We start from the raw sequence: 56872 nt of genomic DNA, 5'->3' as shown, positions 1-56872 counted from the left end.
GCGAACAGGGCAAAATCCTCGACTGGATGACGCCCTACAGCAAAGTGAAAAATACCTCGTTTGCCCCCGGCAATATTTCGATTCGCTGGTATGAAGATGGCGCGCTGAACCTTGCCGCCAACTGTCTCGATCGCCACCTGGCTACGCGCGGCGATCACCCGGCGATTATCTGGGAAGGCGATGACGCCAGCGAAAGCAAAACCCTGACCTTCCGTGAACTGCACGCCGACGTCTGCCGCTTTGCCAACGTGCTGACCGGCCTTGGCGTGAAGAAAGGCGATGTGGTGGCGATCTACATGCCGATGGTGCCGGAAGCCGCGGTCGCCATGCTGGCCTGCGCGCGCATCGGCGCCGTGCACTCGGTCATTTTTGGCGGCTTCTCACCTGAAGCGGTGGCCGGACGCGTAGTGGATTCCAGTGCAAAACTGGTGATTACCGCTGACGAAGGCGTGCGTGCCGGACGCAGCATTCCGCTGAAGAAAAACGTGGATGATGCGCTGAACAATCCAAACGTCACCAGCGTGAAAAACGTGGTGGTGTTCCAGCGCACCGGCAAAGAGACCGGCTGGCGCGAAGGCCGGGATCTGTGGTGGCATGAACTGATGGCGAAAGCCAGCGATCAGCATCAGCCGGTAGCGGTCGAGGCCGAACATCCGCTGTTTATCCTTTATACCTCCGGCTCCACCGGCAAGCCGAAAGGCGTGCTGCACACCACCGGTGGTTACCTGGTGTATGCTGCCACCACCTTCAAATATGTTTTTGATTATCATGACGATGATGTGTACTGGTGCACCGCCGACGTGGGCTGGATTACCGGGCACAGCTATCTGATCTACGGTCCGCTGGCCTGCGGGGCCACCACGCTGATGTTCGAAGGCGTGCCCAACTGGCCCCAGCCCAGCCGCATGGCGGAAGTGGTGGATAAACATAAGGTCACGCTGCTGTACACCGCGCCGACCGCTATCCGCGCGCTGATGGCCGAGGGTGATAAAGCGATTGCCGGCACCCAGCGCAGCAGCCTGCGCATCATGGGATCGGTCGGCGAGCCCATCAACCCGGAAGCCTGGGAGTGGTATTACAAAAAGATTGGCGACAGCCGTTGCCCGATCGTCGATACCTGGTGGCAGACCGAAACCGGCGGCTTCATGATTACGCCGCTGCCCGGTGCCACCGAGCTGAAGGCCGGCTCGGCCACCAAACCGTTCTTTGGCGTCCAGCCGGCGCTGGTGGATAACGAAGGTAATACGCTGAACGGCGCCACCGAGGGTAACCTGGTGATCGTTGACTCATGGCCCGGCCAGGCACGCACGCTGTTTGGCGATCACGATCGCTTCGAGCAAACCTACTTCTCGACGTTTAAAAATCGCTACTTTAGCGGTGACGGCGCGCGCCGTGACGACGATGGCTATTACTGGATCACCGGCCGCGTCGATGACGTGCTGAACGTCTCCGGCCACCGGCTTGGCACGGCGGAGATCGAGTCCGCGCTGGTCTCGCATCCGAAAATTGCCGAAGCCGCGGTGGTGGGGATACCGCACAGCATTAAAGGCCAGGCGATCTATGCTTATATCACGCTGAATCACGGCGAAGAGCCGTCGCCAGAGCTGTACAGCGAAGTGCGCAACTGGGTGCGTAAAGAGATCGGCCCGATTGCCACGCCAGACGTGTTGCACTGGACCGATTCGCTGCCAAAAACCCGCTCCGGCAAAATCATGCGCCGCATTCTGCGCAAGATCGCCGCCGGCGATACCAGCAACTTTGGCGATACTTCAACGCTGGCCGATCCGGGCGTGGTGGAGAAATTGCTCGAGGAGAAACAGTCGATCACCATGCCATAACCGGCATTGACCCGGCGGAGAGTATCAGCCTGTCCCCGGCAGGCAGCTCTCCGCTCTTCCATCCTTACGCCGTATGCTTTTCACCATCGCACAACCTTTATAACTAGAATATTCAGCCAGTTAAATCACGTTGCCGTGAGTTTTCTGTCTGCCTTGCCTCTGGAGAAAATGTGATGAACGAAGCCCTGAACCAACAGGAAGCCGTCTGGCAACAAATCGAAAGCAATCCGCGTTTTCAGGAGCTGGTGCACAAACGTCAGTCGTTTGCGCTGCTGCTCAGCCTCATCATGCTGGTACTGTACGTCGGCTTTATTCTGCTGATTGCCTTCGCGCCCGGCTGGCTCGGCACGCCCTTGCACGCCGGCACCAATGTGACGCGCGGCATCCCCATCGGCGTCGGCCTGATTGTGGTGTCGTTTCTGCTGACCGGCGTTTATGTCTGGCGCGCCAACGGCGAGTTTGATCGTCTGACCAAACAGATTGTCAGCGAGGTGAAATCATGAAGCGCCTGCTCTCCGCCTCGCTGGCTATCGTACCAGCCAGCGTATTTGCCGCCGATGCCATTACCGGTGCGGTGCAAAAACAGGCCACTAACTACGAAGCGATCATCATGTTCGTGGTCTTCGTGGCGGCCACGCTCGGCATTACTTACTGGGCGTCCAAACGCACCCGCTCGCGCAGCGATTACTACACTGCCGGCGGCAACATCACCGGTTTCCAGAATGGCCTGGCGATGGCCGGTGACTTTATGTCGGCCGCCTCGTTTCTCGGTATCTCCGCGCTGGTCTACACCTCCGGCTACGACGGGCTGATCTACTCGCTCGGCTTCCTCGTCGGCTGGCCCATGATTCTGTTCCTGATTGCCGAACGCCTGCGCAACCTGGGTCGTTATACCTTTGCCGATGTGGCGTCCTATCGCCTGCAGCAAAAGCCCATCCGCACCCTTTCCGCCTGCGGTTCGCTGGTGGTGGTGGCGCTGTATCTGATTGCGCAGATGGTGGGTGCCGGTAAGCTGATCCAGCTGCTGTTCGGTCTCGACTACCACATCGCCGTGGTGCTGGTCGGCATTCTGATGGTGCTGTACGTGCTGTTTGGCGGCATGCTGGCCACCACCTGGGTGCAGATTATCAAAGCGGTGCTGCTGCTGTTTGGCGCCAGCTTTATGGCCATCATGGTGATGAAAGCCACCGGTTTCAGCTTTAATACGCTGTTTACCGAGGCGATGGCGGTGCACCCGAAAGGAAGCGCGATCATGCAGCCGGGCGGTCTGGTGAAAGACCCGATCTCCGCGCTGTCGCTCGGTCTGGGCCTGATGTTTGGCACCGCCGGCCTGCCGCATATTCTGATGCGTTTCTTCACCGTCGCCGATGCGCGGGAAGCACGCAAAAGCGTGTTCTGGGCCACCGGCTTTATGGGCTACTTCTACTTCCTGACCTTTATTATCGGCTTCGGCGCGATTCTGCTGGTCGGCGCTAATCCGGCCTTCAAAGACGCCAGCGGCGCGCTGATTGGCGGCACTAACATGGCGGCAGTGCATCTCTCCAATGCGGTCGGCGGCAGCCTGTTCCTCGGCTTTATCTCGGCGGTGGCCTTCGCCACCATTCTGGCAGTAGTGGCCGGACTGACGCTGGCCGGTGCTTCGGCGGTGTCGCATGACCTGTATGCCAGCGTGATCCGTAAAGGTCAGGCCACCGAGCGAGAAGAGCTGCGGGTGTCGAAAATTACCGTGCTGGTGCTGGGCGTGGTGGCGATTGCGCTGGGGATTCTGTTTGAGAAACAGAACATTGCCTTCATGGTCGGCCTGGCGTTCTCGATTGCCGCCAGCTGTAACTTCCCGATTATTTTGCTGTCGATGTACTGGTCAAAACTGACCACGCGCGGCGCCATGGTGGGGGGCTGGCTGGGCCTGCTGACGGCGGTGGTGCTGATGATTCTCGGCCCGACCATTTGGGTGCAGGTACTGGGACACGCAACGCCAGTCTATCCGTATGAGTATCCGGCGCTGTTCTCGATGCTGGTCGCGTTTGTCGGCACCTGGCTGTTTTCCATTACCGATCATTCCCAGCAGGGGGCGCTGGAGCGGGCGAAATTCCGCGGACAGTTTATCCGTTCACAAACGGGCGTCGGGATTTCGCAGGGGAAAGCGCATTAAGATTGAGAGGGTGCGGTGATTGACCAGGTCGCCATGAACGTAGTGCGGTAATTGACCAGGTCGCCATGAATGGCGACCCTACGGGGAATTTCGTAGGGTGCGCATTCATGCGCACCTGGTCCCGTCATCAGAAACGCAGCGACGCACCAACGTACGGGCCGTCGACCAGCACGTTATCTTTACGGTCGCCTTTGTTGTTCAGCTCAATGTACTGATAGCCAACGCGCAGGTTCAGCAGCGAAATCGGCGTAAAGCTCAGGCCGCCTGAGGCTTCTTTATAGCTGTCCAGACGATCGGAGAACGCTTCCGGCGCATAGTAATATTCGCCGTACAGGCCCCACATGCTGTTGAAGTTATACTGCGCACCGGCACCCAGTGCTACGGTGAAGCCATCACGGCCATCTTCCGGATGGGTGAACAGCGCTTTCGCCGTCGGTGCCACGCGGAAATCACCCACATCCAGGTTATAACCCATACCAAGGCCGTAAGTGCTGCCGTCGTGATCGCTGCGCAGCCAGTTGCCTTTCAGAAACAGACCCGGTGAAGCGGTGCCGAGGCCAAGGTTCAGGTTGGTGCTGTGCTCACCCACGTCAACACTGCCCTCAATCGCCTGCGCGCCGCCGCTCAGCAGTGCCAGACCTAAAACGCTTCCCGTAACAAGTTGCTTAAACATAACAATCCACTCCATGAAGGACACATAATTCGGCGCAAAGGGTAAACAGCGCGGCGACGTGACACAACTTTATTTGGAAAGCTTTACGTAAAAATGGGTTACAGCGGGCAGAAACTGACCGCATCCGATAACACGCAGGACGATGCGGGTGCAGCTTTGCCCGTCAGGCATGCCACAACAGCTGACCCAGCAGCGGGGCCAGCAACACCGTGAGCACGCCGGAGAGCATCATTACCAGGCTGGAGACCACGCCCTCCTGCTGGCCGAGTTGATAGGCGCGTGCCGTGCCGGCTCCGTGCGAGGCCGCGCCAAAGCCGGCGCCCTTCGCCACGCCCTGCTTAATCGCGATGCGTAAAAACAGCACGTCGCCCACCGCCATGCCAAACACTCCGGTAATCACCACGAACAGCGCGACCAAATCGGGCTGGCCGCCAATCGGCTGGGCCGCTGCCAGCGCAAAAGGCGTGGTGATGGAGCGCACCGCCAGACTACGCTGGATGCTCTCCGGTAACGTCAGCAGCCGCGCCAGCCACACCGAACTGCACACGGCCACCAGCGTGGCAGTGATCACGCCCACGCTCAGCGACAGCCAGTGGCGACGGATAATGTGCAGGTTTTCGTAAACCGGCACCGCAAAAGCCAGCGTCGCCGGCCCCAGCAGCCACAGCAGCCAGTGGCTTTCGGCGATGTAATCCTGCCAGCTGACGTGCGTCAGCAGCAACAGCGCCACCAGCACCAGCGGCGTTAACACCAACGGCATCAGCAGCAGTGTGGGTCTGCGCCGGTACAGGCGTTTGTTGAGGTAGTAAACCAGCAGCGTCAGCGCCAGACACAACAGGCTAATGATAAAGTCAGTCACGATCGCCCTGCTTACGCGCCGCGCGCGCCAGTTCGAAACGGTATAAGCGATCGACCACCAGCGAGGTGGCCGCCAGCACCATCAGCGTACTGACGGCGATCACCACACAGATGCGCCAGCCTTCACTGCGCAGCAGGTCGCTGTAATTCACCACCGCGACCACCGCCGGAATAAAAAACAGCAGCATTTCGGCCAGCAGCCAGTTGGCCCCGGCTTTGACCCAGCGCAGCGGCACGATACCGCTGACGATCAACAGTAACAGCAACACCATACCCACGACGTTGGCCGGTAACGGCAGATGCAGCCAACTCACCAGTTGGCCACTGGCAACGAACAGGGCGATATACAGCACCAGCTGCAGCGGCACCGTGACGCGTTGCAGGATATCCGTGGTGCGCGGACGAAGCGCGAACGCCATTTCTCTCTTCCCGTTAAAAATTCAGGGTTGCAGTATAAATCCGCGCCAGAGTGTGAAAGAAATGAATTAAAATTATTCAAACTATGTCAAAAAGGAATGTTTATGGACGTGCGTGCCCTGCGTTACTTCACCGAAGTGGTGCGTCAGCAGAGCTTTACCCGCGCGGCGGAGAAGCTGTTCGTCACGCAACCCACCATCAGCAAAATGCTGCGCCAGCTGGAAGAAGAGCTGGGCTGTACGCTGCTGCTGCGCGAGGGACGCAAGCTGCATCTCACCGACAGCGGCCAGGCGGTATATCAGCGCGGCCTGGCGATTTTGCAGGAGTTTCATCAGCTGGAGGCGCAAATCAGTGACATCAACCAGCTGAAAACCGGTGAGCTGCGGCTCGGCATTCCGCCGATGGTCGGCATGCAGATTGCCGGATCGATCTCCGCGTTCCGCCGCCGCTATCCCGGCGTACAGCTGAAAATCTCCGAATTTGGTGGCCTGACGGTGCAGCAGGCGGTACTGAGCGGCGGGCTGGATATTGCGCTGACCGCCCTGCCGATTGATGCGGAGCTGCCGCTGAACACGCTTGAACTGATGCGCCATCCGCTGTGCGTGCTGCTGCCGCGCAGCGCGCGCTGGCTCAACCGCACCAGCCTGACGCTGGCCGAGCTGGCTCAGCATCCCCTGCTGATCCTCAACGAAGAGTTTTCGCTTAACCGCCAGCTGATGAAAGCGTTTCAGCGCCAGGGAGTGATGCCGGATATCGCGCTGCGTAGCGCGCAGTGGGATTTTCTTGCCGCGATGGTGCAGGCGGATATGGGGCTGGCGATCCTGCCGGAGCCGATCTGCCAGCGGCTGGATAAACAGGCCTTGCTGTGGCTGCCGCTGGAGTCGGAGCTGCAGTGGCGTCTGGGGCTAATCTGGCGCGAAGGCAGTTATCTGTCGCGCAGCGCGCAGGCGTGGATTGCCTGCTGCCGCGAACACTGGCCGGATAACGCGCCACGGCTATCGCTGTAGCAAAGCGGCCGCCCTGTCTGTCAGGCGGCCGCGGGATCGGAGAGCAGCAAAACGCGGCGGCTATTCCTCTTTCTCTATCAGCAACGCTTCCAGCAGGTCGAGATCGCGCAGCAGGCGCTGCATGGTCTCGTTGGAGATCTGCTGGGTTGCGCGCAGATGATAAACCTCGGCACGCTCGGCGCGCAGCGCGGTCAGACGGAAACGGCGCTCCAGATTTTCCGCAAACAGCGCCTGCTCCATATCATCTTTGCCATCGACGCGACGACGCAGATTACCAATCACCCGCAGGCTGACCTCTTTCAGCAGCTCAGGATCGATGTTCTCTTCAGCGTCGTTTTCCAGCCGCTGCTCCATTTTGTGCAGGCTCTCGATCGCCACGCCGGCCATCGCAGCACGCGCGCTCTGGATTTCGCGACGGTGTCCCACTTTGTCGTGGCTCTCCATGCCGCGCAGCAGAATCGGCAGCAGAATCACGCCGACAAACAGCGAGAACAGAATCACGCCGGTGGCGATAAACACCAGTTCGTAGCGCGCCGGAAAAGGTTCGCCGTTGCTGAGGAACAGCGGAATCGACAGCACACCGGCCAGCGTGATAGCACCGCGCACGCCGGCAAAAGAGGCGATCAGCAGTTCACGCAGCGAGTAGCTGGAAAACTCCAGCGGCTTTTTCTTCAGCAGGCGCAGACTGGTGCGCTTCATGACCCACAGCCAGCCGAAGCGCACGATCATCAGCGCCGCATAGACCAGCCCGACGTCAGCGAACAGCATCCACAGCTCGACGTTAGGATCGGCGTTCGCCTGAGCAATCGAGGTGGAGAGAATGTCCGGCAGCTGCAGGCCCAGCATCAGGAACACCATGCCGTTGAACACAAACTCCAGCATCTGCCATACGCTGTTGGCGCGCAGGCGCATTGCCAGCGGTGCCTGACGGATGATGCCGGAACGGGTGATGGTCATACCGGCCGCTACCGCCGCCAGAATGCCGGAGACGCCGAGGTGTTCAGCAATCAGGTAAGAGGCGAACGGCAGCAGCAGCAGCAGTACGGTTTGCGTTGCCGGGTCGTCACCGCTCCAGCGGCTGAGCAGACGCAGCGAACGGCCATACAGCCAGCAAACGGCGACACCGGCCACCAGGCCGCCAATCGCCACTTTAAGGAATTCGACGCTGGCGCCGCCCCAGGTGAACACCATGGTGCCCATCGCCACCGCGACGGCAAACTTGAGTGACACCAGGCCCGACGCGTCATTCATCAGCGCCTCGCCCTGGACAATCGACATGATCTTTTTCGGGATGCGCCCTTCGCCGACGATGCCGGAGAGCGCCACCGCATCGGTCGGTGACAGCACCGCCGCCAGCGCGAACGCCGGAATTAGCGGAATGCCCGGCACCAGCCAGTAAATCAGGTAACCGATACCGACCACGGTAATCAGCACCAGCACCAGCGCCAGGCCGATAATTTCACGGCCGTGATGCAGAAACTCGTTGATCGGCGTTTTCCAGCCATCGGCAAACAGCAGCGGCGGAATAAACAGCACGAGGAACAGTTCGGGGTCAAAATCGACGTGCAGACCAAAGGTTGGCCAGGCCAGCAGCGCGCCGGCCGCGATCTGTACCAGCGGCAGCGGGATCTGAAACGGCAGGATACGTGCCGCAACGCCGGACAGCGAAACCACCAGCGTCATGATGAGAATAGTAAAGAAGATTTCCATGCTTTCCTTAGGCGAATCATATTAATCGAAGCGATGTTGCGTCGGAAAGTGTAAAACAAAACGCCGCCCGGCGGGGCTACCCGATGTGCGGCGTGTGCGATAAAGAGAATAATCCGGACTGACGCCCGGATTGCGGTCAGATAGCCCAGCCGCCCGCGTAGAACGCCACCAGCGCCACAGCAATCACCACCGTGCCAGCGTTGAGCTTGCGCCACTCGCCGGCAAACAGGCGGCCAATCACCAGCGCGGCAAAGCCGAGCATGATGCCGGTGACGATGTTGCAGGTCAGTACGATGAATACCGCCGTCAGCAGGCCAGACATCGCATCGACGAAATCATTGAAGTCGATTTTGGCCACGTTGCTCAGCATCAGCAGGCCGACATACATCAGCGCGGGTGCGGTGGCATAGGCTGGAACCAGATAAGCCAGCGGCGACATAAACAGAATCAGCAGGAACAACAGACCCACGACAATCGCTGTCAGGCCGGTTTTACCGCCGGCGGCAGTACCCGCAGCGGACTCGATATACACTGCGGCGGGCGAAGCACCCACCAGTCCGGCAAACAGGCTGCTGATAGAGTCGGTGGTCAGCGCGCGACCGCCATTGATAATCTGGCCCTCTTTATCCAGCAGGTTCGCCTGCCCGGCCACCGCACGAATGGTGCCGGTGGCGTCAAACACCGCGGTCATCACCAGCGCCAGCACGCTCGGTAACACCACCGGCTGCAGCGCGCCCATGATATCCAGGCTAAACATTGCCGACTGGCCGCTGGCATCACGCAGGCTCGGCATGGCAAACAGCCCCTGCCACTTTACCGCCGGGTCGAAAATCAGCCCAAGCAGCGAAATCGCAATGATGGTCAGCAGAATGCCGCCCGGTACCCGCCGTTTTTCCAGACCAAAAATCGCCGCCAGCCCGATCAGCGCCATGATCACCGGGAAAGAGGTGAAGTGACCAAGCGCCACCGGCAGGCCTGCCGCCGGGTTTTTTACCACCAGGCCAATGCCATCGGCGGCAATCAGCAGCAGAAACAGGCCGATACCGACGCCGGTGCCGTGCGCCACGCCCATCGGCAGGTTACGCAGAATCCATGCGCGAATGCCGGTCACGGAAATCAGCGTGAACAGCAGGCCCATCAGGAAGACCGCGCCCAGCGCCACCGGCACGCTAATGTGCTGGCCCAGTACCAGGCTGAACGCGGTGAAGGCGGTCAGGGAGATGGCACAGCCAATCGCCATCGGCAGGTTGGCCCACAGTCCCATGATGAGGGAGCCAAAGCTGGCCACCAGACAGGTAGCGACAAACACCGCCGTCGGTGAGAAGCCCGCTTTACCGAGCATGCCAGGCACCACGATGACCGAATAGACCATCGCTAAAAAGGTGGTGAGGCCAGCCAGCACTTCCTGCCGCACGCTGCTGCCGCGTGCTGAAATGTGGAACCAGGCGTCCAGTTTTCCCCTGGCCGGGCGTGATTCGCCAGACATAGTTATTCCTCTGTGTTTTTTAAGATATAGGTCACCGCGCGGCTCGCGTTTGCGCATCATCCTGGTGAAGATGTCTCAGAGAGAAAAGCAGGCAAACGATTACGTGGCCGCGTATTCCAGGTCAAAAAGGGGTGACGCGGAAAAAAGGCAAACGATTATCTGGCGTTTGGGGTGGCGTTTTCAACTGCTAATCACCTGGCAGGCAGGATAATGCGCAGCTCTGGCGCCATTATGGCTGGCGTTACGCTAGCGGGAGCAGGAAATCATGGAGGAAAAAGGCTGGCATTTCAGATGGTTTGCTGCGGTGCCGCGACAGCGCGTCGCGGCGTCCTGTTTCGTTGCGTTACCGCTGCGCCTCAGCCGTTATTGAACTGAATCGGGCCGCCCTGCTCCAGCGCGCGCTGCCACGCGGCGCGCTGCTGCATATTCTCCAGCCAGCGCGCCGTGGCGGGCATCTCACCCAGCGCGCCGCGCATCTGCAACGCCAGCAGCGGAAAACTCATCTGCACATCGGCAATGCTGAAGCGTGAACCGGCAAAAAAGCGCTGCTGGCTCAGATGCTGCTCAATCACGCGCCCGTGGAGCGCCAGCTGCTTGTTCAGCCACGCTTTCTGAATGCCTTTACTCAGCGCCACGCCGGCCGGGCGCAGCAGCCATGGCACCGGCTTTTTGCCCAGTTGCGCAAACACCAGCTTCATCACCAGCAGCGGCATCAGCGAACCTTCAGCATAGTGCAGCCAGTAGCGCGCCTGAATTTGCTCCTCTTCCTCATGCAGCGCTAGCAGATGCTCGCTGTCGTATTTCAGCTGCAGATATTCGAGGATGGCGCCCGATTCGGCGATCACCCGATTGCCATCGGTAATCACCGGCGATTTCCCCAGCGGATGCACTTTCTTTAATTCGTCCGGCGCCAGCAGGGTATTTTCCCGCTGATAGCGTTTGATTTGATACGGCACCGCCAGCTCTTCCAGCAGCCACAGCACCCGATGAGAACGGGAGTTTTCCAGATGGTGAACGGTAATCATGCGCGATTCCTTGCTGCTAAGGGTTGGCATCTAGTATAGCGGATTAACGCTGCGGCTCGTCCTGTTGCGGATCGAGCAGGACCGCTCCGGAGCCCTGCTGCCCCAGACGGTCACCCGGATTGCGCAGTGGACAGTCGCGCATCGACAGGCAGCCGCAACCAATGCAGCCGTCCAGATCGTTGCGCAGACGCGTCAGGGTTTCGATGCGTTTATCCAGCTCTTCGCGCCAGTGCTGCGTCAGCGCGTCCCACTCCTGCGTCGACATGCGCTTATTCGCTGGCACGTGCATCAGGCTGTCGCTGACCGTCGCCAGCGGAATCCCGATGCGCTGCGCAATTTTGATGATCGCCACGCGGCGCAGCACATCACGGCTGTAGCGGCGCTGATTACCGCCATTGCGCGTGCTGCTGATCAAGCCTTTGCTTTCATAAAAGTGCAGTGCCGATACCGCCACGCCGCTGCGTTTCGCCACTTCGCCCGGCGTCAGCACCGGTTTCGGGTAATTGCGTTCTTTTTTCATTTAGGGCCTTTACCTCAAGTTAACTTGAGGAATTATACTCGCACCCCAGCAAAACAGCGAATTTCAAACCAGGCGATAACCTTGCAGAAGGAACAGGCTATGATGCAACAGGAAATCATCCATTCACTGACTAACTGGATCGATCAGAATCTGGATAAAACATTGTCGATTGATGAAGTGGCGGCAAAATCGGGTTACTCGAAATGGCACCTGCAGCGTATGTTCCGTACGGTTACGAAACAAACGCTGGGTGGTTATATTCGTGAACGCCGTCTCACGCTGGCCGCCGAAGCCTTGCGTCAGACGCAGCGTCCGGTTTTCGACATTGCGATGCAGTACGGCTACGACTCGCAGCAGACGTTTTCACGCGTGTTCCGCCGTCAGTTCTCGCAAACCCCTACCGCTTATCGTCACAGCATGCGTCGCCAGGCGATGGTGCAGCGTCCGCGTCTGGTCAACTTCGACTGCAGCGAAGGCATGAACAGCTTTGCCCAGCGCACCACCGGCGAGTGCTGCCCGGTACGCTGAAGTCAGTGCGCCCCACGCGGGCGCGCCTTTCCCCTCCTCTTCACCTTCCTCCAGCCCTTTCTTGGCCTGCCATACCAGGTCTAAATTTTGTTCAAATTTTCAAATCCAGTGATATAATGTGACCCAAGTCACAGATTCAAGCTGTATTAAGACGACAGAAGGGCTTCCCTGACCTCCCTTTTCTGCCGCCAGTGATGTCCGATGAATGTCAGGGATATTACTGATCTCAAGAGGTTTTTCGCCGATGGCTACGTTAACTACCAGTCTGATCGTCATGCGTTGGGAACTGCTCAGCGCGGTAATGATGTTCTTCGCCAGCACCATGAAAATTAAATTGCGTCAGAACAGCCACCACGTGATGGCGCTGATGTGCGGCGGCGTGGGCGTAGCGATGTCATGCTGGTTCGTTACCGGTCTGCTCGGCATTACGCTGAGCATGGAAAACGTGCATAACTTTATGTCCATCACCAAAGAAGCGTTTATTCAGGTGATGAGCCAGACACCAGCCGACTGGCCAATGCCGTAAACGCGGCGCATAAAAAACCCCGCTAAGCGGGGTTTTTTATTTTGCTGTGTGATTTCAAATTTTCTTCAATACGGCTGGAAGTGGCACTTCCGGCACCGTGACGTCCGATCTCTGCGTATCGCGACGATCCTGAATCCACATATCACCCATCATCTGATTAAGCCCCCGATCCAACCCGGTGACCAGCCCGGCGCCTGGCGTGAACGTCAGCTCACCGAAGTAGATCTGTTCGCCATCGATATACCAGTCCACGCGCACATAATCGAAATCGCTGGCCAGCGTTTTACTCAGCGCCAGCGCGTGCTGCAGCTGTGGCAGCAGCGGTGACACATCCAGCCCGGTATCACGGATTTTGTGATACGCCTCGTTAAGATTGTTGACGTAAAAGTTCATCGACAGCAGCGGATTACAGCGGTTGTAGATCACCTGCAGCACATATTCAAAATTGCCGTCGCGCTTGTTGAACATGTGAAACTTGTAATCGATCGGCGCGGTTTTGCCATCGCCGATGTACTTCTCTACCAGAATGCGCGGCTTAATATAGCGATAGTGAATCTCGCGCGCCTCGTTGGCGAAATCGGTCTTCAGCCAGCGCTGGCAGTCGCTGATAATCTGCTGTTTTTTCAGCGCATCCGGTTCTTCCAGCAGGATCTCGACCATGTTGGAGCCGTGATTCGGCTTGATAACCGTGTTCTTCCAGCTCGGCAACGTATGCAGTGAGTGCGGATCGCTGGTCTCATAAACCAGCGGAATCAGATACTCACTGCCTACCTTTTCGGCAATGTACTCACGCACCGAAAACTTGTCCGACAGGCGGCCATAGCACTGGTAGTCGCCGTAGACGAATTTGCGATACAGCACTTTCTCATTGAACACCTTCGGCTGACGCAGGTTCGGCAGCTTACGGAATTTGTGAAAGTAGTAGATGCGATCCTGGTAAGCCCAGGGCATCTTTTTGATGAAATACTGTACGCTTCTTCTGAGTTCGTCTTTCAACCTGATCATATCTGACCTCATTTGTAGGTTTTGTAGTTGAGTGAGGAAACCTGAATTTTTTGGATGACGCCGTTTTTGAAGAAGTAATTCATTACGGTCAGGGACAGTAACTCCGTGATGAAGACGCTCCAGGCGGCACCCATGATGCCGTAGCCCTGGATCAGCCACCACGACAGCGGCAGGCTGATGACCATCAGAAAAATGATCTTCTTCAACAGATAGTTAAACCCGCCCTCTTTCACCATGTAGCGATAAGCGACGGTCCCCATTGCCGAAAAGCAGGTTGCTAACGACAGTAACGTAATGAGACTTCCGGACTGTGTGTACTCGTGACCATATAAAGCGATGATGATTTTTTCGCCGTATAAGGCGATCACCGCTAATAACAGCAATGAAACTCCCATGACATAGCCGTTCAGCCGCGCGGTGAGCTTGATCGCGGCTGCTCCACGCTCGCGGAAAATCTCCGAGAAGCAGGAAGTGATGATGGCAACCGGGATAAAAATCCAGGAAGCCGAAATGGTATTCGCGGCGGCGAACAGGCCAAGGTCGCGCGCTGAGGCGATGCCCGCGAGGAACATCTGTGCGGCTTTCACCTGCACCGAGATAAAGATGCTGGAGATGGCCAGCGGCAGGCCGGCATACATCAGGTAGCGCAGGTAGGTGGTGCGCTTGTCCTGCGGCGGTGCCAGATCCTGATGTTCGCGATAGAAATTGACGCGCTTGATGGCGTACGGCACCAGTGTGACGGCCACAATCGAGGCGGTGAGCCACAGTGGATTGAGGTGCAGCCAGGCGATGGTGAAGCTCATGGCAAAGCCCAGCAGCAAGCCGGCCGAGTTGGCAATGGTATTGAGCCGCGATGCCAGCCGCGCATTGTTATAAACGCTGAACGTGTCCTGGGTGACAAACACCGACGAGATAAACGAGGCCAGTGCAAACGCAAGGAAGTTTTCCTGCATGTTGTACCAGACCCAAATCAACACCGGGATTGACGTCAGCAACAGCAGTACCAGGCGCATGGTCCGCGCCACGGTCATCAGCCGCAGGCCTTTCGGCGCACTTTTGCTGATGCGCTTGAACAGGATGGTTTCGGTACCAAAAATCGCCACGGTTTGCACCATGGAGAACAGCGAGGTCGAAAACGCCATTTGGCCAAACACCGTTGGGCCAAAGGATTTTGCCACGTAGGAGGTCACAAATATGACGCCGAATACCGAGACGATCTTCTCAGACATCATCCAGGCGGCATTAGACATTACGCTCAATTTCATTGACTGGTCCTTAGTATTACGTACAGCAACTGCTTTTCGGTACAACGTCCTTGAAATGAATTAACAAGCGCTCAGTGGGCCTGACACAATTTAATAACTTCAAACCAGGCTGGTCCGAAAAATGAGACTCGCGTCAGAGTTTAGCGATTAAATTCAGGAAAATTCCGATTAAACCTGGTGCGAAGCCCGATGGATGTAAACGATTTCAACCCGAATTCAGGACAAAAGTTCACAGGCATATCCTGAGTTTTTTGCAAGCAGGCTATGCCGAATTTCCAATGATTGTCGTATTTTTCTGCATTTTGGATGGAATGAATCTATATCAAAAACCCAGCACCAGGAAGGCGTTCAATGGCATTCAGAATAAAATAAGATTTATCCCATGATGATATTTATTCTAAATAACTTAATTTAACCCTCGCAATTCTAATCGCGCACTTTAATACTGCATTAATACCGTTTTTGCAGTACCAGATATTAATACAGTAATTCTCATCCACTAATTGATAAGAAAGGTAAGAGCATTTATGAGAAAGTCACGATATAGCGAAGAGCAAATCACAAATGCCATTAAAGCTTCTGAAACGGGAGTGAAAGTCAGGGAGATTTGTGAGGAGCTGGGCATTTCCGAGGCCACCTTCTATAGCTGGAAGAAGAAGTTCTCCGGGCTTTCTTCAGAGGAGGGTCGAAAAATCAAGGAGTTGGAGGATAAACTGCAGAACCTTACGCGCGAGCTGCAGACCCTGAGCTCCGACAAGGAGATGCTGCAAAGCGTGCTGAAAAACTTCTTCACTACGAATGAAAAGCGTCAGGCGGTCAACTTCCTGCAAACCACTTTCGACATCGGTACCCGTCGCAGCTGTCGTTTACTGGATATTAGCCGTAGCGTTTATCATTACCCTTCCGGTTCCGATAATCGCTAATACCAGTGAGGCCGATGTTATATGACTTAATGCTGAGATTTGTTCTTACCAGAAGAGATGAAGATCATTAAATTCGGCATTCGCTACATAACAATTCGAACCACTTTTTCCTGATGAATGCCATCACGGAATCACTTCCTTTTTTGCGGTAAAATTGATTCACACCAGCAAAAGCCTCGCGTTTCAAGCCATTTAGACTTAGCCCAATCTCATTTTGGTGAGATTGGTGCTTAGTCTATTACTTCACGATTACTAATAATCAGTCCTGATCACAGACAATTCTGTTAAGCGTTAATGAACAACACGGTGTAACCGCTCACACATTGGCTCAGTTTTAAACTGGATCTGGCCGCTGCGTTTATGATCGCTTTGACGATCAGCGCTAGTCGGTTAACTCTTAAACCACACCAGGAATACTCCGGTTCAAAAACGTTATGATGTTTAAACTATAAAGCCGAAAAACGGTTATCCACGGTAAATACTGCGCTTAAATCCATCGTCATCTTTAATCTTTTTTTCTGGCAGCTGTTGGGAATCATTCTTAACAATGCCGGTAACGCTTAAGGCTAAGGTGGCTTCTCACGCTGGAATTTCAGTGCCACAGCCGGGTAAAAATCCGACTGGCGAAGCGTTTTTTACGCGCTAAACCGGCGAATTGTTGCCCGATATGCGCTTTTTTTATCCCTCCGGAACGCTAAAAGGCAGCGAGAGTCGGCCTTTTACCGCGCTGACAGCAGGGAGTTTTATAGCGGAAGAGAATGAAAACCGGGCGGCCGTAGCGCTGGTCGGTTATATAGCATGCGCGTGCCGGCCAGCATCAGGTCACTGAGGCGGAATTATCGGCTGGTCAAATTCCTAAAATATCAGGGGAAAGCGCTGCTGAGTGGATGACTCAGCAGCGAGGCAGAGTTAAGAAAGTGCGGTCAGCCGCTGCGGTTTAATGCGCATGGCATAGATCACGCCAACAATCAGACAGCCGATACCGATGCTGGTGAGCAGCGGTGGCCAGCTCTGGCGGTAAATAAAGGTCCACAGCAGGCCAGAGAGCGTTTCGAATACGATGAGCGGCCCCATCACTACCGTTGGCAAACGCTGACTGGCGGCATTCCAGCACAGCGCCGCCAGCCATGAGCAGAACAAACCAATCGCCAGCATCAGCCAGATAAAGCGCGCCGGCTGCGGGCCGAACGGTAAAGCGAAATCGGGCTGCTGCCAGTGAATCTGCAGGCTCACCAGCCCATAAAACACCAGCGCCAGCGGCAATGTCACCAGTCCCTGCGCGGTGGCCCAGCTCGACGGTTTGTGCTGAGGATGTTCGCGCAGCCAGCGCGCATTGCGCAACGGATACCAGGTCCAGCACACCACTGCCAGCACCGCCAGCAGCAGGCCACTCAGGTAGCCCCAGAGATCAAATGCCGGCCCCTGCCCGTGCAGTTCCGCCGCGTTAACGCAGCCTAGACCGGCAGCAATGATGACCAGCGCGGGCATCAGCCGGCGCCATGGCAGGCGCCCTTCGAGATGGCCGTAACAGAGGTTAGCGGTGACGGTGATCACCACCGGCAGCGTGCCGATGATCATGGTGGAGACCGGTGCGCCGGTGCGCTGAATCGCGCTGGCGAGGCAGGCGTAATAGAGCAGATTGCCCACCAGCGACAGCTTCACCGCCTCCGTCCAGTCCGGGCGCGTCAGCTGTTTTAGCCGGCGCCGGCTGAGCCACGCCAGCGGCAGCACCACCAGACCAAAGGCAACATAGCGACCCGCCGATTGCAACGTGCCCGGATAATCGGGTATCAGCAGCGGCCCGACAAAAATCATGCCCCACATCAGCCCCGCCGCGAGGGCAAACACTATTCCTGCAAACATACACCTTTCCTTTATCTTTAATCCGCCACAGTGTGGCGCAGGAAAAGGTGAAAGGCTTGTAGCAGATTGCGGTTAACGTCCGCTGAACACCTGTTTTTGATAGCGTCCCGGCGTGATGCCGTAGCGATGGGCAAACGCCCGCGTCAGATGCGCCTGGTCGGTGAGGCCAACCGCCGCCGCCACACTGGCGGCGCTCTCGCCCTGCGCCAGCCGCTGTTTGGCTTCGAACAGGCGGAAGGCCATCAGCATTTGATGGGGAGTGACGTGAAAGTGTTGTTTGAAACTGCGCAGAAAATGCCACGGCGACAGCGATACCAGCGCCGCCAGCTCCTCCAGCCGCACCGGCTCTGCCAGGTTATCGCGCAGCCAGGCTTTTACCACATCAAACCGGTGGGCGCCTTCGCGCGGCCGCGCGACGCCCTGCTGCGCCAGCGGACGCAGCCATTCCAGCAGATCCAGCAGCGCGCCCTGCCGCTCCAGCGCACTTTGCGCCTGCCACATCTGTGCCAGCGCGTGGGAGAAAGGTTGCGCCAGGCGCGCATCGGTGCGCAGCGCATCACTGAACCACCAGTTGCGATCGCCGGTCAGCCGATCCATCTCCGCCGGATCGATATAGATCATGCGATAACGCCAGCCTTCGGCGCAGGCCGATTCACCGGTGTGCAGTTCATCGGGATTCATCATCACCAGCGAATGCACCGGCGCGACATAATTGGTGCCGCGGTAGCGAAAGCGCTGCGCGCCGGATTCAATGGTGCCAATCCCGAAGGCTTCGTGGGTATGGGGCTCAAAAGCGTAGCGGGAGATGTGCGCCTGATAAAGCTCAATGCCCGGCAGCTCAGCAAAGTGCTGAAACTGCGCACGATCCTGCTCACAGGGAAAGACTTCGGGAACCACCGTCACCACACACCTCCATACGCTATCAGGCAGTAAGCATGCGCGGCGCGCACAAAAAAAGCAAAGCCCAATCGCTTTACGCGCCTACCCCTTCAGCGCGACACTGGGGCCTGACCTATAAAGGAGGCGACAATGGCACAACGGGTGGTAATGGTAGTGGATATGCAAAATGGCGTGCTGGCAACGCCGCGTTACGACCGCGCCGGACGCTGCGCGCGCATTAATCAGCTGATGGCCGCCGCCGATCAGGTCATTTTTATTCAGCATAGCGGGCCGGATTTAGCCGTTGACTCCGCAGACTGGCACATAGTCGCCGAACTGGAACAACCCGCCGACGCGCTTTACATCACCAAAACCGCCTGCGACAGCTTCTGGCAAACCGGGCTCGCGGCGCAGCTTGAACAGCATCAGATTGAAAGCTTTGTCATTTGCGGCTGCGCCACCGATTATTGTGTCGATACCACCATCAAAGTCGGGGCCAGCCTTGGCTATCACATCACCGTGGCGGCCGACGCGCACACCACCGCCGATCGCACTTATGTGTCGGCGCAGCAGCTCATTAATCAGCACAACGAGGTGTGGGCGGATTTGATCATGCCGGGCAATCCGGTGCGGGTTAAAACCACGGAAGAATTACTGCGGGAGTGGCGCGCGCATTAACGTCGTTGTATGAACGTGCGGAGAGAAAAGTTTTATTGGACAAGAGCTTTTGAAATGGAGCCCTCGCAGAAGCGAGGGCTGGATAACGCGGTGATCGGTACGCCAATCAGAACGGGATATCGTCGTCGAAATCCATTGGTGGTTCGTTGTTCGCCGGTGCGCTCTGCTGCTGTGGACGCTGCTGCGCGCCGCCGCTGAACTGGTTGCCCCCACCCTGTGGCTGCTGCGGCTGGCCCCAGCCGTTATTGTTGCCGCCGCCCTGGCCGCCCATCGGTGCGCCACCGCCGTTGCCGCCCTGCTGACGACCACCCAGCATCTGCATGGTGCCGCCCACGTTCACCACCACTTCGGTGGTGTATTTGTCCTGACCGCTCTGGTCCTGCCATTTACGGGTGCGCAGCTGGCCTTCAATGTAGACCTGCGAACCTTTACGCAGATATTCGCCGGCGACTTCGGCCAGCTTGCCGAACAGCACGACGCGGTGCCATTCGGTGATCTCTTTGTTTTCACCGGTTTGCTTGTCGCGCCAGCTCTCTGACGTGGCCAGCGTAATGTTGGCTACCGCGCCACCATTCGGCATGTAGCGCACTTCCGGATCCTGACCCAGATTCCCGACAAGAATCACTTTGTTTACGCCACGACTGGCCATGTTGCTGTCTCCCGATGAGTTGATGCTAAAAAGTCTAAGCGAAAAATTGTATCACGTCACAATGACGCTTCCCACTTTCGAGCGGGATTCCAGTTTTTCGACCGTGACAGGATAGCAAAAACACTGGATATTTATTCAGTTTATTTTTTGTGCCATAATGATGCGTTTCTGCTGGTCGTGCTGGCAAGGCATGGCGAGCGTTGCCTAATCCGGGAAAGGTGAATGGATAAGATTGAAGTCCGCGGTGCTCGCACCCATAATTTGAAGAATATCAACCTGATCATCCCACGCGACAAGCTCATTGTAGTGACCGGTCTGTCGGGTTCCGGTAAGTCTTCGCTGGCGTTTGATACGCTGTATGCCGAAGGCCAGCGCCGCTATGTTGAATCGCTTTCTGCCTATGCGCGCCAGTTTCTTTCCTTAATGGAGAAACCGGACGTAGACCACATCGAGGGGCTGTCGCCTGCCATTTCCATTGAGCAGAAATCGACGTCGCACAACCCGCGCTCGACCGTCGGCACCATCACTGAAATTCATGACTATCTGCGTCTGCTGTTTGCCCGCGTGGGTGAGCCGCGCTGTCCGGATCATAACGTCACGCTGGCGGCACAAACCGTCAGCCAGATGGTCGATCAGGTCCTGGCGCAGGAAGAGGGTCGGCGCCTGATGCTGCTGGCGCCGGTGGTAAAAGATCGCAAAGGCGAGCACACCAAAACGCTGGAAAATCTGGCGGCGCAGGGCTACATCCGCGCACGTATCGATGGCGAAGTGTGCGATCTGTCGGATCCACCCAAGCTGGAGCTGCAGAAGAAACACACCATTGAGGTGGTGATCGATCGTTTCCGCGTGCGTGACGATCTGGCGACCCGTCTGGCCGAATCCTTTGAAACGACGCTGGAACTGAGTGGCGGCACGGCGATCGTCGCGGATATGGACGATCCCGATACCGAAGAGATGCTGTTCTCGGCTAACTTTGCCTGCCCGGTGTGCGGTTATAGCATGCGTGAGCTGGAGCCGCGCCTGTTCTCGTTCAATAACCCGGCCGGTGCCTGCCCGACCTGTGACGGCCTCGGCGTTCAGCAATATTTCGATCCCGATCGCGTGGTTCAAAATCCGGAGCTGTCGCTGGCCGGTGGCGCCATTCGCGGCTGGGATCGCCGTAACTTCTACTATTTCCAGATGCTGCGCTCGCTGGCGGAACATCTGGATTTCGATGTCGAAGCGCCGTTCAATAGCCTGAGCGACAAAGCGCGCGAAGTGATTCTGTACGGCTCCGGTAAAGAGAACATTGAGTTCAAATATATCAACGATCGCGGCGATACCTCGGTGCGTCGTCATCCGTTCGAAGGCGTGCTGCATAACATGGAGCGCCGCTACAAAGAGACGGAATCCAACGCGGTGCGCGAAGAGCTGGCGAAGTTTATCAGCAACCGCGCCTGCGCCAGCTGTGAAGGGACGCGCCTGCGTCGTGAAGCGCGCCATGTGTTCGTGGAAGACACCAACCTGCCGACCATCTCGGATATGAGCATCGGCCACGCCATGGACTTCTTCCGCAATCTGAAGCTGAGCGGCCAGCGCGCCAAAATCGCCGAGAAAGTGCTGAAGGAAATTGGCGACCGTCTGAGCTTCCTGGTCAACGTCGGCCTGAATTATCTGTCGATGTCGCGTTCAGCGGAAACGCTGTCCGGCGGTGAAGCACAGCGTATTCGTCTGGCGAGCCAGATTGGTGCCGGTCTGGTTGGCGTCATGTACGTACTGGATGAACCGTCCATCGGTCTGCATCAGCGCGACAACGAGCGCCTGCTGTCGACGCTGATTCACCTGCGCGATCTCGGTAATACCGTGATCGTGGTTGAGCATGATGAAGACGCGATTCGCGCCGCTGACCATATTATTGATATCGGTCCGGGCGCTGGCGTGCACGGCGGCCAGGTGGTAGCCGAGGGCGATGTGCATGCCATCATGGCGCACGAAGATTCTCTCACCGGTCAGTTCCTCAGCGGCAAGCGTGAAATCGCGGTGCCGGCAGAGCGGGTGAAAGGCGATCCGTCCAAAGTACTGAAACTGAGCGGCGCGCGCGGTAATAACCTGAAGGATGTCACGCTGACGGTTCCGGTTGGGCTGTTTACCTGTATCACCGGCGTGTCCGGTTCCGGCAAATCAACGCTGATTAACGATACGCTGTTCCCGATTGCGCAGCGCCAGTTGAATGGTGCCACCAGCGGTGAAGCTGCGCCGTATCGCGAGATCGCCGGGCTGGAGCACTTCGATAAAGTGATCGACATCGATCAGAGCCCGATCGGCCGGACGCCGCGCTCAAACCCGGCCACCTACACCGGGATTTTTACCCCGGTGCGTGAACTGTTTGCCGGCGTGCCGGAAGCGCGTTCGCGCGGCTACAATCCGGGCCGCTTCAGCTTTAACGTGCGCGGCGGCCGCTGTGAAGCCTGTCAGGGCGACGGCGTGATTAAGGTCGAAATGCACTTCCTGCCTGACATTTATGTACCGTGCGATCAGTGCAAAGGCAAACGCTATAACCGCGAAACGCTGGAGATTAAATACAAAGGCAAGAGCATTCACGAAGTGCTGGAGATGACCATCGAAGAGGCGCGTGAGTTCTTTGATGCGGTACCTGCACTGGCGCGTAAGCTGCAGACGCTGATGGATGTCGGTCTGTCGTACATTCGTCTTGGCCAGTCGGCAACCACGCTGTCCGGCGGTGAAGCGCAGCGCGTTAAGCTGGCGCGTGAGCTGTCGAAGCGCGGCACCGGTCAGACGCTGTACATTCTAGATGAACCGACCACCGGCCTGCATTTTGCCGACATCCAGCAGCTGCTGGAAGTGCTGCATCAGCTGCGCGATCAGGGCAATACCATCGTGGTGATTGAGCACAACCTCGACGTGATCAAAACCGCTGACTGGATTGTCGATCTCGGTCCGGAAGGTGGCAGCGGCGGTGGTGAAATCCTGGTGGCCGGCACGCCGGAAACCGTTGCACAGTGCGAAAAATCGCATACTGCACGCTTCCTCAAGCCGATGCTGAAAAAATAGGTTTAACGCGCCGCACCCGCTGTTGCGGCGCGTTTTTTCTGATCTCGCCACGGCTCACCGCTCCGGTTACTCGCCAGCCGGTGCCATTGTCTGAATGCCTTAGCAAATGCAGAAACAGGCAAGAAACAGACAACTTCAGGCATATACGCATCGCGTCCCGCTGACTATTCTTACTGCGTTCCTTTTGGCGCCGCTGACGCGCCTCTGTCCTTCAGTGTCATCACTGAACGGACCCCTCGCAAAAAATACTCACGACACATCTGACTGGAGACACCATGAATATTACGCATGCCTATGCCGCACAGGACGCGAAAGCCAAACTCGCCCCGTTCGATTATAAGCCGCGCGAACTGCGCGCTCATGATGTGCAGATTGAAGTGTTGTACTGTGGCGTCTGCCACTCGGACCTGCACCAGGCGCGCAACGAATGGCGCAACACCGTATTCCCGGTGGTGCCAGGCCATGAAATCGTGGGTCGCGTCACCGCCGTTGGCGCGCACACGCACAAATATAAAGTGGGCGATTTAGTCGGCGTCGGCTGTATGGTCGACTCCTGCCGCAGCTGCCCAAGCTGTCAGGAAGGACTCGAGCAGTACTGTGAAAACGGCTTTGTTGGCACTTACAACGGCCAGGATCGTGAAACCGGCGCCATCACCTACGGCGGCTACTCCACCAGCATGGTGGTTGATGAAAGCTTTGTGCTGCGCGTACCGGAAAACCTCGATCTGGCTGGCGTTGCGCCTCTGCTGTGCGCCGGTATCACCACCTATTCCCCGCTGCGTCACTGGAATGTCGGTCCCGGCAAAAAAGTTGGTATCGTTGGTCTGGGCGGCCTCGGCCATATGGGCGTGAAGATCGCGCATGCGATGGGCGCGCACGTGGTGCTGTTCACTACCTCACCGTCAAAAATTGAAGATGGCAAACGCCTCGGCGCTGACGAAGTGGTGATTTCGAAAGATGCTGACCAGATGGCGCAGCACGCCAACAGCTTCGACTTCATCTTAAATACCGTCGCCGCGCAGCACGATCTCAACCCGTTTATCGCCCTGCTGAAGCGCGACGGCAACATGACGCTGGTTGGCGCGCCGGAGCACGATCACCCGGCACCGCAGGTGTTTAACCTGATCCTCAAGCGTCGCAGCATTGCCGGTTCACTGATTGGCGGTATCGCCGAAACCCAGGAAATGCTGGATTTCTGCGGCAAGCACGGTATCACTTCGGATATCGAGCTGATCGCTATGAACCAGATCAACGACGCCTACGAGCGCATGCTGAAAAGCGACGTGAAGTATCGCTTCGTGATTGATATCAACACCCTGCGTGAAGAGTCTGCGGCTTAATCAGCGCGTCTCATCATCATGGCTGACGCCCGCCGCGCGCGTGGCGTCAGCCTGTTGCCACGATGCATCAACCAGATAGTAAATCTGCGAATCCTTCAGCGATCCATCCAGCCACAGCGTGCTCCAGTGCGACTTATTGAGATGTTCACTGGGAAACACATCGTGGTGTTCATCGCGCAATAACTCCGCCAGCGCGGGCGAGGTCTTCAGCGACAACGCTGGTCGCCCTTCAACGTCATGCACCATGGCAAACAGCACGCCATCGCTTTTCACCTGGGTTGCGTCCCACTCATCTTTATAACTTTGTGAAGCGCCCGGTTTGCTCATGCAGTAGGTCAGTAAATCCGACGTGTTCATGTTTTATTCCCCTTGTAAGGTGGCGACGATGCGCCGCGCGCCGCCGTGTACCCGATGTTCGCCCAGCCAGATCCCCTGCCAGGTGCCGAGCAGCAGTTTGCCGCGGCTGACCGGGATCAGCAGCGATACGCCAAGCAGTGACGATTTGATGTGCGCCGGCATGTCGTCAGCGCCTTCATAGTCGTGCTGATAGGGCGCATCCTCTGGAACGTGCCGCAGAAAGTGCTGCTCCATGTCGCTGCGCACCGTAGGATCGCAATTTTCATTGAGCGTCAGCGACGCTGAGGTGTGCTGCAACAGCAGATGCAGCTGGCCGATGCGCAGGTCCGCTAAGCCATTAAGCTGGCCGACAATCTCGTCGGTGATCAGATGAAAGCCGCGCGCCTTCGCGCTCAGCGTGAGAGTTTGTTGCTGCCACATGCCACATTCCTGGGTTAAACCGTTTACTTAAGTGTGCAGCATGTCGGCGAAAGGTAAACCCTTCAGCGGGAAAAAGCGGCAGAGCGCTTGCTCTGCCGCCGGCGCATCAGTCGCTCAGCTTGTCAGCCAGCGCTTTTACCGTGGTGATATCGTCCTGCGTTACCGCCGCCAGACGCGTGCCGTACTCGCTATCGGCCTTATAAAAGAACGAGAGCATCGCCAGCCGGCTTTGCGCGTCGGCGCTTTTCAGCGCGCCACCGAGCGAGGTGATCAGATCGCCCCGCTCTTTCGCGTTAAAGGAACGATACAGCTCCCCTGCCTGGCGGAAATTCTGCGGTTTGGCGATCATCGCCTGCTGCGTACTGCCGCTAAGCGGCGTATGGCTGTAACGCGCGCTTTGCAGCTCTTCACGCGGATAGATGCGGCTTGGCTGGTAATTAACGCCCTTGTCATCGGCGTTACCGCTATCCATCAGGCCATCCTGATTGCCGTTGCTGACCGGTACACGCGGTGCATTCACCGGCAGGCTAAGGCCGTTAGTGCCCACGCGGTACAGCTGGGTATCAGCATAAGAGAACAGGCGGCCCTGTAGCAGGCGATCTTCAGACGGCTCAATACCCGGCACCAGATTGGACGGCGCCATTGCCACCTGCTCGGTTTGCTGGAAGAAGTTGTCGACGTTGCGATTCAGCACCATCTGCCCGATTTTCACCTCTGGCAAGTTCGGCCAGATTTTGGTGGAGTCGAGCGGATTGAAATCGAACTTATCCAGTTCGCTGGCTTTAATGGTCTGAATGTAGAGATCCCACTTCGGAAACGCTTTGCGGTTAATCGCCGCCACCAGATCTTCAGTCATGTGGCTGTAACTGCGGCCCTGGATCGCTGCCGATTCAGCCGGATCGAGGTTGCGTTCGCCCTGCAGCGTCTTCCAGTGAAACTTCACGTAGTGCACTTCGCCCTGGCTGTTCACAAACTTGTAGGCGTGCACGCTGTTACCGTCCATTTCGCGATAGGTCGCCGGCGTGCCCATGTTGGAGAACAGCATGGTGAGCGCGTGCGTGGCTTCCGGTACGTGGGAGAAGAAATCGAAGGTGCGCGCATCGTTATCGAGGTTAGTGCGCGGATCCGGTTTAAACGCGTGCACCATATCAGGGAACTTGATCGCATCGCGGATGAAGAACACCGGCAGGTTGTTGCCCACCAGATCCCAGTTGCCCTGGCTGGTATAGAATTTGGTGGCAAAACCACGCGGATCGCGCAGCGTTTCCGGCGAATGCTTGCTGTGCACCACGCTGGAGAAGCGCACAAAGACCGGCGTCACCGTTCCCGGTTTAAACACCTCAGCGATAGTCAGATCGCTGATATCTTTGCTGGCGCGAAATTCACCGTGCGCGCCGGTGCCACGTGCGTGCACCACACGTTCCGGAATACGTTCACGATCAAAGCGTTGCAGCTTTTGAATCAGCTGCACGTCCTGTAACAGCACCGGGCCATTGGCGCCGGCAGTTTGTGAATTCTGGTTATCGCCGACCGGCGCGCCGTTATCACGCGTCAGCTCAACGGCCGCAGCAGGCAGTGCGAGCGCCAGCGTCATGGCAATGCAGAGGGGTTTCAGTGCGGAAGGGAAATAGCTCATGGGCGGTTCCTTATTGTGATTGGCGAGCGCTCTGGCAGTGCGCCAAAGCGCGCCGGCAAAAAATAGCGCCCTCACTAACAGGAACACACAAGACCCGTCCCGATTACCCGGGGTTAAGGTGTTATACCTATGCTAAATGCGGCCGCCAGCCAGCATGGTTGGCAAAGAGAAGCGTGGAAAAGCGGGGTGCGGCGAAGGTACAGCGGGAACAGACAATGCGTGGATGACTGAAACGGGTGCCTGCCAGCCGCGCGGCTGACAGGCATCGCGTCAATTACATTACGGCAGCAAACGCCTCAGCTACCTGATTGACGTTGCGGCTGTTGAGACCGGCGACACACATGCGGCCGCTGGCGATCAGGTACACGCCGAACTCTTCGCGCAGGCGGTCCACCTGCTGTGCGCTCAGGCCGGTATAGCTGAACATGCCGCGCTGCTTCAGCAGATAATCAAAGTTTTTGCCGGGCAGTTTACTGTTCAGCACATTGACCAGCACCTGGCGCATTTCGATGATGCGCAGGCGCATCGCTTCCACTTCCGCCAGCCAGTTGTTCAGCAGCGCTTCGTCGTTCAGCACGCAGGAAACCACCTGAGCACCGAAGTTCGGCGGGCTGGAGTAGTTGCGACGCACGGTCGCTTTCAGCTGACCCAGCACGCGTGCCGACTCTTCTGCGCTGTCGCAGACAATTGACAGGCCGCCAACGCGCTCACCGTACAGCGAGAAGATTTTCGAGAAGGAGTTGCTCACCAGCGCCGGCAGGCCCGCCGCGGCAATCACGCGAATCGCGTAAGCGTCCTCTTCCATGCCGGCACCAAAGCCCTGGTAGGCGATATCGAGGAACGGAATCAGCTCCTGCGCTTTCAGGACCTCAACGGTTTGATCCCACTGCGCGTTGGTCAGATCCGCACCGGTCGGGTTGTGGCAGCACGGATGCAGCAACACGATGGATTGCTTCGGCAGCGTTTTCAGTTTGGCGATGAAGGCATCGAACTTCACGCCGTTGGTGGCGTCGTCGTACCACGGGTAGGTGTTAACGTTAAACCCGGCACCGTTAAAGATCGCCACATGGTTTTCCCATGTCGGATCGCTGACCCATACGCTGGCGTCCGGGAAGTAACGCTTCAGGAAATCTGCGCCCACTTTCAGCGCGCCGGATCCGCCCAGCGTCTGGATGGAAGCAATGCGCCCCGCCTGCAGCATCGGGTGCTCTTTACCAAACAGCAGCGGCGCAATGGCGTTACGATATGGACCCAGCCCTTCCATTGGCAGATAGAGCGAAGCCTGATGTGGCTGCGCCTGCAAACGCTCTTCCGCGGCGGCCACCGCCTGCAGCTGAGGAATGATGCCGGCTTCGTTGTAATAGAGGCCGATGCTCAGATTCACCTTGTGGTCACGCGGGTCCTGTTTGAAGGTTTCCATCAGCGACAGAATCGGATCGCCAGCATAGGCATCAACGTTTTGAAACACGGTGCAGATCTCCATGATTATTCATAAATGTGTGGGTCGACGTCATCAAACAAAATAGCGGCCGGGACGGTGATTCATGGCGATGATGAGATTGAGCATCACCGCGCCGGCGATGGAGGCCAGCAGCATCGGCAGCGATACCACAAAAAGCGAGGCCAGTACCACACAGGTATCCAGCGCCATTTGCAGTTTGCCGGCGCGCAGACCAGAGCGATCCTGCAGCCAGAGCGCCAGAATATTGATACCACCGAGGCTGGCTTTGTGACGAAACAACACTATAAACCCAATCCCCATCACCACGTTACCGAACAATGTCGCATAAAACGGATTTAGCGCAGAAAAATGGATAAACAGCGGGTGCAAATGGGTGAACAGCGATACCAGCCCCACAGCACAGAAGGTTTTCAGGGTAAATTCCCAGCCCATGCGACGAATGGCCAGCCAGTAAAACGGCAGGTTAATCAGAAAGAAGGCGCTGCCGAACGAGAGCGGCGACAGGTAGCTGATGAGAAAAGCCACGCCCGCCGTACCGCCGGTCAGCGCGCCCGCCTGTTTCAGCAAAATGACGCCAAACGACACCATCAGCGTGCCAAGCACGATAGCCAGCGCATCTTCTGTACGGGTGTGGGGAATGCGGGAAGGTTGTACAGCGTTATCCATGGCGCGATCTCTTTGCAAATGATGGCGTTCATTAGCAAAAAACGCACCACATCGGCGGCTTCCTGTCGCCACCGATGGGTGCCAGCGATTATCCAATTGATAACTAAGGCGCTTTATTGCAGGTTTATGTGCATCAATCTGCTGTAAAATAATCGATTCATGCACAAATTCGGTTTCTGGTGCGTGCTTTGCGCGAAAAACGGCACAAATCCGCACCACACTGGCACATCATGCACTCTTTTGGCGCACTTTGTGCTCGGGGATCATCATCAAACCATTCTCTTTTAAACGGTTGAGTACCACCGAGGTTTTCACGTGCGCCACGCTTTGATGGCCAGCGACGAGCTGACTGATCAGCGCGCTCAGCGCCGCTAAATCGGCCACCGCGACTTTTAACAGATAGTCGGCGTCACCGGTGGTTTTGAACGCGTCGACAATCGCCGCTTCCTGCTCCACCATGCGGTGAAAACTCTCTTCGTAATCGGGCGTGTGATTTTTTAGTCGCACCTCGATCAAGCCGACCATGCCCAGCCCTACCGCGTCCGGCGAGAGCCGCGCGTGATAGCCGAGAATAAGATTTGCCTGTTCGAGATTAATGCGCCGGCGTGAACATTGCGACGCCGAAAGTCCGACTAAATCACTGAGTTCCTGGTTGGTAAGGCGGCCGTTAGATTGTAGTAGTGTCAGTATCTTAAGGTCGTAATCGTCTACCTGAGTCATTCTGTGTCCACAGCGTTATAGGATTCGCTTTGCTACAGATAACCTGATAATTGACGAGGTTGTCCAACACTATTTTCTGATGACGTGAAATGCATGCACAAATCGTGCATGCAGCTGTGGAAGCGCGATTATTCGTCGTCGTATTGCGGTCCGGCGTAGTTATCAAAGCGTGACCACTGGCCGTTGAACGTCAGACGTACGGTGCCGATCGGACCGTTACGCTGTTTACCGATAATGATCTCGGCGATGCCTTTCAGATCGCTGTTTTCGTGATATACCTCGTCACGATAGATGAACATGATCAGGTCCGCATCCTGCTCGATCGACCCCGATTCACGCAGATCCGAGTTAACCGGACGCTTATCGGCGCGCTGCTCCAGCGAGCGGTTAAGCTGCGACAGCGCCACCACCGGTACATTGAGCTCTTTCGCCAGCGCTTTAAGCGAGCGTGAGATCTCGGCGATCTCCAGCGTACGGTTGTCAGAGAGCGCCGGTACGCGCATCAGCTGCAGGTAGTCGATCATGATCATGCTCAGGCCGCCGTTTTCACGGAACACGCGGCGCGCGCGTGAACGCACTTCGGTTGGCGTCAGGCCGGACGAGTCATCGATAAACATGTTCTTCTTTTCTAACAGGATGCCCATGGTGGCCGAGATGCGCGCCCAGTCTTCATCCTCCAGCTGACCGGTACGGATACGCGTCTGATCAACGCGCGACAGCGAGGCCAGCATACGCATCATCAGCTGTTCACTGGGCATCTCGAGACTGAAAATCAGCACCGGTTTGTCTGTCAGCATGGCGGCGTTTTCGCACAGGTTCATGGCGAAAGTGGTTTTACCCATCGACGGACGCGCCGCGACAATGATCAGATCTGAACCCTGCAGACCGGCGGTTTTCTTGTTGAGATCCTGATAGCCGGTATCGACGCCGGTCACGCCATCGTGCGGCGTTGACACCAGCGCTTCAATGCGCGATACCGTCGCTTCGAGAATCTGCTCGATATTTTGCGGGCCTTCATCCTTATTGGCGCGCTGTTCGGCAATTTTAAAGACGTTGGATTCAGCAAAATCCAGCAGCTCTTCGCTGCTGCGGCCCTGCGGATCGTAACCAGCATCAGCGATCTGGTTAGCCACCGAAATCATCTCACGCACCACCGCACGTTCACGCACGATGTCGGCATAAGCACCGAGGTTTGCCGCACTTGGAGTATTTTTTGCCAGCTCGGCCAGATAGGCAAAGCCGCCCGCCATCTCCAGCTCACCGCGCGTTTCCAGCGACTCTGACAGGGTGATCAGATCGATAGGCTGACCGGCTTCCAGCAGGCGCTGCATTTCGGAGAAAATCATGCGGTGCGAGCGGTTGAAGAAATCTTCCGCGACCACGCGCTCGGAGACGTTATCCCAGCGTTCGTTATCCAGCATCAACCCACCGAGCACCGACTGCTCCGCTTCGAGAGAGTGCGGCGGCATTTTCACGCCTTCGAGCTGCCGATCGCGGGGTTCGTTCGATTTGTTGGTGGGTTTATTTCCTGCCATAGTGAATGCATTACCGATCGTGAAAGGGACGCGCAAGTATACCGTCCCAGGATGAACAATCACAGGAGTCAGAATGGCAAAGCGAATTCAGTTCAACCAGCACGGCGGCCCGGAAGTATTGCAATGGGTCGATTTTACACTAGCCGATCCCGCCGACCATGAAGTTCAGGTGGAGAACAAGGCGATTGGTATTAACTACATCGATACCTACGTGCGCAGCGGATTGTATCCGGTCTCCTCGCTGCCGTCCGGCCTGGGCACTGAAGCGGCAGGCATCGTGAAAAAAGTGGGCAGCGCGGTTTCGCGTTTCAAGCCGGGCGATCGCGTGGTGTACTGCCAGGCCGCGCTGGGCGCCTACAGCGAGCTGCACAATGTGGCGGAAGATCGGCTGGTGATTCTGCCGGACAGCATCAGCTTTGAGCAGGCTGCGGCCTCCTTCCTCAAGGGCCTGACGGTGCAGTATCTGCTGCGTCAGACGTACAAAGTAAAAGCCGATGAAATTTTCCTGTTTCATGCCGCCGCGGGCGGCGTGGGCCTGATTGCCTGCCAGTGGGCGAAAGCGCTGGGCGCGCATTTGATTGGCACCGTCGGTTCTGCGGAGAAAGCGCAGATCGCCAAAGATGCCGGTGCCTGGGCCACCATCAATTATCGCGAAGAGGATATCGCCCAGCGCGTCAGCGAACTGACCAACGGTGAAAAAGTGGCGGTAGTGTACGACTCAGTGGGCAAAGATACCTGGGAACCCTCCCTCGACAGCCTGCGCCGCCACGGCCTGATGGTGAGCTTTGGTAATGCCTCCGGCCCGGTGACCGGCGTTGACCTCGGCATTCTCAACAAGAAAGGCTCGCTGTTTGTCACCCGCCCATCCCTGTTTGGCTATATCACCAACCGTGAAGAGCTCGATCGCGCCAGCGGCGAACTGTTTTCGCTTATCGCCAGCCGCGCTATTCAGCTTAACGTGCCGGAGCAGCAGAAATTTGCCCTGAGCGATGCAGTGCGTGCGCATCAGGTGCTGGAGAGTCGTGCCACTCAGGGTTCCAGCCTGTTGATTCCCTGATAGCAGAAATGATGAAGGGCTTCCCGAAGGAAGCCCTTTTCTTTCTTTTTTATAGTTCGCGCTGGTGTAGGGACAGCGGCGATGAATTCGTCTGAATTTCTTTACCTATCCTGACAGAAAACATAAGTAAAAAATATGTTTAATTGCGAATTCGTACTAAGCAATCACCAACTCTGTGATCGTAACCGCATTTAGCGCCAGCTTCTCTTCTCTAAGTCGCTGATTTTCCTTTTCAGCCGGTTAAGTTTCACTTCTCCCTGCGGCGTGGTAAATGCGCGATACAGCCACACGGCGACCACCGCCAGCACCAGCCACGGCAACAATTTTATAACAAGCGCAAACAGCCCACCGAGAAACATCACCACGGTGGCCACCACCAGCGCGGCGATCACGCCCAGCAGCGATACGCCAGTCAGCAGCAGCATCATAAAAAAGCCGATAACGAATAATATTTCCACGAGCGCTCTCCTGTATCAGTAATGCAGAAGGTATTACAAGATACGTGCCAGGTCGTGCCAATCGCTAACCCATTGAATTATCGCTTTGATGCAGGACAGAGGAGAAGTTGATTTGGTGAAATTGACTAACTGGTGGTGAATTAAAAACCGCACGACGAAACCGTGCGGTTTAAACCGTCCTGCCGGCCTGACCAGGCCGGCTCGCGGGATCAGGCTTCCTGCACGATGCGGTCGGCCACCAGCGCCAGCGCCGCTTCCAGCACACGGACGTCGGCGCCCGGTTTGTGAGCATTTTCGCTCAGATGACGGCGCCACTGGCGCGCGCCGGGAATGCCCTGGAACAGGCCCAGCATGTGGCGCGTAATGTGTCCCAGATAAGTGCCCTGGGCCAGTTCGGCTTCGATGTAAGGATACATGGAACGCACCACGGCGACCGGATCGGCCACCGGTGTCTCGCGGCCAAACAGCTGGCGATCAACCTGCGCCAGAATGCCGGGATTTTGATAGGCCTCTCGCCCCATCATCACGCCGTCCAGGTGCTGCAGATGCGCTTTGGCCTCTTCAAGCGTCTTAACGCCGCCGTTGATTGCCATGGTCAGCGCCGGGAAATCCCGCTTCAGCTGGTAAACACGCGGATAATCGAGCGGTGGAATTTCACGGTTCTCTTTCGGACTGAGACCCGACAGCCACGCTTTACGCGCATGAATAATGAACGTATCACAACCGCCCTGCTGCGCCACGGTGCCGACAAAATCGCACAGGAAGGCGTAGCTATCCTGGTCGTCAATACCGATGCGGGTTTTCACCGTGACCGGAATGCTGACCACATCGCGCATCGCTTTGATACAGTCCGCGACCAGCGCCGCCTCACCCATCAGGCACGCGCCAAAACGGCCGTTCTGTACCCGATCGGAAGGACAACCGACGTTCAGGTTGATCTCATCGTATCCACGCGCTTCTGCCAGCTTTGCACAGGTTGCCAGCGCGGCCGGATCGCTACCGCCCAGCTGCAGCGCCAGCGGATGCTCCGCCTCGCTATAGGCCAGATAGTCGCCTTTGCCGTGGATGATGGCCCCGGTGGTCACCATTTCGGTGTACAGCAGCGTGTCGCCGCTCAGCTGACGGTGAAAATAGCGACAGTGACGGTCGGTCCAGTCCAGCATGGGTGCGATGGAGAAACGTTGCGAAGAGAATGTATCGGTCATGAAACGCAGTAAATCCGCAGTTAAGTGATGAGAAACTGCGCAATGATATCACAGCTGTGACGGGCGACACAGCCGCCCGTCATCGTCTGGTCAGAAGTTAAACCCGAGCTGCACCATGGCGCCCCAGGTATTGTCTTTGCCGACCGAACCGGCCAGGTCCAGATGCACCGCGTTGTTGAACGGCGACACGCCGAGACCGGCCGTAAACACATCGGTGTCGTTCGACTTCATATCCGCGCGATAGCCGGCACGCAGCGCCAGCCAGTCCAGCACGCGATATTCACCACCCACGCCAGCGTACTGACTGCTCTCCTGCGATTTAAAACGTTTGGTTTCCGTCAGATCGACATCGCCGGTCAGAGTAAAGGGTCCGCGATTCCACGCCAGTCCGGTGGTTACCAGCGAGCGAATCTGATACGTATCGCGATAGCCGTTAACCTCTTTGGTGTCGATATCGCGCGAGACCAGGTTCTGCCCGGTCACGCCGAAGGTCCAGTTCTCCGCGAAGTCGGTAGCGATACCGGCATCGACGTTGAAACCGGTATCGGTGCTGCGATAGCGGCTGTCGTTAATATCATTCTTGTCGTAGTTATAAACGCTGGCGGTGTAGTTATACAGCCAGGTTTTCTGCAGCTTCGGCGTGACGCCAACGGAGACCGGGTGACCGGCGATGGTGAACTCATGTGCCATTGCGACACCGTAATCGGTGATCAGCGCAGCCAGGCCGTTGGCGCTGGATCGCAGATTATTTTGGTCGCCCGGCAAAGGAATGCGGCCATTTGCGACCTGATCCAGATAATCAATATCGCTCTGTACTACGTTAGCGCGGATGTGCGCCGTGCCGTAGGCTTTGGTGATGAAGGCGAAAGGAAGGGTCTCGTTGGGAATGCTGACGGCTAACGCCACGCCTGCGGTGCCATTCGCTTTATCACCGCGCAGATCGCGCAGCTGATTGGCCATATCACCTGCCGCCGCTCTGACCTGAGGCGCGCCATTGATGATCTCCGGCAGCGTGATGTTGTTGATCACGTCACGATAGCGGTCCACCGTATCAGTAATTTCGTCTACGCGATCCACTAATTTGTCTTTGTCAGTAATCTGCACCCCGGCTGAAGGAAAAATGATGCTGACGTTATCTTCAGGCTGCGCTTTGGTCATCAATGCCGGGTTAGCCAGCACTGCCGAGCTCCAGGTTGAGGAAGCGACACCGGTTCCCCCCATGGCATCGTTACGCGCATCGTACCAGGTGCCAGCAGCAAATGCTGATGAGGTAACAAATACCGCATTAAAACCAACAACATAAGCAATTTTCTTGCGTCTGAATAATGTCTTCACCATGAGTCTGCCATCACCTTTTAATTGTCGTTGACTGTCTCTACGACGGAATAGTTTATTAGCCCTATTCTGAACGCTGGCTAACGCTTTATTGCTGTGAATTGAAAGGAATTAGCATTGCTATTCGCAGAATTGGTCACGCCCGCACCATTCTGCTGTTGTTTTATGCAGAAATATGAACGTCAGCTAAATTGATGCCAGAAATTACTTAAAACCTTTTGAACCATAGCCACTAAGTCAGTGAGTTGCAAAGCAAAAAGATGGGTTAACCTGTGAGAAAAAACTCAGGAAGGAAAAGCATGGCTTAACAGAAGGAGGTACCAAGACGCAACGCGGCAGATAAGTGGCTGAAAGCTGGACATTTCCTGGATGATATAAGGTAAAAAAGCAATGGCAGCAGCGTAAAAGTTTGTGTGATAAAATAACATCACCCATCACCTGGAGAATGCTTATGCCAAACCTCACGCCCGAACAACTGCTCACGCAGGCTGAATCTCTGTGCCTTGACCGTGGCGTGCGCCTCACTACGCAGCGCGCAGAAGTGCTGCGCCTGATGGCGGAGCAGAACGGTTCCATTAGCGCTTACGATTTGCTGGACCAACTGCGCATCAGTGAACCCCAGGCGAAACCACCGACTATTTATCGCGCGCTGGATTTCCTGCTGGAGCAGGGATTTATTCATCGGGTGGAGTCAAATAACAGTTATGTGGTGTGCCACCATTTCGACGAGCCGGCGCACACATCGGTGATGCTGGTGTGCGACAACTGTGCCGCCGTCAGTGAGAAGCACGCGCACGGCGTGGAAAAGATCATTGCCGGGTTGGCCGATCAGGCAGGTTTTGCCTTACGTCATAGCGTTATTGAGGCGCACGGCTTGTGTGAAAACTGTGCCGAAGTGGCGGCCTGCACGCAGCCGGGTAGCTGTCAGCACGATCATGAAGTGGAAAGTAAGAAGAAGGTGCGTAAAGGGTAACTGGCACCTCCGTGTGCCAGGCCGATCGTAACGATCAGCGGGTAGGAGCATCATCCTTAAAGCGGGAGACTTACCAGCGGTAATCTTTGTTTTGACTTTCCCAGTCTTTCAATTCACGTTCAGCTTCATCTTTGGCGTAACCGTAACGTTCCTGAATTTTACCCACCAGCTGATCGCGTTTCCCTTCGATCACGGTCAAATCGTCGTCGGTCAACTTGCCCCATTTCTCTTTAAACTTCCCTTTAAACTGCTTCCAGTTTCCGCTCGCTTCGTCTTTGTTCATAACAATCCTCCACGTCTTCCTGAGTGAGATGGTGTATTTCTCATGTAATGCCGGAAATAACCATATAACGCGCTACTTATCTGCGCCGTTTGAGATAATTATAGTAGCCGCTTCGGATTGTGCACGGAATTACAGATTATTCTGGTGCCTGCGCTGCGCTTATGGCTGGCTGAACCAGCTGTCACGCTGCCAGTGGCGGCGCCACATCCATCCCAGCGTCAGGCCGCGCAGCGCCAGAAACACCGTGATCGCCAGCCATAAACCGTGATTCCCTAACCACGGCAGCGTCAGCAAAGTGATACCGAAACCGGCTGCTGCCATGATCATGCTGTTACGCATTTCGCGGCCGCGCGTCGCGCCAATGAACATGCCGTCCAGCAGATAACACCAGACGCCGACCAGCGGTAAAATTACCTGCCACAGCAGAAAGCGATCGGCCATCTCACGCAGCGGCTGCAGCGAGGTAAGCAGTGCAACAATGTGCGCGCCGCTAAGCGCATAAATAACCGCAAACAGCAGCGCAACGATACCCGCCTGGCGACAGGCGGCATGCCAGATCAGCAGCAGCCGGCTGCGATCTTTTGCCCCTACCGCTTCACCCGAGCAGGCTTCCACCGCGTAAGCAAAGCCGTCCAGCGCATAGGCAGTAAACGTCAGGAACATCAACAGCACCGCATTAACCGCAACCACATCCGGTCCGATGCGTGCACCCAGCAGGGTCAGTGAGGCGAAGCAGATCTGCAGCATGAGCGAGCGCAGCATGATGTCGCGATTAAGGCGAAATAACCGCGCCGCGTCTCCGCGCCAGCTGTTTTTCAGCAGTTTGAAATCGATGCCGCGCAGTTTCAGCACGCGCGCCACCATCCATAATCCCACTGCCAGCGTCACGTATTCGGCCAGCGCCGTGGCGGCGGCAGCACCGGCAACGCCCCAGTGCAGTTTCAGCACCAGCAGCAGATCGAGCAGGATGTTGACCAGGTTTCCGATAATCAGCAGAACCATCGGCGCACGCGCATACTGCACGCCCAGCAGCCAGCCGAGAATCACCAGGTTAGCCAGCGTAGCTGGTGCGCTCAGCCAGCGGATTTCAATGAAGATCTGCGCCTGCTGCTGGACTTCCGCGCTGCCGCCCATCAGCGTTGCCGCCAGGCTACTGGCAGGTGAACGCAGCAGCGCCAGCAGCAACCCGGCGGCCAGAGCGATCAGCAGCGGCTGCATCAGTGCGCGCGCCAGTGCCTGCTTTTCGCCGGCCCCGAAGGCCTGCGCGGTTAAACCGGTGGTGCTCATACGCAGAAACAGCAGCAGCATAAAGATGAAGCTGGTTGCCGTGGTGCCTACCGCCACGCCGCCGAGGTAGATCGGACTATCAAGATGGCCAATCACGGCAGTATCGACCACGCCGAGCAGCGGCACGGTGATATTGGAGAGGATCATTGGCAACGCCAGTCGCCACAGCGCTTTATCAGAAGAGGAAAATAGCTGCATCAGCCCCATCCCGAGGGTTACAGTAGTCGGCCTGAGCGAGCGCCTTACGGGCCGGGAACAAAAGTATGATTAAAGCAGACTGCGGCCAGCGCGCGTGCGCCGCCGCAGCGGGGGAGATCAACCGGGTTTCAGAGCCACTCGCCGTTGCGCACGATGCCTACGGCCAGCCCTTCCACGGTTAGCGACTGTTCACGGGTATCCACGACAATCGGCTGGAAATCATTGTTTTCCGGCAGCAGCTGGACAATCGCGCCCTGCTTCTTCCAGCGTTTCACCGTGACTTCATCATCGATACGCGCAACCACCACCTGGCCATTGCGCACTTCCTGCGTTTTATGCACTGCGAGCAGATCGCCGTCCATAATGCCGATATCTTTCATCGACATACCGCTGACGCGCAGCAGGAAATCGGCAGAGGGTTTGAACAGGTTGGCGTCGACCTGATAGTGGGCTTCGATATGTTCCTGCGCCAGCAGCGGTTCACCGGCGGCGACGCGACCGATCAGTGGCAGCCCTTCACTCGCCTCTTCTTCCATCAGCAGGCGGATACCGCGCGATGCACCGGAGACGATTTCAATGACACCTTTACGCGCCAGCGCTTTCAGGTGCTCTTCAGCAGCGTTAGGCGAGCGGAAGCCCAGTTGCGAAGCAATTTCAGCACGCGTTGGCGGCATGCCGGTCTGATTAATATGGTCGCGAATCAGGTCATAGACCTGTTGCTGCCTGCTGGTTAACGCTTTCATCCCGCCCCCTGGTTGTTTATACAGTCGCTGTGAGTATATACAGGTATTGGCGAAATGAAAACCGAAACAGAGGGAAAAATCAGCGGCTTGATGAATGTGGAATGTTTATCGCAAATGCGACCAAAGCAGCGCGATCCAGACAAACAGAGCCAGTAGGATAGCCAGCAGTACCGCCGCCGAGCCCATGTCTTTGGCGCGTCCCGCCAGCGGATGGCGTTCCTGACCAATACGGTCCACCACGGCTTCGATGGCACTATTAAGGATCTCAACAATGACTACCAGCACCACCGAGCCAATCAGCAACACACGCGTGATGATATCGACATCCAGCCAGCAGGCGATGGCAACCGCGACCAGTGCGGCAATCGCCTCCTGGCGAAAAGCGGCTTCATGCTGCCAGGCAGCGCGCAGCCCCTGCCAGGAATAACCGGCGGCTTTAATGATTCTCAGGAAACCGGTGACGTTATTTGCCATGTTGTGGAACCCTTAACTGTTTTTGACGTCAATGTCTGGGCGCGCGAGGTGGCACAGCCACAGATCTTCGCCGCACTTTCTGGTATGCTTGCCGCGCTTTGCTAACAAGAGGCTTCAAGTTGTCTATGTCAGGTTGGCGTAAACTCTATTACAAATTGTTGAATTTACCACTCTCTATTTTGGTAAAAAGTAAGGTCATTCCGACCGATCCGATCTCGGAACACGGTATCGATCCGACCCGTCCGGTGATGTATGTTTTGCCTTATGATTCAAAGGCGGACCTGCTCACGCTACGCGCACAGTGCCTGAAGCACGATCTGCCGGATCCGCTGGCGCCGCTGGAGATTGACGGCACCCTGCTGCCGCGCCACGTATTTATTCACGATGGGCCGCGCGTCTTCCCCTATTTCGTGGCGAACCCGGAGTCGGTCAAGCTTTTCCATGACTACCTCGATCTGCACCGCAATAATGCGGCGCTGGACGTACAGATGCTGCCGGTTTCCGTGATGTTTGGCCGTGCGCCAGGCCGTGAAATTCAGGGCGAACCGACGCCACATCTGCGTATTCTTAACGGTATACAGAAGTTCTTTGCCATCCTGTGGCACGGTCGCGACAGCTTTGTCCGCTTCTCGCCCACGGTTTCACTGCGTCAGATGGCCACCGAACACGGTACCGATCAGTCGATCGCGCAGAAGCTGGCACGTGTCGCGCGCATTCATTTTGCCCGCCAGCGGCTGGCAGCCGTCGGCCCGCGTCTGCCGGCACGCCAGGATCTGTTCAACAAGCTGCTGCAATCCAAAGCGATTGAGAAAGCGGTTGAAGACGAAGCGCGCAGCAAGAAAATTTCGCATGAAAAAGCGCAGCAGAACGCCATCGAGATGATGGAAGAAGTGGCGGCGGATTTCTCGTACGAAGCGATCCGCGTGACTGACCGTGTGATGGGCTGGCTGTGGAGTCGACTCTATCAGGGCATTAACGTGCACGGCGGCGAACGCGTGCGCCAGCTGGCGCAGGATGGTCACGAAATTGTTTACGTGCCATGCCACCGCAGCCACATGGATTATCTGCTGCTGTCCTACGTGCTCTATCATCAGGGCCTGGTGCCGCCGCACATTGCTGCCGGTATCAATCTCAACTTCTGGCCAGCCGGACCGATTTTCCGTCGCCTCGGTGCCTTCTTTATTCGTCGTACCTTTAAAGGCAACAAGCTCTACTCCACGGTGTTCCGCGAGTATCTGGGCGAGCTGTTCAGCCGCGGCTATTCGGTTGAGTATTTTGTTGAAGGCGGGCGCTCACGTACTGGCCGTCTGCTCGACCCGAAAACCGGCACGCTGTCGATGACGTTACAGGCGCTGCTGCGCGGCGGCAGCCGTCCTATCACCTTTGTGCCGATCTACATCGGTTACGAGCACGTGATGGAAGTCGGCACTTATGCCAAAGAGCTGCGCGGTGCCGCAAAAGAGAAAGAGGGCTTCATGCAGATGGTGCGCGGCCTGCGCAAGCTGCGTAACCTCGGCCAGGGCTATGTGAACTTCGGTGAGCCGCTGTCGCTGGTTAACTATCTCAACAAACAGGTACCGGAGTGGCGCGACGCGATTGACCCTATCGATCCTCAGCGTCCGGCGTGGATGACGCCGGTAGTGAACGATATCGCGGCACGTCTGATGGTACGCATCAACGAAGCCGGCGCGGCCAACGCCATGAACCTGTGCGTGACCGCGCTGCTGGCATCGCGCCAGCGTTCGCTGACGCGTGAACAGCTGACGGAACAGCTGGAGTGCTACACCCAGCTGCTGCGCAATGTGCCGTACTCACCCGAGTCAACCGTGCCGGATCTCAGCGCTGAAGCGCTGCTCGATCACGCCATGGGCATGAACAAGTTCGAGACCGAGCAGGACAGTATTGGCGAGATCATCATTCTGCCGCGCGAGCAGGCGGTGCTGATGACCTACTATCGCAACAACATCCACCATATGCTGGTGATGCCGTCGCTGATTGCCGCTATCGTGCAGCAGCATCGGGAGATCAGCGAGGCGGAACTGCTGCGTCAGGTCAGCCTGGTCTATCCGATGCTGAAGAGCGAACTGTTCCTGCGCTGGGACAGTGCCGAACTGCCGGCCCTGCTGAATGCGCTCTGCGCCGAAATGGCGCGGCAGGGGCTGATCACCGTACAGGAAGGCCAGCTGAAAATGAGCGCGGCACGTTACCGTACGCTGCAGCTGCTGGCGGCCGGGATTCGTGAAACGCTGCAGCGTTTCGCCATTACCTTCGCCATTCTCAGCGCCAAGCCGACCATTAACCGTGGCACGCTGGAGAAAGAGAGTCGCACGCTGGCTCAGCGTCTGTCAGTGCTGCACGGTATCAATGCGCCGGAGTTCTTCGACAAGGCAGTCTTTACCGCGCTGGTGCTGTCGCTGCGTGATGAAGGCTATATCAGTGATTCCGGTGATGCGGATGCTGAACGTACCAATATGATGTGGCAGATGCTGGCCGAACTGGTCACCAGCGATGTCCGTCTGACCATTGAGAGTGCCGTGGCGCACGACTAATGGGCGACTGAAAAACGCGGCGCATCTGTCACACGCCAGATTGCGCCGCGGTTTTCGTTGTCAGAATTCAGGCGCGAAAAGAACGCGCTTCCCACTGCGACGACCGGCGCGCCGCCGGGGTTAATCACCCCGCCATCAGAACAGCGCAACAAACGGCTGGGTATTGAGCAGCACGCCAATAAACAGCACCAGACCAACGTAGTTGTTGTTGAGGAATGCCTGGAAGCACAGCTCACGTTCACGCCCGGCAATCAGTTTCTGCTGATGCACAAACAGCCCGCCCGCCAGCAGCAGCGACCAGTAAAACGCACCGTTCAGATGCAGTAAAATGCCCACCAGTGCCATCAGGCCCAGCGCGGCCAGCTGTAACAGCCCGATAATCAGCTTGTCGTAACGCCCAAACAGAATCGCCGTCGATTTCACGCCAATCTTCAGATCGTCGTCGCGGTCAACCATGGCGTACTGGGTGTCATAAGCCACCGTCCAGCAAATATTGGCAAGAAACACCAGCCAGCAGACAAAGGGTAAGGACTCACTAACCGCCGCCCAGCCCATCGGAATCGCCCAGCCAAACGCCGCGCCCAGCACTACCTGCGGCAGATGGGTATAGCGCTTCATAAAGGGATAAACCCACGCCAGCGCCAGCCCGCCAAACGACAGCAGAATGGTCATGCGGTTCATGGTCAGCACCAGCAGGAACGCCAGCAGACCGAGGCCGCCAAACAGCAGCTTCGCCTCTTTCTCCGTTACCGCGCCGCTGGCTAACGGTCGCGCGGCGGTGCGTTTCACGTGGCCGTCGACGTTACGGTCGGCGTAATCATTAATCACGCAGCCCGCCGCGCGCATCACAAACACGCCAGGGACGAACACCAGCAGCACCGACAGCGGCGGAATCGCCATGCCGGACAGCCACAGCGCCCACAGTGTCGGCCACAGCAGCAGCAGCGTGCCAATCGGTTTATCAATACGCATCAGGCGACTATAGGCCTGCCATTTGCTCATGGTTAAAGTCTTTTGCACGGGGCGTTATCCTTGCTTCAGCGCGCGGTACAGCGGCGACGCCGGTAAAAACAGTTCAGTTAACAGCAGCGGTTTGCCGGACAGGCGCAGCCGCGAGCGGCGTCCCCACAGGTCATCAATCTGGCCCGGATCGATAAAATCGCGGCTCAGCGTCGAGGAGGAAAACAGGTAGCGTCCCAGCGGTCGCGTGCCGAGATTTTGCAGCATCTGTTCCGGGCCGTTCAGCGTGCTCTCCGGCACCACGGTACGGCCAATCAGCCAGGGTTCATTGTCACCGCACAGCACGATTTCACGCAGCCAGAAGCGCGTGTCGGCAGGCAGAAACGCCGCTTCCTGCGGCATCTCATCGGCGGTAATGAACGCTTCCCGCAGCAGTTGTACGGTAACCTGCTGGCAGTGCTGCTCAAAGCGGCGCGTCATTGAGTCTTCTTCCAGCAGCCAGTCAAGCAGCGGCGGTGAAAGTAACGGGGAAGAGGCTGGCAGCCAGTGCAGTGCGCGTAACTGGCGCAGCGCGTCATGCGACATCAGGACATCTCCGGTAAAAAAGTTGCCCTAGTGTAGCGCACCGCGCTCAGCGTGACACATCTGCTTGTGCCACGCTGGCGTCGCGGGAGGAATTACTCGCGTTTCAGGCGGTTACTATTGGCCAGCCACAGCGTCACCACCAGAATCAAAATGGCCGCCGAGTAGCACAACGTATCGAAAGGATTTTTATGGTCGACAATGATCAGACGAATAATCGCCGTGATCCCGATATAGACGAAGTAGCGCAGCGGAAAGTGATAACCGGACTGAAAGTACTTCACAATCAGCGCGATAAACTCGAAATAGAGAAAGTAGATCACAATGCCTTCGATCAGCAGATACGAGGACGCCTGCTCACCGGTGCTGAACAGCACATTCGCCAGGTGAATGGTCTCTTTACCGAGAAACACCACCAGAATAACGGCCAGAATCACCAGGCCAATGTTCAGTACCCACTGTAATACCGAAGCAATAAGCTGCCCCGCCGCTGATTTTGTTGTCATTATTTTGCGCCTCAGATGACGAGATTCTTCTGGCGCTATCATGCTGTAATGTGATCTAAATCACAATACATCACACCTCAACATCAACGCACAGCGCGTCATAACGCCAGTACTCGCAGTCGCAGTCAATCACCCGCTTATGCTGGTCACGGTTGATACGCGTAATCAGCAGGCCGGGCGTACCGCTCGCCACGTTCAGTGCGGGCGCCGCCCGCGCCGGAAGCGGACCGGGCACAATGGTAAACCGTGCACCGCCGTAGTGAATGCCGTAGCGCTGGTCATACAGATCGGTCAGCGAGCGGGTGAGATCTTCATGCAGCAGACCGGGAAAGAAGGCCGGATTGAGGTAATGCTCGACGTACAACACCGCGCGGCCATCAATGCGGCGCAGGCGGCGAATGCGGTACACCTGATCGCCTTCCAGCAGTTGCAGATGACGCGCAATTGCCAGCTGCGCCGGCACCTCGCGCGCCTCCATCACCTCAGTGCTGGCAATGCGCCCCTGCTGCAGCGCCATGGCATGAAAGTGACTGTGATGTGCCGGGTTATAGATGAGGCGCGGCGGCGCAATAAACCAGCCGCGCCGTAGTTCGCGGTAGATGACGCCCTGCGCTTCCAGCAGGCCAAGCGCTTCACGAAGCGTGATGCGCGTGGTGGAATATTGTTCGCTCAACGCGCGCTCGGCCGGCAATCGTCTGGTGACAAACTCTCCGTTTTCAATCCGTTCGCATAGTGCGGCGGCGATCACATCTGCGGTTTTCGACGACATTTTTTCAGCCTCATTTTGGGGCAAATCTGCACTATGACAGTTCGATGACTACAATGTGACAAGGCACATCCCACGCTTTAGCGCGCTGTAACCGCATGTGGAACGACGCGCCACATCCCATTTCAACACCCCGGTCATAAAACCTTCATCTATCCGGGCTACATTGGCTCGGTTCTTGCTGGACTAGACCACGACGACCCACAACTTACACCCGGAGCAACCGAGATGAAAGCGTTTATCTCTTCTGTAGTAGCCAGTGCCGTTCTGCTTGCGCTGCCCGCCGCGCATGCCGCTGATAACGATGTTGCCGCGCTGGAAAAAGCCGCGCGCGCCGAAGGCCAGGTGAACAGCGTCGGTATGCCTGACACCTGGGCTAACTGGAAAGATACCTGGAACGATCTCAGCACCAAATACGGTCTCAAGCACAGCGATACCGATATGTCTTCGGCGCAGGAGCTGGCGAAGTTTGCCGCCGAACAGGATAACGCCAGCGCCGATATCGGCGACGTGGGCGCCGCCTTCGGCCCGATTGCCGTCGCCAAAGGCGTGGCGCAACCCTACAAACCGACGCACTGGGATCAGATTCCGGCATGGGCGAAAGACGCCGATGGCAACTGGATGCTGGCCTACACCGGCACCATCGCTTTCCTGATCGACAAGCAGCAGGTGAAAGACGCACCGCACAGCTGGGCCGATCTGAAAAAAGGTAAGTATGTGGTCACTATCGGCGACGTCGGCACGGCTGCTCAGGCGGCAAACGGCGTACTCGCCGCCAGCTATGCGCTGGGCGGTGACGAGAAGAACATCAAGCCGGCGCTGGCGTTCTTTGGCGAGCTGGCGAAACAGGGCCGCCTTGGCGTGACCGATCCGGTGATCGCCAACATCGAAAAAGGTGAGATTCAGGTCGCCGTGGTGTGGGACTTCAACGGTCTGAACTACCGCGACCAGATTGATAAAAATCGCTACGAAGTGGTGATTCCGTCGGACGGGTCCGTGACTTCTGGCTACACCACCATTATCAACAAATACGCCCGCCACCCGAACGCGGCGAAGCTGGCGCGTGAATACATTCTGTCGGATGAGGGCCAGATCAACCTGGCGAAAGGCTATGCGCGCCCGATTCGCGCCGAGCATTTAACGCTGCCGGCGGACGTGCAGGCCAAACTGCTGCCGCAGTCGGAGTATAAAAATGCCCGTCCGATCAAAGATCAGGCTGCCTGGGATAAGACCTCAAAACTGCTGCCGCGCCTGTGGCAGGAGAATGTGGTTATTAACATGAAGCAGTAACGCAGAGGTTCTGCCAGTCGCACATACCGTAGCGGCGCGATGTATCGCGCATCCGTTTTCCGGCAATGCGCAATACATTGCGCCGGTACCTATCACCAATTTTTACAGGGTGCGCATTCATGCGCACCTGAGGGAGCGGGGATGAAAACAATCCTGGTGGTACTCGATGGGCTGAGTAATCAGGTGGCGCAGCACGCCATGGGCTATCTGTTTGCCGAATGCAAACAGGGCAACGGCCACTATTACACGCTGACCTGCGAACTGCCGTCGCTGTCACGTCCGCTGTACGAATGCATTCTGACCGGCATTCCGCCGGTGCGCAGCGGCATCATTCACAACGGCGTCAATCGCCTGAGCAATCAGCGCAGTATCTTCCACTACGCGCGCGACGCCGGACTCACTACCGCCGCTGCCGCTTATCACTGGGTGAGCGAACTGTATAACCGCTCGCCGTTCAACGCCGCGCGCGATCGCCACACTAACGCGCCCGACCTGCCGATCCAGTACGGCCATTTCTACTGGGACGACGGTTACCCCGACTCGCATCTGTTTGAGGATGCCGAAAGCCTGCGCCTGCAGCACGATCCCGATTTCCTGCTGATTCACCCAATGAACATCGATGATGCCGGGCACAAGCACAGCCTGTCATCACCGCAGTACCGTAACCGGGCACGAATGGCGGATGGCTATCTGTCGCAGTGGATGCCCGACTGGCTGGCCGCCGGTTATCAGGTGATTGTCACTGCTGACCACGGCATGAACGACGATCGCTCGCACGGCGGTATTCTGCCGGAAGAGACGCAGGTGCCACTGTTTGTTTTTGGCCGCGGCTTCTCGCTGCAGCCCGACCTGGAACCGCAGCAAACCGACCTGTGCGGCACCGTCTGCACCCTGCTCGGCGTCCCGCACGACAAACCGCTGTGTCGCGGTCTGCTGGCGGAGCCGCGCTGATGAAGGGCAAAACCCTGGCCTCGCTGTTGCTGCTGCCGTTCGTGCTGTTCTGGATCGCCTTCCAGCTCGCGCCGCTGCTGTGGATTGCCATCAACAGCTTCTGGAGCGATATCAATGAGCGCTGGGGCATCGATAACTACAGCGATATCCTCACTTCACCGTTCTACCTGCAGGCTTTTCGCCTGTCGCTGGATATTTCGCTGTGGTCGAGCGTTTACGGCCTGCTGATCGCGCTGCTTGCCGGTTATTCGCTGCACAAGCTCGGCACCGGGCGTTTTCAGCGCTTTTTACTGTCGTTCACCAATATGACCAGCAACTTCGCCGGCGTGCCGCTGGCCTTCGCCTTTGTCATCCTGCTCGGACTGAACGGCTGCCTGACGCTGCTGCTGCGCCACTACGGCTGGCTGGACAGCTTTAAGCTGTTTTCGCGCGACGGCATGGTGCTGGTTTACACCTGGTTCCAGATTCCGCTCGGTATTCTGCTGCTCTACCCGGCGTTTGACGGGCTGCGGAAAGACTGGGAAGAGTCGGCGGCACTGCTCGGTGCCAGCCGCTGGCGCTACTGGTGGCACATCGGCCTGCCGATTCTGTTTCCGGCACTGCTCGGCACCTTTGTGATTTTGCTGGCCAACGCGCTGGGCGCCTACGCCACCATTTACGCGCTGACCACCGGCAACTTCAACGTGGTGCCAGTGCGCATCGCCGCGCTGGTGTCAGGCGATATCTCGCTCGATCCCAATACCGGCGGCGCGCTGGCGATGCTGCTGGTGCTGATTATGGCGCTGATTACCGTGGTGCAGCAGTATCTGGTGCGTCGCAGCTATCTGCATGCCCGCGTACAGGAGTCCTGACATGTCTCGCGTCGAAAAACTCTACCATCGCCTGATTGTCTGGCTGCTGCTGATCGTGCTCGCCGCACCGCTGCTGGCGACGCTGCTGTACGGCATCTCCAGCGAGTGGAGCGATACCATTCTGCCGCAGGGCTTTACCCTGAAGTGGCTGACGCAGTTGTGGAGCGATCCGCGCTTCCTCACCGCGCTCGGTCATTCGCTGCTGATCTGCGTGGGTGCGCTGTTGTTCTCCCTGCTGCTGGTGCTGCCTGCGATGTTTGTAATCGCTTACTACTATCCAAAACTGGACGCGGTGATGAACGTGCTGATTCTGATGCCGTTTGCCGTGCCGCCGGTGGTCTCGTCGGTCGGGCTGCTGCAGCTCTACTCCTCGGGCCCGCTGATGCTGACCGGCACGCCATGGATTCTCATCGGCTGTTACTTCACCATTGCGTTGCCGTTTATCTACCGCGCCATTGCCAACAATATGCAGGCCATCAACCTGAAAGAGCTGATTGACGCGGCTCATCTGCTGGGCGCCAGCACCTGGCAGGCAGCCCTGTTTGTGGTGCTGCCAAATCTGCGCAAAGGGGTGTTCATTGCCGTGCTGCTCTCCTTCTCCTTTCTGATTGGTGAGTTTGTCTTTGCTAACCTGCTGGTCGGCACCCGCTATGAAACGCTGCAGGTTTATCTCTACAACATGCGCAACGGCAGCGGGCATTTCACCAGCGCGCTGGTGATCTCTTATTTTGCGGTTGTCCTGCTGGTCACCTGGCTGGCCAATGCCCTCAATCCTGAACGAGGCTGACCATGAGTTACCTGAACGTTACCCAACTGAATAAAAGCTACGGCCCCACCACCATTTTTGAAAACATTGATTTCAGCGCCGACGAAGGTGAGTTTGTCACCCTGCTCGGCCCGAGCGGCTGCGGCAAGTCGACGCTGCTGCGCTGCATCGCCGGCCTGACCGATGTCGACAGCGGCACCATTCTGCTGCAGGGCCAGGATCTGGTGCCGCTGCCGCCGCAGAAACGTACCATTGGCATGGTGTTCCAGAGCTATGCGTTGTTTCCCAATATGACGGTAGAGAAGAACGTCGCCTTTGGCCTGAAGATGCAGAAACTGGCCGCTGGCGAGATTCAGCAACGCGTGATGGAAGCGCTGGCGCTGGTGGAGCTGACCGACTTCGCGCGCCGCTATCCGCACCAGCTGTCGGGCGGCCAGTGTCAGCGCGTGGCGCTGGCGCGTTCGCTGGTGACGCGGCCGCGTCTGCTGCTGCTGGATGAACCGCTGTCGGCGCTGGACGCCCGCATTCGCCGCCATCTGCGCGAGCAGATTCGCCACATTCAGCAGGAGCTGAAGCTAACCACCATTTTTGTCACCCACGATCAGGAAGAGGCGCTGACGCTGTCGGACCGTATTGTGCTGATGAACCGCGGTCGCATTGTGCAAAACGGCAACGCGGAAACGCTCTATACCCAGCCGGTGGATCTGTTCGCCGCGGGCTTTATTGGCAACTACAACCTGCTGAGTGCCGAACAGGCAACGCAGCTGACCGGTCAGCCGTTCAGCAGCCAGGTGGCGATTCGTCCGGAATCCATCCAGCTGTGCGCACCGCAGGCAGGCATCGCGGCCACCATTCTCAGCCATAGCCTGCTCGGGAACGTGATCCGCTATCGCGTGCTGGCGAATCAGGTCGAGTTGTCGGTGGATGTGCTCAACCGCAGCGTGGCAGATTTACACCCCGCCGGCATGCAGATTGGACTACAGTTAGAGATGTCGACGTTGCGCCAGGTCGCTTAAATTAAACGAAAAATTGGCAACGCAGCGCGACGCAGGTATTTATCGGCTGTGCTTATCGCCAGGCAGGCAGCCGCCTGTTTTCTGCCTGGCGCATAGGAGCCTTTATTCGTGCTAACCCTGCTTAACCTTCTCTCCGCCGTCGCCCTGCTGGTATGGGGCACCCACATTGTCCGCACCGGCGTGATGCGCGTGTACGGTGCCGATCTGCGTCGCGTGTTAAGCCGCAGCGTGGAAAAAAAACCGATGGCGTTTCTTGCCGGGATTGGCGTTACCGCGCTGGTGCAGAGCAGTAACGCCACCACGTTATTAGTCACCTCGTTTGTGGCGCAGAATCTGGTCAGCCTGACGCCCGCGCTGGTGGTGGTGCTGGGAGCTGACGTCGGTACCGCCATCATGGCGCGCATCCTGACCTTCGATCTCTCCTGGCTGTCGCCGCTGTTTATCTTTTTTGGCGTGGTATTTTTCCTCAGCCGCAAACAGACGCGCGCCGGTCAGATCGGACGTGCGGCCATCGGCCTCGGGCTGATTCTGCTGGCGCTGCAGCTGATTGTCGCCGCCGCCAAACCCATTACGCAGGCCGCTGGCGTGCAGGTGCTGTTCTCCACGCTGACCGGCGATATCATGCTGGATGCGCTGATTGGCGCGGTTTTCGCCATCATCAGCTACTCCAGCCTGGCCGCAGTGCTGATTACCGCCACGCTGACCGCCACCGGCGTTATCTCGTTCAAAGTGGCGCTGTGTCTGGTGATTGGCGCTAACCTCGGCAGCGGCTTGCTGGCAATGATCAACGCCAGCGGATCGAATGCTGCCGGCAAGCGGGTGGCGCTCGGCAGCCTGTTGTTCAAGCTGATTGGCAGCATCGTTATTTTGCCGTTTGTCGATTACATCGCCGACCTGCTGGATAAGCTGCCGGTTAACGATGAAGAGATGGTGATCTTCTTCCACGTGTTCTACAACCTGGTGCGCTGTCTGGTGATGGTGCCGTTTGCCGAACCGATGGCGCGCCTGTGCCGCCGCATGATCGCCGACGATGCGGAAAACCAGACCCATCTCAAGCCTAAGCACCTCGACAGCAGCGCGCTGGATACCCCGGCGCTAGCGCTGGCCAACGCGGCGCGGGAAACGCTGCGCATTGGCGATGTGGTGGAGCAGATGCTGGAGAGCTTCAACAAGGTGGTGATGGGCGAACTGCGCGAGGAGCGCGCAGTGCGGCGGCTGGATGATGATGTGGATGTGCTGTACACCGCCATTAAGCTCTATCTGGCGCGCATGCCGAAGGAGGATCTGGCGGAAGAGGATTCACGCCGCTGGGCCGAGGTAATTGAGATGGCGCTGAATCTGGAGCAGGCAGGCGACATTATCGAACGCATGAGCGCCGACGTAGCGGACAAATCGCTGCAGGCGCGCCGGGCGTTTTCGCCGGAAGGGCTGGAAGAGCTGACTTCGCTGCAGGAGCAGGTGTTAAGCAACCTGCGCCTGAGCCTGTCGGTGTTTCTGTCGCACGACGTCACCAGCGCCAAGCGCCTGCGCCGTGCCAAGCACCGTTTCCGCATCCTGATTCGCCGTTATTCCCACGCCCACGTCGAGCGCCTGCACCGACAGAATGTGCAAAGCATCGAAACCAGTTCGCTGCATTTAGGTTTGCTGGGAGATATGAAGCGCCTGAATTCGCTCTTCTGCGCGGTAGCGTACACCGTGCTGGACCAGCCGGACGATGAGCGCGAGGTGGATTAATCATTTTTACAACGCGCGATAAATCGCGCCGCTACAGGCTGTGCATTAATCTGTAACGGCGCAATTTATTGCGCATTGCCATTACGACAACAAACTAAACGCGATCATCCCGACGATAGCGCCGGTGGTGCCGAGAATCGTCTCCATCAGCGTCCAGGTCTTCAGCGTCTCGCCTTCGGTGGCACCGGTGAAGCGGCCGAACAGCCAGAAACCGGCATCGTTGACGTGGCTGATAATAATCGAGCCGCCGCCGATGCAGATCGACAGTGCCGCCAGCTGCGCACCGCTGTAATGCAACGGTTCAATCACCGGCATCACCAGCCCGACGGTGGTTAAACAGGCCACCGTGGCCGAGCCCTGAATCACCCGAATCGCGCCGGAGAGAATAAAACAGGCCAGCGCAATCGGCATGCCGGCACCGGTCAGCGCGTGGCCCAGCACCGGGCCAACGCCGGAATCCACCAGCACCTGTTTGAACACGCCGCCCGCGCCAATCACCAGCAGAATAATCCCCGCCGGTTGCAGCGCGCTGCCACATACCTGCATCACCTTCTCTTTATCCATGCCCTGACGGTAAGCCAGGCCGTAAATCGCTACCAGCAGCGCCAGCAGGATGGCGGTAAACGGATGGCCGATAAACTCCAGCCACGCATACAGACGTGAATCCGGTGTGGTAAAGCGCGCGCCGATGGTTTTCAGCCCGACCAGCAGCAGCGGGAACAGAATCAGCGACAGGCTAAAGCCAAACGACGGCAGCTGGCCCTCGCTGACGTCCGGCTGATGATCTTCCGGCGGCGCGCTGAACGTCACATGGCGCGCAATCAGGTTGCCGAACAGCGGACCGGCAATCAGCATGCCGGGGATCGCGGCGCACAGCCCCAGCAGGATCATCCAGCCAAAGTCAGCGTGCATCTGCGCCGCCAGCAGCATCGGTGCCGGTCCGGGCAGCAAAAAGGCCGCCGCGGCGGCGACACCGGCAAACAGCGGGATCACCAGTTTGACCAGATTATCGTGGGTGCGGCGTGCCACCGCGAAGGCGATGCTGATCAACAACACCACGGCCACTTCAAAGAACAGCGGCAGCGCACAGATCAGCCCGGCAATGCCCATCGCATAGTGCGCGCGCCGTTCGCCAAAGGTTTTCAGCATGCGAATGGCGATCTGATCGACCGCACCGGTTTCATGCAGAATTTTGCCGAACATGGCGCCCAGCGCCACCACAATGGCGAGAAAGCCGAGCGTGCCACCCATGCCTTTTTGCATGGTCTCGGCAATTTTATCCAGCGGCATACCGGAGAACAGACCGGCACCCATCGACACTAACATCAGAGCGACAAAGGCGTGCATCCGCGCTTTCATCACCAAAAACAGCAGCAGCAGGACAGAGCCTGCTGCGGTTAACACCAGCGTTGCGGTACTCATGACTAGCCCTTGTTGATTGCGCCCTCGATGGTCGCAACCGTGGCCGCAACTACCTCATCCAGTGAGTGATTGATATCGACAACCAGCACATCCGGCTCGTCGGCACCCGGTTCCTGCAGGGTTTCAAACTGTGTCACCAGCATCTGCGGTTTGAAGAAGTGGCCTTTGCGCGCCTTGAGACGAGACTCAATGGTGGCAAAATCGCCCTTCAGATAGATGAATTTAAGGTTGTGGTTGCCCTGACGCAGGATGTCGCGATAGGACTTTTTCAGCGCTGAACAGACGATGATCGAGATCGCCTGGGTGCGCTGCATCGCGAACGCCGCATCATTCAGCGCCTGCAGCCACGGCTGGCGATCGTCGTCGTTCAGCGGATGGCCTTCCGCCATTTTGGTGATGTTGCTGCGCGGATGCAGGAAATCACCATCCAGAAACGCGGTGCTGAGCTGATGAGACACCTGATTGGCGACGGCAGACTTTCCGCTGCCGGAAACACCCATCAGGATAAAGACGTGGTGCGATGGAGATGGCGTGGTCATGGTTTTGCGCTCCGGCAGGTTAAGCTGCCAATGTTACCGATAACAATTTTGATTGCCATTGTCCGAGCGCGCTCAGACGCTGGCAACCCTTGTCAGGCGGAAAAGCACGAAAGTGTGAACTGACTCAAAAAATCGCCAAAATCAGATGCTGCCACCTTCGGCAATCTCAAAACCGACATCCAGCGGCGCGGTCACGCTGCGATCGCCGCCAATCCGCGCCAGCAGCATAGCGGCTGATTCACGCCCCATGCGTTCGCGTGGCGTCAGCACCGTAGCCAGCCGCGGATTGACCACCTGCGTGATGTCGTGGCCGTGAAAGCCGGCGATCGCCATCTGCTCCGGCACGCGCAACCCCTGGCGCTGGCACTCAAACATCGCGCCTACCGCCAGGTCATCATTGGTACAGAACAGGCTGTCAGTGTGCGGATAGCGCTTCTGCGCCTCGCGCAGCAACTGGGCACCGGCGCTGAAGGAGGAGGCATCTTCCATCATGACGCTGTGTGGCGTCAGCCCGGCTTCGCGCATCGCCTGTTCGTAGCCCTGCTGCTTTTGCAGCGTACGCTCATCGAGGCGCGCGCCCAGATAGACGGTGTGACGATGGCCTTTCCTGAGGATAGCATGCGTCATCTGCCGCGCCGCCTCGACGTTGTCGAAGCCCACGGCCATATCAAGACACGGCGTGACGCAATCCATCATTTCGATCACCGGAATGCCCGCCACTTCCAGCATGCGCAGCGTGCCCGGCGTATGGGAACGTTCGGTGAGGATCACGCCATCAATGTTCCAGCCCAGCAGCGAACGCAGCTGCAGCTCCTCTTTGTGCGAGTTATAGCCGAAGTGCGCCACCAGCGTCTGATAGCCCGCTTCATCGGTCACGGTTTCAATGCCGCGCAGCACGTCGGCAAATACCTGGTTGGTGAGCGAGGGCAGCAACACGCCAATCGCGCGGCTGGTGGCGTTAGAGAGCATGTCGGGCGCACGGTTGGGGATATAGCCGAGTTCATCCAGCGCCACGGCGATTTTGTCGCGCAGCGCCGCAGAGACCTGATCGGGGTTCCGCAAATAGCGGCTGACGGTCATTTTTGTGATGCCGACGCGATCGGCAACATCCTGTAATACCGGTCTTTTCTTCTTCATCGTGTGCGCCTGAGGTCAGAGATAAGCTGAGTTTATCATTTTTTTGTCATGTTATGCCGTTGCGGCGCAACCTCTCACAGACACAACTGAAAAATACCAGCAGATAAAAACAAGACTGGTCTGCTGGAAAAGAAACATTAAAGCAATCCTTCGTGATTATTTAAATCCTAAAGCGGATTAACCTCACATAAAAATAAAAAAAACAGATTATTTAACTAACCTTACATTAGAAAGATAAATAAAATTAAATAAATATTATCAGTAAGATAAATAAATACACCTCGCATTATCCCTGGTTTAAACAGAAACTCACTCTTGATCGTTTTTTCCCTCTTCTTACTATGGCAAACCGGGCAAAAAGCGGCTCGCCCGCTGTATATAAGGAGAATGACCTCATGGAAAAAACCACTTCACCTGCGAAGCGTCCTGTCGAACGCTTCCTCAATACCGTTGAATGGCTGGGCAACCTGTTGCCGCACCCGATTACGCTGTTTGCACTGTTTTCCCTGTTTATCCTCGTCGCGTCGGCTATTGCTGCGGCATTAGGCGTGAGCGTGATCGATCCGCGCCCGATCGGTGCCGCCGGGCGCGCGCCGGACGGGGTGATTCACGTGGTCAGTTTGCTGAGCGCAGAAGGCTTACAGCGCATCGTCAGTCATCTGGTGACGAATTTCACTGGCTTTGCCCCGCTGGGAACCGTGCTGGTGGCGCTGCTGGGTGTCGGCATCGCCGAACAGTCTGGCCTGCTGTCCGCCGCGATGCGCGCACTGGTGTTTAACGCCCCGAAGAAGCTGATCACCTTTACCGTGGTGTTTGCCGGTATCGTCTCGAATACCGCTTCGGAGCTGGGATATGTGGTGCTGATTCCGCTGGCTGCGATGATCTTCCACTCGCTCGGTCGCCATCCGCTGGCTGGACTGGCGGCCGCGTTTGCCGGCGTCTCGGGCGGTTACAGCGCCAATCTGCTGCTTGGCACTATTGATCCACTGCTCTCCGGCATTACCCAGAGTGCAGCGCAGATCATCGATCCTGCTTACAGTGTTGGCCCGGAGGTGAACTGGTACTTCATGTTTATCAGCACCTTTGTGATTGCCGGGCTGGGCACCTGGATCACCAACAGCATCGTCGAACCCAAGCTGGGCAGCTATCAGGATAGCGAAGGTGATGCGGTGCGCGGCGACATGGGCGAGCTGTCGCCTGGCGAGCGTCGGGCACTCAAAGGTGCGGGCTGGGCGGTGCTGGTGGTGTCACTGCTGCTGGCGCTGACGGTCATTCCCGGCCACGGCGTATTACTGAATCCCAAAACCGGCACGCTGGCGGGTTCACCGTTCCTGAAAGGCATCGTGGTATTTATCTTTGTGTTCTTCGCCATCCCCGGTTTTGTTTATGGCCGCCTGATGGGCACCATGCGCAGCGATCGCGATGTCATTCACGCCATGTCCACCAGCATGAGCAGCATGGGAATGTACATCGTGCTGGTGTTTTTTGCCGCGCAGTTTGTCGCCTTTTTCAACTGGAGCAACTTCGGCACGGTGGTGGCAGTGAAAGGTGCCAGCCTGCTGGCTTCACTGGATATGAGCGCCCCGCTGCTGTTCGTCTGCTTCATCCTGATCTGCGGCTTCATCAATCTGATGATTGGCTCCGCGTCGGCCCAGTGGGCAGTGACCGCACCGATTTTCGTGCCGATGCTGATGCTGGTCGGGTTTGCGCCTGAGGTGATCCAGGCGGCGTACCGCATTGGTGACTCAGTGACAAACGTGATTACGCCGATGATGAGCTACTTCGGGCTGATCATGGCAGTGGCGGCGCGCTACCGTCGTGATATGGGCATCGGTACGCTGGTGGCGATGATGCTGCCTTATTCGGTGGTGTTTATGATTGGCTGGACGCTGCTGTTTGTGCTGTGGGTGTTCGTGTTTAACCTGCCGGTCGGTCCCGGCGCGGCCACCTGGTACACGCTGTAATCTCCCCGTGCAGTGGATTGCCACGGACGGCGATCGGTTAACGCGCAGGCAAAAAAAAAGCCAGCACCCGAGCTGGCTAAGAAACACTGGAAGCAATGTGAGCAATGTCGTGCTTACCCGGTTTGTCAGGAGACGCTGCCGGATTCGCGTTGACAATAATAATCATTATCATTCGCGTCTGTAAAGCCCTTTCCCGATTTTTTTACCGTTGACGTTGCGTGCGAATTCCCTGATGTTAAAGGGGATTTCATTCACTGAGTGCAAGGAGCTGCTTTATGAGTCAGGTTACTGTTCGTCACGCAACGCCCGAAGATGCCGCCGTTCTGACGCGTATCTATAGCCAGCCGGAAACCCAGGCGGGCACGCTGCATCTGCCGTATCAGTCACCGTCACTCTGGCAGGAGCGGCTCGCGAATCCCCGTCCCCATGTCACCATGCTGGTGGCCTGTATTGACGGGCAGGTTGTCGGTCAGCTGACGCTGGAAGTTATGGCGGTGGCACGCCGCCGTCACTGCGCCACTATCGGCATGGGCGTTGATCCGACATTCCATCGGCGCGGCGTGGGTAAAGCGCTGATGGCGGCGATGGTGGATCTGTGTGACAACTGGCTGCAGGTCACGCGGATTGAACTGACGGT

54 protein-coding genes (2 of these 54 only partly in view) are annotated in these 56872 nt (G+C 57.4%); 21 read left to right on the top strand and 33 right to left on the bottom strand.

Annotation, left to right across the window (positions count from 1 at the left end; genetic code table 11):
* The 3 genes from acs to C1Y43_RS08240 all read left to right on the top strand — a co-directional run.
* Positions 1–1838 carry the 3' portion of an acetate--CoA ligase gene (acs, locus tag C1Y43_RS08250; protein ID WP_104187854.1) on the top strand. The gene continues 118 nt to the left of window position 1, outside the view, so only the last 1838 of its 1956 coding nucleotides appear in the window; its start codon lies beyond the left edge, outside the window; its stop codon occupies positions 1836–1838.
* Between the two features lie 173 nt (positions 1839–2011).
* Positions 2012–2341: a DUF485 domain-containing protein gene (locus C1Y43_RS08245; protein ID WP_021313201.1), complete on the top strand. Its 330-nt coding sequence runs from the start codon at positions 2012–2014 to the stop codon at positions 2339–2341.
* Complete coding sequence (locus C1Y43_RS08240) at positions 2338–3990, top strand: cation acetate symporter (RefSeq protein WP_021507822.1); 1653 nt, start codon at positions 2338–2340, stop codon at positions 3988–3990. Before C1Y43_RS08245 ends, C1Y43_RS08240 begins: the two co-directional genes overlap by 4 nt.
* Before the next feature lie 127 nt (positions 3991–4117).
* On the opposite strand, the gene C1Y43_RS08235 is transcribed toward C1Y43_RS08240, so the two are convergent.
* The 3 genes from C1Y43_RS08235 to C1Y43_RS08225 form a co-directional block, all read right to left on the bottom strand.
* Positions 4118–4663 (bottom strand): YfaZ family outer membrane protein, encoded by a 546-nt coding sequence (locus C1Y43_RS08235; protein ID WP_031279754.1) that lies wholly within the window; start codon positions 4661–4663, stop codon positions 4118–4120.
* Positions 4664–4826: 163 nt separating this feature from the next.
* Complete coding sequence (locus C1Y43_RS08230) at positions 4827–5522, bottom strand: LrgB family protein (protein ID WP_021507825.1); 696 nt, start codon at positions 5520–5522, stop codon at positions 4827–4829.
* Complete coding sequence (locus tag C1Y43_RS08225) at positions 5515–5940, bottom strand: CidA/LrgA family protein (protein ID WP_104187852.1); 426 nt, start codon at positions 5938–5940, stop codon at positions 5515–5517. Before C1Y43_RS08225 ends, C1Y43_RS08230 begins: the two co-directional genes overlap by 8 nt.
* Positions 5941–6042: 102 nt before the next feature.
* Between C1Y43_RS08225 and C1Y43_RS08220 the strand changes: the two genes are divergently transcribed.
* A complete protein-coding gene (locus C1Y43_RS08220; protein WP_021507827.1) occupies positions 6043–6945 on the top strand; it encodes a LysR family transcriptional regulator in 903 nt (300 codons plus the stop codon).
* A 60-nt stretch (positions 6946–7005) separates the two neighbouring features.
* Here the strand turns inward: C1Y43_RS08220 and C1Y43_RS08215 are convergent, their stop codons facing one another.
* The 4 genes from C1Y43_RS08215 to soxR form a co-directional block, all read right to left on the bottom strand.
* Positions 7006–8655 carry a Na+/H+ antiporter gene (locus C1Y43_RS08215; protein WP_104187851.1) on the bottom strand — a complete coding sequence of 550 codons (1650 nt, stop codon included), beginning with the start codon at positions 8653–8655 and terminating at the stop codon, positions 7006–7008.
* A gap of 136 nt (positions 8656–8791) precedes the next feature.
* Positions 8792–10141, bottom strand: coding sequence for an NCS2 family permease (locus tag C1Y43_RS08210; RefSeq protein ID WP_058757550.1), 1350 nt, complete (start codon positions 10139–10141; stop codon positions 8792–8794).
* Between the two features lie 356 nt (positions 10142–10497).
* Positions 10498–11166, bottom strand: a complete 669-nt coding sequence (locus C1Y43_RS08205) for a glutathione S-transferase family protein (protein ID WP_021507831.1) — start codon at positions 11164–11166, stop codon at positions 10498–10500.
* A 43-nt stretch (positions 11167–11209) separates the two neighbouring features.
* On the bottom strand, positions 11210–11686 hold the full coding sequence (gene soxR / locus C1Y43_RS08200; protein WP_021507832.1) for a redox-sensitive transcriptional activator SoxR: 477 nt from the start codon (positions 11684–11686) through the stop codon (positions 11210–11212).
* Positions 11687–11785: 99 nt separating this feature from the next.
* Between soxR and soxS the strand changes: the two genes are divergently transcribed.
* Positions 11786–12214: a superoxide response transcriptional regulator SoxS gene (gene soxS, locus C1Y43_RS08195; RefSeq protein WP_058757551.1), complete on the top strand. Its 429-nt coding sequence runs from the start codon at positions 11786–11788 to the stop codon at positions 12212–12214.
* A 244-nt stretch (positions 12215–12458) separates the two neighbouring features.
* Complete coding sequence (locus C1Y43_RS08190; RefSeq protein WP_010618515.1) at positions 12459–12740, top strand: YjcB family protein; 282 nt, start codon at positions 12459–12461, stop codon at positions 12738–12740.
* A gap of 54 nt (positions 12741–12794) precedes the next feature.
* On the opposite strand, the gene C1Y43_RS08185 is transcribed toward C1Y43_RS08190, so the two are convergent.
* The gene (locus C1Y43_RS08185) at positions 12795–13745 is read right to left on the bottom strand and encodes an ATP-grasp fold amidoligase family protein (protein ID WP_031279756.1); all 951 of its coding nucleotides are present in this window, start codon (positions 13743–13745) and stop codon (positions 12795–12797) included.
* 8 nt (positions 13746–13753) lie between these two features.
* On the bottom strand, positions 13754–15010 hold the full coding sequence (locus C1Y43_RS08180) for a polysaccharide biosynthesis C-terminal domain-containing protein (RefSeq protein ID WP_104187849.1): 1257 nt from the start codon (positions 15008–15010) through the stop codon (positions 13754–13756).
* 527 nt (positions 15011–15537) lie between these two features.
* On the opposite strand from C1Y43_RS08180, the gene C1Y43_RS08175 reads away from it, so the two are divergent.
* Positions 15538–15933 (top strand): transposase, encoded by a 396-nt coding sequence (locus C1Y43_RS08175; protein ID WP_031279757.1) that lies wholly within the window; start codon positions 15538–15540, stop codon positions 15931–15933.
* A 909-nt stretch (positions 15934–16842) separates the two neighbouring features.
* Here the strand turns inward: C1Y43_RS08175 and C1Y43_RS08170 are convergent.
* Both C1Y43_RS08170 and C1Y43_RS08165 read right to left on the bottom strand, forming a co-directional pair.
* Positions 16843–17796: a DMT family transporter gene (locus C1Y43_RS08170; protein ID WP_104187848.1), complete on the bottom strand. Its 954-nt coding sequence runs from the start codon at positions 17794–17796 to the stop codon at positions 16843–16845.
* A gap of 72 nt (positions 17797–17868) precedes the next feature.
* Positions 17869–18699, bottom strand: a complete 831-nt coding sequence (locus tag C1Y43_RS08165; protein ID WP_058757554.1) for an AraC family transcriptional regulator — start codon at positions 18697–18699, stop codon at positions 17869–17871.
* Positions 18700–18825: 126 nt separating this feature from the next.
* Between C1Y43_RS08165 and C1Y43_RS08160 the strand changes: the two genes are divergently transcribed.
* Complete coding sequence (locus tag C1Y43_RS08160) at positions 18826–19353, top strand: isochorismatase family protein (RefSeq protein WP_104187846.1); 528 nt, start codon at positions 18826–18828, stop codon at positions 19351–19353.
* A gap of 106 nt (positions 19354–19459) precedes the next feature.
* Here C1Y43_RS08160 and ssb1 read toward each other — a convergent pair whose 3' ends face one another.
* Positions 19460–20002 carry a single-stranded DNA-binding protein SSB1 gene (ssb1, locus tag C1Y43_RS08155; RefSeq protein ID WP_021507842.1) on the bottom strand — a complete coding sequence of 181 codons (543 nt, stop codon included), beginning with the start codon at positions 20000–20002 and terminating at the stop codon, positions 19460–19462.
* A 222-nt stretch (positions 20003–20224) separates the two neighbouring features.
* On the opposite strand from ssb1, the gene uvrA reads away from it, so the two are divergent.
* Both uvrA and C1Y43_RS08145 read left to right on the top strand, forming a co-directional pair.
* Positions 20225–23053: an excinuclease ABC subunit UvrA gene (uvrA, locus tag C1Y43_RS08150; protein ID WP_104187845.1), complete on the top strand. Its 2829-nt coding sequence runs from the start codon at positions 20225–20227 to the stop codon at positions 23051–23053.
* 275 nt (positions 23054–23328) lie between these two features.
* The gene (locus C1Y43_RS08145; RefSeq protein ID WP_104187843.1) at positions 23329–24393 is read left to right on the top strand and encodes an NAD(P)-dependent alcohol dehydrogenase; all 1065 of its coding nucleotides are present in this window, start codon (positions 23329–23331) and stop codon (positions 24391–24393) included.
* Here C1Y43_RS08145 and C1Y43_RS08140 read toward each other — a convergent pair whose 3' ends face one another.
* From C1Y43_RS08140 to dnaB, 7 genes are all read right to left on the bottom strand, one after another.
* Entirely contained in the window at positions 24394–24750 is a 357-nt protein-coding gene (locus C1Y43_RS08140; protein ID WP_021507845.1) for an MmcQ/YjbR family DNA-binding protein, read from the bottom strand.
* A gap of 3 nt (positions 24751–24753) precedes the next feature.
* Positions 24754–25170 (bottom strand): secondary thiamine-phosphate synthase enzyme YjbQ, encoded by a 417-nt coding sequence (locus C1Y43_RS08135; protein WP_104187842.1) that lies wholly within the window; start codon positions 25168–25170, stop codon positions 24754–24756.
* 106 nt (positions 25171–25276) lie between these two features.
* Entirely contained in the window at positions 25277–26764 is a 1488-nt protein-coding gene (locus C1Y43_RS08130) for a catalase (protein WP_369974308.1), read from the bottom strand.
* Positions 26765–27080: 316 nt separating this feature from the next.
* Positions 27081–28274 (bottom strand): amino acid aminotransferase, encoded by a 1194-nt coding sequence (locus tag C1Y43_RS08125; protein ID WP_031279758.1) that lies wholly within the window; start codon positions 28272–28274, stop codon positions 27081–27083.
* Between the two features lie 45 nt (positions 28275–28319).
* Entirely contained in the window at positions 28320–28934 is a 615-nt protein-coding gene (locus C1Y43_RS08120; RefSeq protein WP_021507849.1) for a YitT family protein, read from the bottom strand.
* 228 nt (positions 28935–29162) lie between these two features.
* Positions 29163–29654, bottom strand: a complete 492-nt coding sequence (locus C1Y43_RS08115; RefSeq protein WP_058757562.1) for an Lrp/AsnC family transcriptional regulator — start codon at positions 29652–29654, stop codon at positions 29163–29165.
* 128 nt (positions 29655–29782) lie between these two features.
* Positions 29783–31189: a replicative DNA helicase gene (gene dnaB / locus C1Y43_RS08110; RefSeq protein ID WP_021507851.1), complete on the bottom strand. Its 1407-nt coding sequence runs from the start codon at positions 31187–31189 to the stop codon at positions 29783–29785.
* A 73-nt stretch (positions 31190–31262) separates the two neighbouring features.
* Here dnaB and C1Y43_RS08105 point away from each other — a divergent pair, with 73 nt between their 5' ends.
* On the top strand, positions 31263–32246 hold the full coding sequence (locus C1Y43_RS08105; protein ID WP_058774935.1) for a quinone oxidoreductase: 984 nt from the start codon (positions 31263–31265) through the stop codon (positions 32244–32246).
* 191 nt (positions 32247–32437) lie between these two features.
* Here the strand turns inward: C1Y43_RS08105 and pspG are convergent, their stop codons facing one another.
* The 3 genes from pspG to C1Y43_RS08090 form a co-directional block, all read right to left on the bottom strand.
* Positions 32438–32704 carry an envelope stress response protein PspG gene (gene pspG, locus C1Y43_RS08100; protein ID WP_104187839.1) on the bottom strand — a complete coding sequence of 89 codons (267 nt, stop codon included), beginning with the start codon at positions 32702–32704 and terminating at the stop codon, positions 32438–32440.
* Positions 32705–32913: 209 nt separating this feature from the next.
* A complete protein-coding gene (gene dusA / locus C1Y43_RS08095) occupies positions 32914–33909 on the bottom strand; it encodes a tRNA dihydrouridine(20/20a) synthase DusA (protein ID WP_104187837.1) in 996 nt (331 codons plus the stop codon).
* A 90-nt stretch (positions 33910–33999) separates the two neighbouring features.
* Positions 34000–35247, bottom strand: coding sequence for a conjugal transfer protein TraF (locus tag C1Y43_RS08090; protein ID WP_104187835.1), 1248 nt, complete (start codon positions 35245–35247; stop codon positions 34000–34002).
* A 448-nt stretch (positions 35248–35695) separates the two neighbouring features.
* Here C1Y43_RS08090 and zur point away from each other — a divergent pair, with 448 nt between their 5' ends.
* Positions 35696–36217, top strand: a complete 522-nt coding sequence (gene zur / locus C1Y43_RS08085) for a zinc uptake transcriptional repressor Zur (RefSeq protein ID WP_104187833.1) — start codon at positions 35696–35698, stop codon at positions 36215–36217.
* 70 nt (positions 36218–36287) lie between these two features.
* On the opposite strand, the gene C1Y43_RS08080 is transcribed toward zur, so the two are convergent.
* The 4 genes from C1Y43_RS08080 to C1Y43_RS08065 form a co-directional block, all read right to left on the bottom strand.
* A complete protein-coding gene (locus C1Y43_RS08080) occupies positions 36288–36500 on the bottom strand; it encodes a CsbD family protein (RefSeq protein WP_021507857.1) in 213 nt (70 codons plus the stop codon).
* Between the two features lie 159 nt (positions 36501–36659).
* Entirely contained in the window at positions 36660–37985 is a 1326-nt protein-coding gene (gene dinF / locus C1Y43_RS08075; protein WP_104188157.1) for an MATE family efflux transporter DinF, read from the bottom strand.
* 128 nt (positions 37986–38113) lie between these two features.
* Positions 38114–38728, bottom strand: coding sequence for a transcriptional repressor LexA (gene lexA / locus C1Y43_RS08070; protein WP_031279762.1), 615 nt, complete (start codon positions 38726–38728; stop codon positions 38114–38116).
* A 105-nt stretch (positions 38729–38833) separates the two neighbouring features.
* Positions 38834–39202 (bottom strand): diacylglycerol kinase, encoded by a 369-nt coding sequence (locus tag C1Y43_RS08065; RefSeq protein WP_058780895.1) that lies wholly within the window; start codon positions 39200–39202, stop codon positions 38834–38836.
* Between the two features lie 125 nt (positions 39203–39327).
* On the opposite strand from C1Y43_RS08065, the gene plsB reads away from it, so the two are divergent.
* Positions 39328–41751: a glycerol-3-phosphate 1-O-acyltransferase PlsB gene (gene plsB / locus C1Y43_RS08060; RefSeq protein ID WP_031279763.1), complete on the top strand. Its 2424-nt coding sequence runs from the start codon at positions 39328–39330 to the stop codon at positions 41749–41751.
* A 135-nt stretch (positions 41752–41886) separates the two neighbouring features.
* Here the strand turns inward: plsB and ubiA are convergent, their stop codons facing one another.
* The 4 genes from ubiA to C1Y43_RS08040 all read right to left on the bottom strand — a co-directional run bounded on the left by ubiA (position 41887) and on the right by C1Y43_RS08040 (position 44568).
* On the bottom strand, positions 41887–42753 hold the full coding sequence (gene ubiA / locus C1Y43_RS08055) for a 4-hydroxybenzoate octaprenyltransferase (RefSeq protein ID WP_168715025.1): 867 nt from the start codon (positions 42751–42753) through the stop codon (positions 41887–41889).
* Positions 42754–42777: 24 nt separating this feature from the next.
* The gene (gene ubiC / locus C1Y43_RS08050; RefSeq protein WP_010616617.1) at positions 42778–43296 is read right to left on the bottom strand and encodes a chorismate lyase; all 519 of its coding nucleotides are present in this window, start codon (positions 43294–43296) and stop codon (positions 42778–42780) included.
* A 92-nt stretch (positions 43297–43388) separates the two neighbouring features.
* Positions 43389–43799, bottom strand: a complete 411-nt coding sequence (gene psiE / locus C1Y43_RS08045) for a phosphate-starvation-inducible protein PsiE (protein WP_104187830.1) — start codon at positions 43797–43799, stop codon at positions 43389–43391.
* A 70-nt stretch (positions 43800–43869) separates the two neighbouring features.
* Entirely contained in the window at positions 43870–44568 is a 699-nt protein-coding gene (locus C1Y43_RS08040) for a UTRA domain-containing protein (protein WP_104187828.1), read from the bottom strand.
* Between the two features lie 225 nt (positions 44569–44793).
* Between C1Y43_RS08040 and C1Y43_RS08035 the strand changes: the two genes are divergently transcribed.
* From C1Y43_RS08035 to C1Y43_RS08010, 6 genes are all read left to right on the top strand, one after another.
* Positions 44794–45855 carry an ABC transporter substrate-binding protein gene (locus tag C1Y43_RS08035; RefSeq protein WP_058770009.1) on the top strand — a complete coding sequence of 354 codons (1062 nt, stop codon included), beginning with the start codon at positions 44794–44796 and terminating at the stop codon, positions 45853–45855.
* A 141-nt stretch (positions 45856–45996) separates the two neighbouring features.
* Positions 45997–46806 carry an alkaline phosphatase family protein gene (locus C1Y43_RS08030; RefSeq protein ID WP_104187827.1) on the top strand — a complete coding sequence of 270 codons (810 nt, stop codon included), beginning with the start codon at positions 45997–45999 and terminating at the stop codon, positions 46804–46806.
* A complete protein-coding gene (locus tag C1Y43_RS08025; RefSeq protein ID WP_021507865.1) occupies positions 46806–47657 on the top strand; it encodes an ABC transporter permease subunit in 852 nt (283 codons plus the stop codon). The genes C1Y43_RS08030 and C1Y43_RS08025 overlap by 1 nt, the downstream gene beginning before the upstream one ends.
* A gap of 1 nt (position 47658) precedes the next feature.
* A complete protein-coding gene (locus C1Y43_RS08020) occupies positions 47659–48444 on the top strand; it encodes an ABC transporter permease (RefSeq protein ID WP_058757571.1) in 786 nt (261 codons plus the stop codon).
* 2 nt (positions 48445–48446) lie between these two features.
* On the top strand, positions 48447–49439 hold the full coding sequence (locus C1Y43_RS08015; RefSeq protein ID WP_058770007.1) for an ABC transporter ATP-binding protein: 993 nt from the start codon (positions 48447–48449) through the stop codon (positions 49437–49439).
* Between the two features lie 108 nt (positions 49440–49547).
* The gene (locus C1Y43_RS08010) at positions 49548–51173 is read left to right on the top strand and encodes a Na/Pi cotransporter family protein (RefSeq protein ID WP_104187825.1); all 1626 of its coding nucleotides are present in this window, start codon (positions 49548–49550) and stop codon (positions 51171–51173) included.
* Between the two features lie 81 nt (positions 51174–51254).
* Here C1Y43_RS08010 and gntU read toward each other — a convergent pair whose 3' ends face one another.
* From gntU to gntR, 3 genes are all read right to left on the bottom strand, one after another.
* On the bottom strand, positions 51255–52595 hold the full coding sequence (gene gntU, locus C1Y43_RS08005; RefSeq protein WP_021507994.1) for a gluconate transporter: 1341 nt from the start codon (positions 52593–52595) through the stop codon (positions 51255–51257).
* Between the two features lie 2 nt (positions 52596–52597).
* Positions 52598–53134, bottom strand: coding sequence for a gluconokinase (gene gntK / locus C1Y43_RS08000; protein ID WP_010615889.1), 537 nt, complete (start codon positions 53132–53134; stop codon positions 52598–52600).
* A 141-nt stretch (positions 53135–53275) separates the two neighbouring features.
* Complete coding sequence (gene gntR / locus C1Y43_RS07995) at positions 53276–54271, bottom strand: gluconate operon transcriptional repressor GntR (RefSeq protein ID WP_104187824.1); 996 nt, start codon at positions 54269–54271, stop codon at positions 53276–53278.
* Positions 54272–54666: 395 nt separating this feature from the next.
* On the opposite strand from gntR, the gene C1Y43_RS07990 reads away from it, so the two are divergent.
* On the top strand, positions 54667–56235 hold the full coding sequence (locus C1Y43_RS07990; RefSeq protein WP_104187822.1) for an AbgT family transporter: 1569 nt from the start codon (positions 54667–54669) through the stop codon (positions 56233–56235).
* Positions 56236–56510: 275 nt separating this feature from the next.
* Positions 56511–56872, top strand: partial view of a GNAT family N-acetyltransferase gene (locus tag C1Y43_RS07985; protein WP_104187820.1) — the 5' portion only. 142 nt of this gene lie beyond the right edge of the window; only the first 362 of its 504 coding nucleotides appear in the window; its start codon is at positions 56511–56513; the stop codon falls past the right edge of the window.

It is taken from the genome of Pantoea sp. ICBG 828, from assembly GCF_002928355.1.
GTDB lineage: Bacteria > Pseudomonadota > Gammaproteobacteria > Enterobacterales > Enterobacteriaceae > Pantoea > Pantoea dispersa.
Note: the sequence above shows the minus strand (reverse complement) of the source record. Positions and strands in the feature narration are given on the sequence as shown.

Excerpts from the sequence above, each read along its gene's own strand:
- C1Y43_RS08245 (WP_021313201.1), top strand. The coding sequence starts at position 2,012 with ATGAACGAAGCCCTGAACCAACAGGAAGCCGTCTGGCAACAAATCGAA.
- C1Y43_RS08240 (WP_021507822.1), top strand. The coding sequence starts at position 2,338 with ATGAAGCGCCTGCTCTCCGCCTCGCTGGCTATCGTACCAGCCAGCGTA.
- C1Y43_RS08235 (WP_031279754.1), bottom strand. The coding sequence starts at position 4,663 with ATGTTTAAGCAACTTGTTACGGGAAGCGTTTTAGGTCTGGCACTGCTG.
- C1Y43_RS08225 (WP_104187852.1), bottom strand. The coding sequence starts at position 5,940 with ATGGCGTTCGCGCTTCGTCCGCGCACCACGGATATCCTGCAACGCGTC.
- C1Y43_RS08220 (WP_021507827.1), top strand. The coding sequence starts at position 6,043 with ATGGACGTGCGTGCCCTGCGTTACTTCACCGAAGTGGTGCGTCAGCAG.
- C1Y43_RS08215 (WP_104187851.1), bottom strand. The coding sequence starts at position 8,655 with ATGGAAATCTTCTTTACTATTCTCATCATGACGCTGGTGGTTTCGCTG.
- C1Y43_RS08210 (WP_058757550.1), bottom strand. The coding sequence starts at position 10,141 with ATGTCTGGCGAATCACGCCCGGCCAGGGGAAAACTGGACGCCTGGTTC.
- C1Y43_RS08205 (WP_021507831.1), bottom strand. The coding sequence starts at position 11,166 with ATGATTACCGTTCACCATCTGGAAAACTCCCGTTCTCATCGGGTGCTG.
- soxR (WP_021507832.1), bottom strand. The coding sequence starts at position 11,686 with ATGAAAAAAGAACGCAATTACCCGAAACCGGTGCTGACGCCGGGCGAA.
- soxS (WP_058757551.1), top strand. The coding sequence starts at position 11,786 with ATGATGCAACAGGAAATCATCCATTCACTGACTAACTGGATCGATCAG.
- C1Y43_RS08190 (WP_010618515.1), top strand. The coding sequence starts at position 12,459 with ATGGCTACGTTAACTACCAGTCTGATCGTCATGCGTTGGGAACTGCTC.
- C1Y43_RS08185 (WP_031279756.1), bottom strand. The coding sequence starts at position 13,745 with ATGATCAGGTTGAAAGACGAACTCAGAAGAAGCGTACAGTATTTCATC.
- C1Y43_RS08180 (WP_104187849.1), bottom strand. The coding sequence starts at position 15,010 with ATGAAATTGAGCGTAATGTCTAATGCCGCCTGGATGATGTCTGAGAAG.
- C1Y43_RS08175 (WP_031279757.1), top strand. The coding sequence starts at position 15,538 with ATGAGAAAGTCACGATATAGCGAAGAGCAAATCACAAATGCCATTAAA.
- C1Y43_RS08170 (WP_104187848.1), bottom strand. The coding sequence starts at position 17,796 with ATGTTTGCAGGAATAGTGTTTGCCCTCGCGGCGGGGCTGATGTGGGGC.
- C1Y43_RS08160 (WP_104187846.1), top strand. The coding sequence starts at position 18,826 with ATGGCACAACGGGTGGTAATGGTAGTGGATATGCAAAATGGCGTGCTG.
- ssb1 (WP_021507842.1), bottom strand. The coding sequence starts at position 20,002 with ATGGCCAGTCGTGGCGTAAACAAAGTGATTCTTGTCGGGAATCTGGGT.
- uvrA (WP_104187845.1), top strand. The coding sequence starts at position 20,225 with ATGGATAAGATTGAAGTCCGCGGTGCTCGCACCCATAATTTGAAGAAT.
- C1Y43_RS08145 (WP_104187843.1), top strand. The coding sequence starts at position 23,329 with ATGAATATTACGCATGCCTATGCCGCACAGGACGCGAAAGCCAAACTC.
- C1Y43_RS08140 (WP_021507845.1), bottom strand. The coding sequence starts at position 24,750 with ATGAACACGTCGGATTTACTGACCTACTGCATGAGCAAACCGGGCGCT.
- C1Y43_RS08135 (WP_104187842.1), bottom strand. The coding sequence starts at position 25,170 with ATGTGGCAGCAACAAACTCTCACGCTGAGCGCGAAGGCGCGCGGCTTT.
- C1Y43_RS08130 (WP_369974308.1), bottom strand. The coding sequence starts at position 26,764 with ATGACGCTGGCGCTCGCACTGCCTGCTGCGGCCGTTGAGCTGACGCGT.
- C1Y43_RS08120 (WP_021507849.1), bottom strand. The coding sequence starts at position 28,934 with ATGGATAACGCTGTACAACCTTCCCGCATTCCCCACACCCGTACAGAA.
- C1Y43_RS08115 (WP_058757562.1), bottom strand. The coding sequence starts at position 29,654 with ATGACTCAGGTAGACGATTACGACCTTAAGATACTGACACTACTACAA.
- dnaB (WP_021507851.1), bottom strand. The coding sequence starts at position 31,189 with ATGGCAGGAAATAAACCCACCAACAAATCGAACGAACCCCGCGATCGG.
- C1Y43_RS08105 (WP_058774935.1), top strand. The coding sequence starts at position 31,263 with ATGGCAAAGCGAATTCAGTTCAACCAGCACGGCGGCCCGGAAGTATTG.
- dusA (WP_104187837.1), bottom strand. The coding sequence starts at position 33,909 with ATGACCGATACATTCTCTTCGCAACGTTTCTCCATCGCACCCATGCTG.
- C1Y43_RS08090 (WP_104187835.1), bottom strand. The coding sequence starts at position 35,247 with ATGGTGAAGACATTATTCAGACGCAAGAAAATTGCTTATGTTGTTGGT.
- zur (WP_104187833.1), top strand. The coding sequence starts at position 35,696 with ATGCCAAACCTCACGCCCGAACAACTGCTCACGCAGGCTGAATCTCTG.
- C1Y43_RS08080 (WP_021507857.1), bottom strand. The coding sequence starts at position 36,500 with ATGAACAAAGACGAAGCGAGCGGAAACTGGAAGCAGTTTAAAGGGAAG.
- dinF (WP_104188157.1), bottom strand. The coding sequence starts at position 37,985 with ATGCAGCTATTTTCCTCTTCTGATAAAGCGCTGTGGCGACTGGCGTTG.
- lexA (WP_031279762.1), bottom strand. The coding sequence starts at position 38,728 with ATGAAAGCGTTAACCAGCAGGCAGCAACAGGTCTATGACCTGATTCGC.
- C1Y43_RS08065 (WP_058780895.1), bottom strand. The coding sequence starts at position 39,202 with ATGGCAAATAACGTCACCGGTTTCCTGAGAATCATTAAAGCCGCCGGT.
- plsB (WP_031279763.1), top strand. The coding sequence starts at position 39,328 with ATGTCAGGTTGGCGTAAACTCTATTACAAATTGTTGAATTTACCACTC.
- ubiA (WP_168715025.1), bottom strand. The coding sequence starts at position 42,753 with ATGAGCAAATGGCAGGCCTATAGTCGCCTGATGCGTATTGATAAACCG.
- ubiC (WP_010616617.1), bottom strand. The coding sequence starts at position 43,296 with ATGTCGCATGACGCGCTGCGCCAGTTACGCGCACTGCACTGGCTGCCA.
- psiE (WP_104187830.1), bottom strand. The coding sequence starts at position 43,799 with ATGACAACAAAATCAGCGGCGGGGCAGCTTATTGCTTCGGTATTACAG.
- C1Y43_RS08040 (WP_104187828.1), bottom strand. The coding sequence starts at position 44,568 with ATGTCGTCGAAAACCGCAGATGTGATCGCCGCCGCACTATGCGAACGG.
- C1Y43_RS08035 (WP_058770009.1), top strand. The coding sequence starts at position 44,794 with ATGAAAGCGTTTATCTCTTCTGTAGTAGCCAGTGCCGTTCTGCTTGCG.
- C1Y43_RS08030 (WP_104187827.1), top strand. The coding sequence starts at position 45,997 with ATGAAAACAATCCTGGTGGTACTCGATGGGCTGAGTAATCAGGTGGCG.
- C1Y43_RS08025 (WP_021507865.1), top strand. The coding sequence starts at position 46,806 with ATGAAGGGCAAAACCCTGGCCTCGCTGTTGCTGCTGCCGTTCGTGCTG.
- C1Y43_RS08020 (WP_058757571.1), top strand. The coding sequence starts at position 47,659 with ATGTCTCGCGTCGAAAAACTCTACCATCGCCTGATTGTCTGGCTGCTG.
- C1Y43_RS08015 (WP_058770007.1), top strand. The coding sequence starts at position 48,447 with ATGAGTTACCTGAACGTTACCCAACTGAATAAAAGCTACGGCCCCACC.
- gntU (WP_021507994.1), bottom strand. The coding sequence starts at position 52,595 with ATGAGTACCGCAACGCTGGTGTTAACCGCAGCAGGCTCTGTCCTGCTG.
- gntK (WP_010615889.1), bottom strand. The coding sequence starts at position 53,134 with ATGACCACGCCATCTCCATCGCACCACGTCTTTATCCTGATGGGTGTT.
- gntR (WP_104187824.1), bottom strand. The coding sequence starts at position 54,271 with ATGAAGAAGAAAAGACCGGTATTACAGGATGTTGCCGATCGCGTCGGC.
- C1Y43_RS07990 (WP_104187822.1), top strand. The coding sequence starts at position 54,667 with ATGGAAAAAACCACTTCACCTGCGAAGCGTCCTGTCGAACGCTTCCTC.